This window comes from Brevundimonas sp. EU05-FHT14B07, assembly GCF_058790795.1.
Window position 1 is genome coordinate 52,225 of the sequence record NZ_JBYTCZ010000003.1, and the last position, 55,795, is coordinate 108,019.

The 55,795-nt window shown below is 66.4% G+C and carries 54 protein-coding genes and 1 tRNA gene (2 of these 55 running past the window's edge); 29 read left to right on the forward strand and 26 right to left on the reverse strand.

All coding sequences use genetic code 11. The annotated features are described in order from the left end of the window. Positions 1-193, reverse strand: partial view of a tRNA adenosine(34) deaminase TadA gene (tadA, locus tag AC3WRC_RS08100; protein WP_492303788.1) — the 5' portion only. Its footprint begins 266 nt before the window's first position; only the first 193 of its 459 coding nucleotides appear in the window; the start codon lies at positions 191-193; its stop codon lies off the left edge, out of view. Positions 194-205: 12 nt separating this feature from the next. On the opposite strand from tadA, the gene AC3WRC_RS08105 reads away from it, so the two are divergent. Genes AC3WRC_RS08105 through rsmD form a run of 4 tightly spaced genes read left to right on the forward strand, consistent with a single transcriptional unit; the run spans position 206 to position 3,445 of the window. Continuing rightward, positions 206-1,762 carry a pseudouridine synthase gene (locus tag AC3WRC_RS08105; RefSeq protein WP_055753422.1) on the forward strand — a complete coding sequence of 519 codons (1,557 nt, stop codon included), beginning with the start codon at positions 206-208 and terminating at the stop codon, positions 1,760-1,762. A 23-nt stretch (positions 1,763-1,785) separates the two neighbouring features. After that, complete coding sequence (locus AC3WRC_RS08110) at positions 1,786-2,196, forward strand: GFA family protein (RefSeq protein ID WP_492303509.1); 411 nt, start codon at positions 1,786-1,788, stop codon at positions 2,194-2,196. A gap of 29 nt (positions 2,197-2,225) precedes the next feature. Beyond that, the gene (locus tag AC3WRC_RS08115) at positions 2,226-2,870 is read left to right on the forward strand and encodes a TMEM175 family protein (RefSeq protein WP_492303510.1); all 645 of its coding nucleotides are present in this window, start codon (positions 2,226-2,228) and stop codon (positions 2,868-2,870) included. After that, positions 2,870-3,445, forward strand: a complete 576-nt coding sequence (gene rsmD, locus AC3WRC_RS08120) for a 16S rRNA (guanine(966)-N(2))-methyltransferase RsmD (protein ID WP_492303511.1) — start codon at positions 2,870-2,872, stop codon at positions 3,443-3,445. The genes AC3WRC_RS08115 and rsmD overlap by 1 nt, the downstream gene beginning before the upstream one ends. A 37-nt stretch (positions 3,446-3,482) precedes the next feature. Here rsmD and AC3WRC_RS08125 read toward each other — a convergent pair whose 3' ends face one another. The 4 genes from AC3WRC_RS08125 to topA all read right to left on the reverse strand — a co-directional run bounded on the left by AC3WRC_RS08125 (position 3,483) and on the right by topA (position 10,262). Then, positions 3,483-3,935 carry a low molecular weight protein-tyrosine-phosphatase gene (locus AC3WRC_RS08125; protein WP_492303512.1) on the reverse strand — a complete coding sequence of 151 codons (453 nt, stop codon included), beginning with the start codon at positions 3,933-3,935 and terminating at the stop codon, positions 3,483-3,485. 19 nt (positions 3,936-3,954) lie between these two features. Beyond that, positions 3,955-5,562 (reverse strand): hypothetical protein, encoded by a 1,608-nt coding sequence (locus AC3WRC_RS08130; protein ID WP_492303513.1) that lies wholly within the window; start codon positions 5,560-5,562, stop codon positions 3,955-3,957. Beyond that, positions 5,549-7,438, reverse strand: coding sequence for a DNA mismatch repair endonuclease MutL (gene mutL, locus AC3WRC_RS08135; protein ID WP_492303789.1), 1,890 nt, complete (start codon positions 7,436-7,438; stop codon positions 5,549-5,551). Before mutL ends, AC3WRC_RS08130 begins: the two co-directional genes overlap by 14 nt. Before the next feature lie 199 nt (positions 7,439-7,637). After that, positions 7,638-10,262: a type I DNA topoisomerase gene (topA, locus tag AC3WRC_RS08140; protein ID WP_492303514.1), complete on the reverse strand. Its 2,625-nt coding sequence runs from the start codon at positions 10,260-10,262 to the stop codon at positions 7,638-7,640. A gap of 138 nt (positions 10,263-10,400) precedes the next feature. Between topA and AC3WRC_RS08145 the strand changes: the two genes are divergently transcribed. Next, positions 10,401-10,595 carry a hypothetical protein gene (locus tag AC3WRC_RS08145; RefSeq protein WP_055753428.1) on the forward strand — a complete coding sequence of 65 codons (195 nt, stop codon included), beginning with the start codon at positions 10,401-10,403 and terminating at the stop codon, positions 10,593-10,595. Here the strand turns inward: AC3WRC_RS08145 and dprA are convergent. Together dprA and plsY are read right to left on the reverse strand one after the other, a co-directional pair. Then, the gene (gene dprA, locus AC3WRC_RS08150; protein WP_492303515.1) at positions 10,592-11,665 is read right to left on the reverse strand and encodes a DNA-processing protein DprA; all 1,074 of its coding nucleotides are present in this window, start codon (positions 11,663-11,665) and stop codon (positions 10,592-10,594) included. The two genes, AC3WRC_RS08145 and dprA, sit on opposite strands and share 4 nt — an antisense overlap. Then, positions 11,662-12,300, reverse strand: a complete 639-nt coding sequence (gene plsY / locus AC3WRC_RS08155) for a glycerol-3-phosphate 1-O-acyltransferase PlsY (protein ID WP_492303516.1) — start codon at positions 12,298-12,300, stop codon at positions 11,662-11,664. The genes dprA and plsY overlap by 4 nt, the downstream gene beginning before the upstream one ends. Positions 12,301-12,428: 128 nt before the next feature. Here plsY and AC3WRC_RS08160 point away from each other — a divergent pair, with 128 nt between their 5' ends. After that, positions 12,429-13,361 (forward strand): glycerophosphodiester phosphodiesterase family protein, encoded by a 933-nt coding sequence (locus AC3WRC_RS08160; protein ID WP_492303517.1) that lies wholly within the window; start codon positions 12,429-12,431, stop codon positions 13,359-13,361. An 8-nt stretch (positions 13,362-13,369) separates the two neighbouring features. On the opposite strand, the gene pyrC is transcribed toward AC3WRC_RS08160, so the two are convergent. Genes pyrC through ruvX form a run of 4 tightly spaced genes read right to left on the reverse strand, consistent with a single transcriptional unit; the run spans position 13,370 to position 17,063 of the window. After that, positions 13,370-14,644, reverse strand: a complete 1,275-nt coding sequence (gene pyrC, locus AC3WRC_RS08165; protein WP_492303518.1) for a dihydroorotase — start codon at positions 14,642-14,644, stop codon at positions 13,370-13,372. Next, the gene (locus tag AC3WRC_RS08170; RefSeq protein WP_205680803.1) at positions 14,641-15,624 is read right to left on the reverse strand and encodes an aspartate carbamoyltransferase catalytic subunit; all 984 of its coding nucleotides are present in this window, start codon (positions 15,622-15,624) and stop codon (positions 14,641-14,643) included. Before AC3WRC_RS08170 ends, pyrC begins: the two co-directional genes overlap by 4 nt. A 39-nt stretch (positions 15,625-15,663) precedes the next feature. Continuing rightward, entirely contained in the window at positions 15,664-16,587 is a 924-nt protein-coding gene (locus AC3WRC_RS08175) for an AEC family transporter (RefSeq protein WP_492303519.1), read from the reverse strand. Continuing rightward, positions 16,584-17,063, reverse strand: coding sequence for a Holliday junction resolvase RuvX (gene ruvX / locus AC3WRC_RS08180; protein ID WP_492303520.1), 480 nt, complete (start codon positions 17,061-17,063; stop codon positions 16,584-16,586). Before ruvX ends, AC3WRC_RS08175 begins: the two co-directional genes overlap by 4 nt. A gap of 73 nt (positions 17,064-17,136) precedes the next feature. Between ruvX and AC3WRC_RS08185 the strand changes: the two genes are divergently transcribed. From AC3WRC_RS08185 to gatB, 4 genes are all read left to right on the forward strand, one after another. Then, positions 17,137-17,682, forward strand: coding sequence for a hypothetical protein (locus AC3WRC_RS08185; RefSeq protein ID WP_492303521.1), 546 nt, complete (start codon positions 17,137-17,139; stop codon positions 17,680-17,682). Between the two features lie 95 nt (positions 17,683-17,777). After that, on the forward strand, positions 17,778-18,065 hold the full coding sequence (gatC, locus tag AC3WRC_RS08190) for an Asp-tRNA(Asn)/Glu-tRNA(Gln) amidotransferase subunit GatC (RefSeq protein WP_492303522.1): 288 nt from the start codon (positions 17,778-17,780) through the stop codon (positions 18,063-18,065). A 2-nt stretch (positions 18,066-18,067) separates the two neighbouring features. Beyond that, positions 18,068-19,546: an Asp-tRNA(Asn)/Glu-tRNA(Gln) amidotransferase subunit GatA gene (gatA, locus tag AC3WRC_RS08195; protein ID WP_492303523.1), complete on the forward strand. Its 1,479-nt coding sequence runs from the start codon at positions 18,068-18,070 to the stop codon at positions 19,544-19,546. Positions 19,547-19,548: 2 nt separating this feature from the next. Then, entirely contained in the window at positions 19,549-21,042 is a 1,494-nt protein-coding gene (gene gatB, locus AC3WRC_RS08200) for an Asp-tRNA(Asn)/Glu-tRNA(Gln) amidotransferase subunit GatB (RefSeq protein WP_492303524.1), read from the forward strand. A gap of 66 nt (positions 21,043-21,108) precedes the next feature. On the opposite strand, the gene AC3WRC_RS08205 is transcribed toward gatB, so the two are convergent. From AC3WRC_RS08205 to AC3WRC_RS08215, 3 genes are all read right to left on the reverse strand, one after another. After that, positions 21,109-21,432, reverse strand: a complete 324-nt coding sequence (locus AC3WRC_RS08205; protein ID WP_492303525.1) for a hypothetical protein — start codon at positions 21,430-21,432, stop codon at positions 21,109-21,111. A gap of 338 nt (positions 21,433-21,770) precedes the next feature. After that, positions 21,771-22,802, reverse strand: coding sequence for an RcnB family protein (locus tag AC3WRC_RS08210; protein WP_492303526.1), 1,032 nt, complete (start codon positions 22,800-22,802; stop codon positions 21,771-21,773). A 162-nt stretch (positions 22,803-22,964) separates the two neighbouring features. Then, complete coding sequence (locus tag AC3WRC_RS08215) at positions 22,965-23,549, reverse strand: RcnB family protein (protein WP_055753440.1); 585 nt, start codon at positions 23,547-23,549, stop codon at positions 22,965-22,967. A 316-nt stretch (positions 23,550-23,865) separates the two neighbouring features. Here AC3WRC_RS08215 and AC3WRC_RS08220 point away from each other — a divergent pair, with 316 nt between their 5' ends. Beyond that, positions 23,866-24,171, forward strand: a complete 306-nt coding sequence (locus AC3WRC_RS08220) for a sel1 repeat family protein (RefSeq protein WP_354074172.1) — start codon at positions 23,866-23,868, stop codon at positions 24,169-24,171. Between the two features lie 8 nt (positions 24,172-24,179). Here AC3WRC_RS08220 and AC3WRC_RS08225 read toward each other — a convergent pair whose 3' ends face one another. Next, positions 24,180-24,929 (reverse strand): polysaccharide biosynthesis/export family protein, encoded by a 750-nt coding sequence (locus AC3WRC_RS08225; protein WP_492303527.1) that lies wholly within the window; start codon positions 24,927-24,929, stop codon positions 24,180-24,182. A 121-nt stretch (positions 24,930-25,050) separates the two neighbouring features. Between AC3WRC_RS08225 and AC3WRC_RS08230 the strand changes: the two genes are divergently transcribed. The 4 genes from AC3WRC_RS08230 (at position 25,051) to AC3WRC_RS08245 (ending at position 29,537) form a co-directional block, all read left to right on the forward strand. Beyond that, on the forward strand, positions 25,051-26,490 hold the full coding sequence (locus tag AC3WRC_RS08230) for a GumC family protein (protein WP_492303528.1): 1,440 nt from the start codon (positions 25,051-25,053) through the stop codon (positions 26,488-26,490). 47 nt (positions 26,491-26,537) lie between these two features. Then, the gene (locus tag AC3WRC_RS08235) at positions 26,538-27,239 is read left to right on the forward strand and encodes a P-loop NTPase family protein (RefSeq protein WP_017506474.1); all 702 of its coding nucleotides are present in this window, start codon (positions 26,538-26,540) and stop codon (positions 27,237-27,239) included. Between the two features lie 118 nt (positions 27,240-27,357). Further along, positions 27,358-29,022: an FAD/NAD(P)-binding protein gene (locus AC3WRC_RS08240; protein WP_492303529.1), complete on the forward strand. Its 1,665-nt coding sequence runs from the start codon at positions 27,358-27,360 to the stop codon at positions 29,020-29,022. 11 nt (positions 29,023-29,033) lie between these two features. Further along, positions 29,034-29,537 carry a DUF1543 domain-containing protein gene (locus tag AC3WRC_RS08245; protein ID WP_492303530.1) on the forward strand — a complete coding sequence of 168 codons (504 nt, stop codon included), beginning with the start codon at positions 29,034-29,036 and terminating at the stop codon, positions 29,535-29,537. Here AC3WRC_RS08245 and AC3WRC_RS08250 read toward each other — a convergent pair whose 3' ends face one another. The 4 genes from AC3WRC_RS08250 to AC3WRC_RS08265 are packed head-to-tail and all read right to left on the reverse strand — an operon-like array spanning position 29,538 to position 34,343. Further along, the gene (locus tag AC3WRC_RS08250; protein WP_492303531.1) at positions 29,538-30,470 is read right to left on the reverse strand and encodes a glycosyltransferase; all 933 of its coding nucleotides are present in this window, start codon (positions 30,468-30,470) and stop codon (positions 29,538-29,540) included. Between the two features lie 2 nt (positions 30,471-30,472). Beyond that, complete coding sequence (locus tag AC3WRC_RS08255) at positions 30,473-31,405, reverse strand: glycosyltransferase family 2 protein (protein WP_055753447.1); 933 nt, start codon at positions 31,403-31,405, stop codon at positions 30,473-30,475. After that, complete coding sequence (locus AC3WRC_RS08260; protein ID WP_492303790.1) at positions 31,402-32,847, reverse strand: oligosaccharide flippase family protein; 1,446 nt, start codon at positions 32,845-32,847, stop codon at positions 31,402-31,404. Before AC3WRC_RS08260 ends, AC3WRC_RS08255 begins: the two co-directional genes overlap by 4 nt. 11 nt (positions 32,848-32,858) lie before the next feature. Then, entirely contained in the window at positions 32,859-34,343 is a 1,485-nt protein-coding gene (locus AC3WRC_RS08265) for an exopolysaccharide biosynthesis polyprenyl glycosylphosphotransferase (protein WP_492303532.1), read from the reverse strand. Between the two features lie 139 nt (positions 34,344-34,482). Here AC3WRC_RS08265 and AC3WRC_RS08270 point away from each other — a divergent pair. Further along, positions 34,483-34,574 (forward strand) — tRNA-Ser (locus AC3WRC_RS08270). 212 nt (positions 34,575-34,786) lie between these two features. Here AC3WRC_RS08270 and AC3WRC_RS08275 read toward each other — a convergent pair. Continuing rightward, on the reverse strand, positions 34,787-36,139 hold the full coding sequence (locus AC3WRC_RS08275; RefSeq protein WP_055753450.1) for an MFS transporter: 1,353 nt from the start codon (positions 36,137-36,139) through the stop codon (positions 34,787-34,789). 210 nt (positions 36,140-36,349) lie between these two features. Between AC3WRC_RS08275 and cyoA the strand changes: the two genes are divergently transcribed. The 7 genes from cyoA to AC3WRC_RS08310 all read left to right on the forward strand — a co-directional run bounded on the left by cyoA (position 36,350) and on the right by AC3WRC_RS08310 (position 43,234). After that, the gene (gene cyoA, locus AC3WRC_RS08280; protein WP_492303533.1) at positions 36,350-37,579 is read left to right on the forward strand and encodes a ubiquinol oxidase subunit II; all 1,230 of its coding nucleotides are present in this window, start codon (positions 36,350-36,352) and stop codon (positions 37,577-37,579) included. 13 nt (positions 37,580-37,592) lie between these two features. Next, positions 37,593-39,596 (forward strand): cytochrome o ubiquinol oxidase subunit I, encoded by a 2,004-nt coding sequence (gene cyoB / locus AC3WRC_RS08285; protein WP_492303534.1) that lies wholly within the window; start codon positions 37,593-37,595, stop codon positions 39,594-39,596. A gap of 2 nt (positions 39,597-39,598) precedes the next feature. Beyond that, entirely contained in the window at positions 39,599-40,222 is a 624-nt protein-coding gene (cyoC, locus tag AC3WRC_RS08290) for a cytochrome o ubiquinol oxidase subunit III (protein ID WP_492303535.1), read from the forward strand. Continuing rightward, positions 40,219-40,614, forward strand: a complete 396-nt coding sequence (gene cyoD / locus AC3WRC_RS08295) for a cytochrome o ubiquinol oxidase subunit IV (RefSeq protein ID WP_082465001.1) — start codon at positions 40,219-40,221, stop codon at positions 40,612-40,614. Before cyoC ends, cyoD begins: the two co-directional genes overlap by 4 nt. A 67-nt stretch (positions 40,615-40,681) precedes the next feature. Further along, the gene (locus tag AC3WRC_RS08300; protein ID WP_492303536.1) at positions 40,682-41,380 is read left to right on the forward strand and encodes an SURF1 family protein; all 699 of its coding nucleotides are present in this window, start codon (positions 40,682-40,684) and stop codon (positions 41,378-41,380) included. Further along, complete coding sequence (locus AC3WRC_RS08305; RefSeq protein WP_492303537.1) at positions 41,377-42,708, forward strand: ATP-binding protein; 1,332 nt, start codon at positions 41,377-41,379, stop codon at positions 42,706-42,708. The genes AC3WRC_RS08300 and AC3WRC_RS08305 overlap by 4 nt, the downstream gene beginning before the upstream one ends. Next, positions 42,698-43,234 carry a response regulator transcription factor gene (locus AC3WRC_RS08310; protein WP_066626535.1) on the forward strand — a complete coding sequence of 179 codons (537 nt, stop codon included), beginning with the start codon at positions 42,698-42,700 and terminating at the stop codon, positions 43,232-43,234. The genes AC3WRC_RS08305 and AC3WRC_RS08310 overlap by 11 nt, the downstream gene beginning before the upstream one ends. On the opposite strand, the gene AC3WRC_RS08315 is transcribed toward AC3WRC_RS08310, so the two are convergent. Continuing rightward, positions 43,231-43,668 (reverse strand): HIT family protein, encoded by a 438-nt coding sequence (locus tag AC3WRC_RS08315; RefSeq protein ID WP_492303538.1) that lies wholly within the window; start codon positions 43,666-43,668, stop codon positions 43,231-43,233. The genes AC3WRC_RS08310 and AC3WRC_RS08315 overlap by 4 nt on opposite strands. A gap of 108 nt (positions 43,669-43,776) precedes the next feature. Here AC3WRC_RS08315 and AC3WRC_RS08320 point away from each other — a divergent pair, with 108 nt between their 5' ends. Next, the gene (locus AC3WRC_RS08320) at positions 43,777-44,136 is read left to right on the forward strand and encodes a phage holin family protein (protein ID WP_492303539.1); all 360 of its coding nucleotides are present in this window, start codon (positions 43,777-43,779) and stop codon (positions 44,134-44,136) included. A gap of 661 nt (positions 44,137-44,797) precedes the next feature. On the opposite strand, the gene cobS is transcribed toward AC3WRC_RS08320, so the two are convergent. Both cobS and AC3WRC_RS08330 read right to left on the reverse strand, forming a co-directional pair. Then, positions 44,798-45,802 carry a cobaltochelatase subunit CobS gene (cobS, locus tag AC3WRC_RS08325; protein ID WP_055753459.1) on the reverse strand — a complete coding sequence of 335 codons (1,005 nt, stop codon included), beginning with the start codon at positions 45,800-45,802 and terminating at the stop codon, positions 44,798-44,800. Between the two features lie 59 nt (positions 45,803-45,861). Next, a complete protein-coding gene (locus AC3WRC_RS08330; RefSeq protein WP_492303540.1) occupies positions 45,862-46,290 on the reverse strand; it encodes an organic hydroperoxide resistance protein in 429 nt (142 codons plus the stop codon). A gap of 135 nt (positions 46,291-46,425) precedes the next feature. Here AC3WRC_RS08330 and AC3WRC_RS08335 point away from each other — a divergent pair, with 135 nt between their 5' ends. Next, on the forward strand, positions 46,426-48,840 hold the full coding sequence (locus AC3WRC_RS08335; RefSeq protein ID WP_055753461.1) for a penicillin-binding protein 1A: 2,415 nt from the start codon (positions 46,426-46,428) through the stop codon (positions 48,838-48,840). Positions 48,841-48,959: 119 nt separating this feature from the next. Next, positions 48,960-50,082, forward strand: a protein-coding gene (prfB, locus tag AC3WRC_RS08340; RefSeq protein WP_099052186.1) for a peptide chain release factor 2 whose coding sequence is annotated in 2 segments (ribosomal slippage) — positions 48,960-49,028 and positions 49,030-50,082 — 1,122 coding nt in all. Because the reading frame shifts where the segments join, the coding sequence is not laid out codon by codon here. 87 nt (positions 50,083-50,169) lie between these two features. Here prfB and AC3WRC_RS08345 read toward each other — a convergent pair. The 3 genes from AC3WRC_RS08345 to tyrS form a co-directional block, all read right to left on the reverse strand. Next, positions 50,170-50,715 carry a bactofilin family protein gene (locus tag AC3WRC_RS08345; RefSeq protein ID WP_082465003.1) on the reverse strand — a complete coding sequence of 182 codons (546 nt, stop codon included), beginning with the start codon at positions 50,713-50,715 and terminating at the stop codon, positions 50,170-50,172. 114 nt (positions 50,716-50,829) lie between these two features. Continuing rightward, positions 50,830-51,294, reverse strand: a complete 465-nt coding sequence (locus AC3WRC_RS08350; protein WP_492303541.1) for a peroxiredoxin — start codon at positions 51,292-51,294, stop codon at positions 50,830-50,832. Continuing rightward, positions 51,294-52,547, reverse strand: coding sequence for a tyrosine--tRNA ligase (gene tyrS, locus AC3WRC_RS08355; RefSeq protein ID WP_492303542.1), 1,254 nt, complete (start codon positions 52,545-52,547; stop codon positions 51,294-51,296). The genes AC3WRC_RS08350 and tyrS overlap by 1 nt, the downstream gene beginning before the upstream one ends. A gap of 844 nt (positions 52,548-53,391) precedes the next feature. On the opposite strand from tyrS, the gene AC3WRC_RS08360 reads away from it, so the two are divergent. The 3 genes from AC3WRC_RS08360 to AC3WRC_RS08370 form a co-directional block, all read left to right on the forward strand. Next, a complete protein-coding gene (locus AC3WRC_RS08360; protein WP_492303543.1) occupies positions 53,392-54,000 on the forward strand; it encodes a DOMON-like domain-containing protein in 609 nt (202 codons plus the stop codon). Further along, positions 53,997-55,199 carry an exo-beta-N-acetylmuramidase NamZ family protein gene (locus tag AC3WRC_RS08365; protein WP_492303544.1) on the forward strand — a complete coding sequence of 401 codons (1,203 nt, stop codon included), beginning with the start codon at positions 53,997-53,999 and terminating at the stop codon, positions 55,197-55,199. The genes AC3WRC_RS08360 and AC3WRC_RS08365 overlap by 4 nt, the downstream gene beginning before the upstream one ends. Positions 55,200-55,336: 137 nt before the next feature. Beyond that, on the forward strand, positions 55,337-55,795 hold the 5' portion of the coding sequence (locus AC3WRC_RS08370) for a DUF6624 domain-containing protein (RefSeq protein WP_492303545.1). Its footprint extends 150 nt past the window's final position; only the first 459 of its 609 coding nucleotides appear in the window; it begins with the start codon at positions 55,337-55,339; its stop codon lies off the right edge, out of view.

The window sequence follows — 55,795 nt, forward strand, 5'->3', positions numbered from 1 at the left end:
GATAGTTGTCCAGCGCCGTCGCCGCGCGCCGCATGGCGACGATCTCGGCATGGGCGGTGGGGTCGTGGGCCGCAATCGGACCATTGGCGCCGGTCGAAATTACCTCACCTGAAGCAGGATCGACAAGAATTGCGCCCACGGGCACCTCTCCTGCGTCCGCCGCCGCTTGCGCTTGGTCCAGCGCCATGCGCATGAACCGCTCATCATGGTCCGCCATACAGACGACAACGACAAGAAGCCCCGCGCCCGTCAAGACGAACGGTCGCCCCGGCCCTTTAAATCCTCCGGTCCCCGCAAGAGCGGCGACGGGACGAGATCATTCGGCGACAAGCCGCGCGGCCCTCGCGAAGACGGCGCCAAGCGGTTCGGCGACAAGGCCGACCGCCCACGCAGCGACAAGCCGCGCAGCGACCGGCCCCGCACCGACAAGCCGCGCAGCGATGGGGGCGGCAAGGACGGCAAGTCCAAGACGCCGGACACGCCTCTGCGCGCTGAGCGAATCGCCAAGACCATGGCCCGCGCCGGCATCGCCTCGCGCCGTGAGGTCGAGCGTCTGATCGGCCTGGGCAAGGTGGCGGTCAACGGCCGCATCCTGGACACGCCCGCGACCCTGGTGACGCGCGACGACGTGATCACCGTGGACGGCAAGCCCATCGGTTCGACCCAGGCGACGCGGGTCTGGCGCTATCACAAGCCGGCGGGCCTTTTGACCAGCCACAGCGATCCGACGGGACGACCGACGGTGTTCGACGCCCTGCCGGCCGGCTTGCCGCGCGTGATCTCGGTCGGGCGGCTGGACCTGGCGACCGAAGGCCTGCTGCTGCTGACCAACGACGGCGAGCTGAGCCGGGCGCTGGAGCTGCCCTCGACCTCGCTGGTGCGTCAGTACCGGGCGCGGGCGCGGGGCAAGATCACCCAGGAACAGCTGGACGCGCTGAAGGACGGCGTGGTCGTGGACGGCGTCGCCTATGGTCCCATCGAGGCCAAGCTGGACAAGGCCAAGGAGTCGAAGTCCGAAGACGGCAAGGCGCCGGCGAACCTGTGGATCTCGGTGTCGATCACCGAGGGCAAGAACCGCGAAGTTAGGAAGGTGCTGGAGTCCGTCGGCCTGACGGTTAACCGGCTGATCCGCCTGGCCTACGGCCCGTTCCGCCTCGACGTCCTGCCCATCGGCTCGGTGGAAGAGGTCGGGCCGCGCGTGATCCGCGAGCTGCTGGCCGACTATATCCGGCCCGAGAACCTGCCGACCGGCAATACGGTCGAGACGCCCGCGCCCATCCCCGGCCGTCGGGTCTCCACGCCCATCGTCAAGGGCCGGTCGGGTTCGGCCATGTCGGACCCGTCGCGCAAGCCCAGCCGCGTCCGCGCCGCCGAGACGGCCCAGGCCGATGCGGTCGAACGCCGCGAGCGTCCGCCCAAGAAGGAAGGCTGGGCCAAGGCCGCGCCCAAGTTCGAGCATTCCAAGAGCTTCAAGCCGCGCGAACGCACCGCGCCCGCCGGTGATCGTCCGGCGCGTGAGGATGGAGATCGGCCCAAGCGCGCCTTCAAGCCGCGCGACGACCAGTTCATCGACGATCGGCGCGGCAAGCCCGGCGCCAAGCCGGCGGGACGCGCCGGTTCCGGCCCCCGCGCAGGCGGTCCCGGCGGAAAGCCGACCGGCGGCCGCGACTTCAAGCCTCGCACGGGCGGCGGCGGCAAGCCGGCCGGTCCGTCTGGAACGAGCGGACGCGGGCCAGGCGGCAAACCGCGCACGCCCCGCTGAGGATCGCCGCCGAGGACTGAGCGATGACGATCTCGACAGGGCGCTGCCTGTGCGGCACCGTCACCTTCACCGCGACGCCGAACGGCGGGATGCACGCCTGCCACTGTTCGACCTGTCGGCGGCAGTCCGGCGGTATCCTGTTCAGCGTGGACTGCGGCGACAGCGTCGAGGTCACGGGCGTGGTGGCGACCTATGTGTCGTCCGACTGGGCGACGCGGCAGTTCTGCCCCGCCTGCGGGACCGGCCTGTTCTGGCGCTCGAACGACGGGGCGATCACCATGGTCTCGGCCCAGGCGTTCGACGATCCGTCGGCCTTTGTCCTTGAGGACGAGTTCTGCATCGTGAGCAAGCCCGCGACCTATGCGCTGGCGGGCGAACGGCCGCGCCTTACGACGGATGAGCTATGGGCGCAGTTCGCGCCGTCGCAGGATTGACGACAAGGGTTGCGACAGGGGGAATGGCGATGACGACGACGACAGCGGACCTGAGCCCAGCGAAGGGCGATCACAGCCTGGAACGGCTGCTGCTGTTTTCGGACGGGGTGTTCGCCATCGCCATCACCCTGCTGGCCATTGAACTGCAAGTGCCCGAAGGCTGGAACGGACAGTGGGCCAGTCTATGGGCCGAGCGGTGGCCGATGTTTACGGCCTTTGCGCTGAGCTTCGCCATCATCGGCGTCTTCTGGAACACGCATCGGCGGGTGTTCGCTCGCATGACCGGCTTCAGCAACGGGGTGATGCTGTTCAACATGCTGGCGCTGGCCGGGGTAGTGTTGATGCCGTTCGCCACGACCCTGCTCTACGAACAGCCGCGCAACGGCGAGGGGGCGTGGATCTATCTGAGCTTGGTGGCGCTGGTCGGCGTGATGCACGCCGGCGCCTATGGCTGGGCCGCCTTCGTGACCGATGCGATCCGGCCGCGACCGCATTGGGCGGTGCGCGCCACGGTGGTCGTGACCCATGCCCTGATGCCGGGGCTGGCCTGCGCGCTGAGCTTCTTCCTGATGGCGCGGGGCGTGGGGCTGCTGGCGGCCGTGACGGCGCTGGCGCTAGGGCTGCTGATCGCCGGCCGGGTGTGGGTCGGACGCCGCTTTGGCGGAGCGGCCTGATGCGGATCGTCGCCGGAAGCCTGAAGGGCCGGGCCATCGTCGCGCCGGAGGGGCAGGGCACGCGCCCGACCTCGGACCGCGCGCGCCAGGCCGTATTCAACGTGCTGGAACACGCCGCCTGGGGCGAGAGCCTGCAAGGCCTGCGGGTCATCGACCTGTACGCCGGTTCGGGCGCCCTGGGGTTCGAGGCGGTCAGCCGGGGCGCGGGCTTCTGCCTGTTCGTCGAGACGGACGACGGGGCGCGCGGCGCGATCCGCGAGAACGCCGACGCCTATGGGCTGATGGGACGCACCCGGGTGCATCGCAGGAGCGCGACGGACCTGGGCGTGCGGCCCGGCCCGATCGCCGAGGCGTTCGACCTGGCCTTCCTGGACCCGCCCTACGGCAAGGGGCTGGGGGAGCAGACGCTGGCGCGGCTGATCGAGGGAAACTGGCTCAAGCCCGGCGCCTTGGTGGTGTTCGAGCGCGGGTCGGACGAGCCGGAGATCGACACCCCTGGCTATCAGCGTCTGGACGCGCGCGACTATGGCGCAGCCAGGGTGCTGTTCCTGAAGGTTTCGCCGACAGCAGAGTGAGGCGACGCTGCCCGTCTCCCAACGGGAGAGGGGAGGGTTACAGTTTGGCGACCAGGCCGCGCGCGGCGGCCGTCACCTCGGCCCAGGTGATCTCGAACCCGTCGTCGTCGCCGAAATAGGGGTCGGCGACGGCCTGGCCCTCGCGGCCGGGGACGTGGTCGAGCAGCAGGCTGAGTTCGGCGGTCGCGTCGTCGGGCCGCAGGCGGCGCAGGTTCTTCAGGTTCTCGTGGTCCAGGGCGATCACATGGGTGAAGCGGCGAAAGTCCGCCTGCGTCACCTGCCGCGCCTTCAACCCCGAAATCTCGACCCCATGCCGCCGCGCCGTCGCCTGCGCCCGCGGGTCCGGCGGCTCGCCCGCATGCCAGTCCCCGGTCCCGGCGGAATCGACGATCAGATCGAGGCGGAGCCGCTCCGCCTCGGCGCGCAGGGCGGCCTCGGCGAGGGGAGAGCGACAGATGTTGCCGAGACAGACGAAGAGGATGGAGGTCATGGGCCAAATCTTATCGTTTTCAATAAGCGTTTGGCCCATCATCTGGCTCCGATAACAGAATAGAACCGGTACCATCGTCGTCGGGATGGTAACTCAGGACTTTTCTGCCACTACCTCCAGCTCGCTCACGCGCCCATTCGACTTCTTTGGCAACCAATGAATCGGTGGCGCCGGACGCAGTCATCGTTGTGCCCCGAAGAAGGCGACCGTTCTCTGTTGTTAGCGTCAGCATTGTCTTTTCCAAATGTGACGCTCGGATTTCGCGTTCGATCACGGACACTATGAAGTAACTTCCAAGTTTTGTGATCCAAGGAAAGACCACATGTGTCGCCGTCTCCAAATCAGGCGCGACTCCTGCTTCATTGACGACACGAATAGAAGTCGGAGCAGATTTTAGGGCTGCGGTAAGATGGCGGTGGGCTGGGAGTCCCTCGACAAAATCTTGCAACGAAATGTTCAGATCATTTGGTCGTCGTTCAGGTGGGACTACTCGTGAAAGTGCTTGAATCGCTTCTAATATATCTGTCCAATGCTCTGGGTCTTTTGAGGCTGCAAATCGTATTTTGCCCGAAGGCAGTTCGCGCTTTTCCGTCCAGATGTCCAAATCAATAATGGATCCATCCATCCACGAACGGAAACGTGCGTCACGTTCGAGGTCATCAAGTGTCCTCGCGGCTTCGATTGGCGCTGACCACTTGGCGGAAACGTTACCGTCCTTCGAGAGTAAAATATCGATTGGGCCTGCCGCCACTCGAACTTTTTGCTGCTCGCGGGCAAGCCAATCCATGTCAGCCGTAAACAGTCCTCCCGGCCAAGATATCCTGTCGTCGGTTCCCCGCTTATTCAATGTCAGAACGCAGCGTGCTCTCGGCTTCACTGTAACAGTAAGTGTGCCTGGGCCTCTTGTTGTGCCTGGTCCAGCAATACCAAAGCGCGATTCCGTTACGGTGAAAGACTGGATTGGTAAGTCAGGCCTGAGCCCTAAAAGGAGATCCTGTAAATCTTGCTCATCATGCCCGTCGGCAAGTACTAGATGACCTTCTCCGTAACCATTCTCATAGCCTAGGCTGTCGCTCAATCGCTTCTTCTTTTGAGAGTAATCCACGCCCTCTCTGGCGATTTCATCTAGTAAGCGATCCGAAAAACTTTCATCGACACGTTCGTTTGCTTTGAAGGAGATTCCAACTTGCTCTCGATTAAGAGGCAATCCTCTGGCAGAGCAATTTCTGGCTGTCTTCAAAGCTGTCATCATATCGGTCGCCCACACGTGGCGAAGATAAATAGCCTCGTGCGCTTTGGGTCCATTGGGATAAGTTACCAGGGCTACAAAGCAAGGTAGTGGTTCTTTGGCGAATTTGAGCGCATTTGAAAGCTTCACTCGCGTCGTCTGGCGTCTATTTTGAACAGACTTTACCTGAATCAGGCATCGAATGAGAGGCGGGTCTATATCGGGAAACGCTGTTTCGACTCGCGAGGGAAATTCAGCAATGAGATCATAGCCATGATCATCCTCTGTAGCGCGCTGCACGCTAGCGCCAGCAGCGCGACATAGACGAGCTATATCGTCTTCGGCATTACGATCTGTGCGAAATAGTAGCTTCGCATCCTTTTTACTACCGCCGCCCAAACAGCTTCTCCAGATCGTGCAGCTTCAGCTCCACATAGGTGGGGCGGCCGTGGTTGCATTGGCCGGAGTGGGGGGTGGCTTCCATCTGGCGGAGCAGGGCGTTCATCTCGGGGGCCGATAGGACGCGGCCGGAGCGGACGCTGCCGTGGCAGGCCATGGTGCCGCAGATGGCGGCGAGGCGTTCCTTGAGCGACAGGGCCTGGCCGTGTTCGGACAGGTCGTCGGCGATGTCGCGGATCAGGCCCTGAACATCGGTGTCGCCCAGCATGGCCGGGGTCTCGCGCACCAGGACGGCGCCGGCGCCGAAGGCCTCGACGATCAGGCCCATCTCGGCCAGTTCCTCGGCCCGCCCGGCGACGCGTTCGGCCTCGGCGGGGTCCAGATCGACCACCTCGGGCGTCAGCAGGGCCTGGCGGGTCACGGCCCCCTCGGCCATCTGAGCCTTCATCCGCTCATAGACCAGCCGCTCGTGCGCCGCGTGCTGATCGACGATGACCAGGCCGTCGCGGGTCTGGGCGACGATATAGTTGGCGTGGAGCTGACCCCGCGCGGCGCCCAGGGGGTAGTCGAGGGGGTCGGCGGGGGCGGGGTGAAGGGTGAGTCGTGAGTCGTGAGCGGACGGATCGCTCGCGGTCGGCTGCTGGGGCCATGACGGGCCGTCCCATGACGGTTCGACGCGGGCGCTGCGTTCGTTGAGGCCGGGCAGGACCTGGGCGGCGGCGGGCTGGGACCAGCCGGTCCAGCCGCTGAACCCCTGCGCCGACGGGGCGCTGGGGCTGTAGGCGGGGCGGGATGCGACGCCGGTGTGGGGCTGAAAACCCGACAGGGCGTCGGCGGCGACGGTTGTTGAGGCGCGGTGGCCGGCGGCGTGCAGCGCGTGGCGCAGGGCGCCGACGATCAGGCCGCGCACCAGGGCCGGATCGCGGAACCGGACCTCGGCCTTGGCCGGGTGGACGTTGACGTCGACATAGAGCGGATCGATGTCGAGGAAGAGGACGGCGGCCGGGTGGCGGTCCCGCGCCAGGAAGTCGGCGTAGGCGCCGCGCAGGGCCCCTTGCAGCAGCCGGTCCTTCACCGGGCGGCCGTTGACGAACAGATATTGATGCGCCGCATTGCCGCGCGAATAGGTGGGCAGGCCCGCATAGCCGGACAGGCGCACGCCGTCCCGCTCCTGATCGATCAACAGGGCGTTGGCCTCGAAGTCGCGCCCCAGCAGGGCCGACAGGCGCTTCAGCCGGCCTTCGTCGCCCGGATGTTCGGCGGGCAGGCGCAGGGTGACCTTGCCGTCCAGCGACAGGGTGAAGGCGACGGCCTCGTGCGCCATGGCCTGGCGCTTGATCTCTTCCGAGATGGCCATGGCCTCGGACCGCTCGGACTTCATGAACTTGAGCCGGGCGGGGGTGGCGTAGAAGAGGTCGCGCACCTCGACCCGCGCGCCATGCGGGCCGGGGAAGGGGGCGGGGGCCAGGGGACGGGTCTCGCCGCCCTCGACCGTGATGGCCCAGGCGTCGGTTTCGTCACGCGATCGGGTGGTGATCGACAGGCGAGCGACCGAGCCGATGGAGGGCAGGGCCTCGCCCCGGAAGCCCAGGGTGTGGATGCGCAGCAGGTCCACGTCGCCGGCGTCGTCAGGCTCCAGCTTGGACGTGGCGTGGCGTTCGATGGCCAGCGGCAGTTCCTCGCGCGGAATGCCCTTTCCGTCGTCGGCGATCAGGATGCGCGACAGGCCGCCGCCGTCAGCCTGGATCTCGATGTTGCGGCCGCCGGCGTCCAGGGCGTTCTCGACCAGTTCCTTGATGGCGCTGGCCGGCCGCTCGACCACCTCGCCGGCGGCGATGCGGTTGACGGTTTCGGGGGAAAGGCGGCGGATGGGCATGAGCAGGCGAAGATAGGGCGCGGGGAGGATTCGCGCCATGCACGATCCTTTCCCTCTCCCGTTGGGAGAGGGTGGCCCGAAGGGTCGGGTGAGGGTCGGGCGGTGGGCTAGTTCGCAACACCGCGACCCTCACCCTTTCGCGCGAAGGCCGATCGCTGGCGCTCTCGGGCGCTCAAGCCCTCTCCCAACGGGAGAGGGATCAATCCGCCGCCTTGGACTTGGCGGCCTTCTTCGCCGGAGCCTTCTTGGCGGCCGGTTTCTTGGCGGCGGCCTTTTTCGGGGCTGCGGCCTTCTTGGCAGGCGCCTTCTTCTTGGGCGCGGCGCCGGCCTTGGCGGCCAGAAGAGGCAGGGCGTCTTCCAGGGTCAGGTCTTCGGGCGCCGTGCCCTTCGGCAGGGTGGCGTTGATCTTGCCGGACTTGACGTAGGGCCCAAAGCGGCCGGCCATGACGTGGATCGGTTCGCCCGTTTCCGGGTGGGCGCCCAGGTCTTTCAGCGGAGCCGTGGCGGCGCCACGACCGGGACGACCGGCCCGCTTCTCGGCCAGCAGGGCGACGGCGCGGTTCAGGCCGACCTCGAACACCTCGTCGATGTCAGAGACATTGGCGTAGGTGCCGGCGTGCAGGACGAAGGGTCCGTAACGGCCCAGGCCCGCCGTGATCATCTTGCCATCCTCGGGGTGGACCCCGACCTCGCGCGGCAGGGCCAAGAGGCGCAGGGCCTGGTCCAGAGACAGGGACGCCGGCGACCAGCCCTTGGGCAGGGACGAGCGTTTGGGCTTGTCGCCTTCGGGCGGCGTGATTTCGACGTAGGGGCCGAAACGGCCGATCTTCAGCTGGACCGGCTGGCCCGTTTCCGGATCGACGCCCAGCTCGCGGTCGCCGCTCTCGGCCGAGCCGTCCTCAGCCGACGGGCTGGCGACGGGGCGGGTGTATTTGCACTCGGGATAGCGGTCGCAGCCGATGAAGGCGCCGAAGCGGCTGGTCTTCAGGCTGAGCTGGCCCTTGTGGCACAGGGGGCACTCGCGCGGATCGGTCCCATCGCCCTTGTCCGGGAAGATGTGCGCGCCGAGGCTTTCGTTCAGGGCGTCGAGAATGGCTGTGGTGCGCAGTTCGCCGGCGGCTTGCGTCGCGGCGTGGAAGTCCTGCCAGAAGTTGCGCAGCAGCACCTTCCAGTCCAGTTGACCGGCCGAGACCTCATCGAGCTGGGTCTCCAGCGCGGCGGTGAAGTCGTATTCGACCCACTTCCTGAAGAACTGCTCCAGGAAGGCTGTCACCAGCCGTCCCTTGTCCTCGGGATAGAAGCGGTTCTTGTCGACGCGGACGTATTCGCGGTCGCGCAGGGTCGATAGGGTCGAGGCGTAGGTCGAGGGGCGGCCGATGCCCAGCTCTTCCAGCTTCTTGACCAGGGTGGCTTCCGAATAGCGCGGAGGCGGTTCGGTGAAATGCTGGTCGGTGCGGATGGCGTCGACCTTGGCCTTGGCGCCTTCCTTGAGCGCGGGCAGGCGGCTGGTGTCGTCGCTCTCGTCGTCTTCGGCGCCCTTCTGCTTTTCGTCGCGGCCTTCCTCATAGACGGCGAGGAAGCCGTCGAAGGTGACGACCTGGCCGGTGGCGCGCAGGCCCGTCTGGCCGTCGGCGGTCTCGATGTCGACGGTGGTGCGGTCCATCCGGGCCGCCTCCATCTGCGAGGCGACCATCCGCTTCCAGATCAGTTCATAGAGGCGCTGAAGATCGGATTCGAGGCGCAGGCTGTCGGGATGGCGGGCGATGTTGGTCGGCCGGATCGCTTCGTGCGCTTCCTGAGCATTCTTGGCTTTAGTTTTGTAATAGCGCGGTTCTTGCGGGACGAAGGCCGGGCCGAACGCCTGGCTGATGACCTCGCGCGCCTGGGCGATGCCCTCGGGCGTGGTCTGGACGCCGTCGGTCCGCATATAGGTGATCAGGCCGCCGGTCTCGTCGACGCCCTCGTACAGTTTCTGCGCCGCCTGCATGGTGCGCTGGGCCGAGAAGCCGAGCTTGCGCGCCGCCTCCTGTTGCAGGGTCGAGGTGGTGAAGGGCGGGGCCGGATTGCGGCGTACGGGCTTCTTCTCAACCGCGTTGATGGTGAAGTCGCCGGCGGCGATGGCCGCGCGGGCGGCGGAAGCCGTCGCCTCGTCCTTGATGTCCAGACGCTGGATGCGCTTGCCGGCGTGTTTGACCAGGCGAGCGGTGAAGGGCGGGCTGTCGGCGTTCAGGTCGGCCTCGATGGACCAGTATTCCTGAGCCTTAAACTTCTCGATCTCCATCTCGCGATCGACGACGATGCGCAGCGCCACCGACTGGACGCGGCCGGCCGAGCGGGCGCCCGGCAGTTTGCGCCACAGGACCGGCGAGAGGGTGAAACCGACGAGGTAGTCCAGCGCGCGGCGAGCCAGATAGGCCTCGACCAGCTCCATATCGATCTGGCGCGGATTGGCCATGGCCTCGAGCACGGCGGACTTGGTGATGGCGTTGAAGGTGACGCGTTCGACGTGGGTGTCCTTCAGCGCCTTCTTCTTGTTCAGCACTTCCAGCACGTGCCAGCTGATCGCTTCCCCTTCGCGGTCGGGGTCGGTCGCCAGGATGACGCGGTCGGCGCGCTTGGCCGCCTCGGCGATTTCGGACAAGCGTTTGGCGCCCTTGGCGTCGGCCTCCCAATGCATGGAGAAGTCGTCGTCGGGCAGGACCGAGCCATCCTTGGACGGCAGATCGCGGACGTGGCCGTACGAGGCCAGGACCTCATAGTCCGAGCCCAGATACTTATTGATGGTCTTGGCCTTTGCGGGGCTCTCGACGATGACGAGGTTCATAACGGTCCGGTCTCGGGAAGGGGCGCGAACGTGGTTGGAGCGGAGCCGTGAGTCAATCGCACCTGTCGTCTTACAGCCTAAGGTAGTTGTGTTTTAATTAAGCGCGGTTAGATTGCAGACTTGGCAACGGAGACGATCATGGCGACGGCGCAACCTCAATCGACCTCCGAGACGGCCCATCGCGCCGATGTCGAGGCGGCGGCCTTTCCCACGCGGGAATACATCGGCGCCATGGCGCTGGAAATGGCGCGGCTGGCGCGGGACGAGGGCGACGTGCGGCTGGCTGGCTTGCTGGAACAGGCCGCGGGCGTTGCGGGTCATCCGCAGGCCTAGAGCGAAGCTAGGCCGCCGGGCAGCAGGTCGGCGCGGCCGATCAGGCTGAGCTCCAGCAGAGCGGCGGCGACCTGGGACACCGGGGAGTTGAGGGCGCGGGCGATCTCGTCGCGTGGGGTGGGTGTCGGCGACAGCAGGGCGGCGACGCGGTCGAGGAAGGCGTCGTCGATGTCGCCGTCGAATCGCATCGGATCGGCGGGCGGCTCGCGCAGGGTGCGCAGGGTGTTGAAGGCGCGGTCGATGTCCTCGATCCCCTCGCACAGGATGGCGCCCTGGCGCAGCAGTTCGTTGGGCCCGCGCGCGCGGGGATCCAGCGGCGAGCCGGGCACGGCGAAGACGTCGCGGCCCTGTTCGGCGGCGAGACGGGCGGTGATCAGGGAACCGGACCGGACCTCGGCTTCAACGACCACCACCCCGCGTGACAGGCCGGAGATGATGCGGTTGCGGCGCGGGAAGTCGCGCGCCTGGGCGCGGGCGCCGACCGGGCTTTCGGAGACGACGCAGCCCTGGTCCGTCAGGCGGGCGTAGAGGTCGGCGTGTTCGGACGGATAGATGTCGTTCACCCCGCCGCCCAGGACCGCAACGGTTCCAGTCGCCAAGGCGCCTTCGTGGGCGGCGGCGTCGATGCCGCGCGCCATGCCTGAGACGACGACATGACCGGCCTGACCGAGTTGCTGCGCCAGGCCGCGTGCGATCCGCTGACCGCCCGCCGAGGCGATGCGGGCGCCGACGATGGCGACCGAGGGCTGGTTCAGCAGGTCGACGCGGCCTCGCGTCCACAGGATCGGCGGCGGCGGATCGAGCGCGGCCAGCATTTCGGGATAGTCGGGATCGCCCAGCACCAGCAGGCGGGCGCCGATGGCGTCGCCGGCGGCGATCTCGCGTTCGACCGTCTCGATGGGCGGCGGAACGGAGGCGGAGCCGGATTTGCGCACCAGAGCGGGCAACGCGTCCAGCGCACTGAGGGCCGAGCCGTAGCGGCCGATCAGTTGGGTGAAGGCGACGGGGCCGATGCGGTCGGTGCGGGCGAGCCGCAGCCGGGCGAAGCGTTCCGCCGGGTCCAGGCTCACGCCTTCTTGGCCCCGATGCGCGGTTCCTCGCCCTTCAGCAGCCGGGCGATGTTCTGGTGATGTCGAACCCAGATCAGGACGGCGGCGAACACGGTCAGGGCGAGGATGGGCAGGCTGACCGGCAAGCCGACGACGGCGAGCGGCAGAAGCGCCAGCATAGGCGCGGTCGCCGATGAGATGAGCGCCGCCAGCGATGAATAGCGGAACAGGAAGGCGCAGAGCAGCCAGACCGCCCCCGCCATCAGGCCCAGCGGCCAGGCGGCAGCCAGCAACAGGCCATAAAAGGTGGCGACGCCCTTGCCGCCCTTGAAGCCCAGCCAGACGGGAAACAGGTGTCCCAGGAAGGCCGCAACGCCGGCGATGGCGCCGGCCAGCTCGCTGCCGAACAGATGACGGGCGATCAGCAGGGCGACCGCGCCCTTGCCCGCGTCCAGCAGCAGGGTGGCCAGGGCCAAATCCTTGCGGCCGGTGCGCAGGACATTGGTCGCGCCGATATTGCCCGACCCGATGTTGCGCACGTCGCCGGCGCCGGCTGCACGCGTGATCACCACGCCGAACGGAATCGAGCCGAGCAGATAGCCGCCCAGCGCCACCAGCGCCAAGGTCCCGAGAGCCGGGGCCACTAGATCCTGCACGTTGATTCGCTCCCCGCGTGTCGTTGCGGCAAAATGCGTCGCGGGGCGGTCGGGAGCAAGGGCGATCCGACCTCTTGACCCGATGATCGGCGCAGCGTTTGGTCCGCGCGTCTTTCCGGAGCCGATCCATGACCCGTATTTCCGCCGCCGCCGCGACCCTGCTGCTGCTTTCGACGACAGGTTGCGTGGGTGCGCCGCCGATGGTGCCTGCGCCGTCATCGGGTCCAGCAATGGCGGCCTATTTCGACTGCGTGCGGGACGGCGGCGTGGCGATCTCGGCGCACCGGGCGGTTTCGGCGCTCGACCAGCCCGAGAATTCCATCGCCGCCATCGAGGCGACAGGCCGGGCGATCCCCAATGCGATCCTGGAACTGGACGCGGTCCTGACCAAGGACCAGCATTTGGTTCTGATGCATGACGACACCATGGACCGGACGACCACGGGGCGCGGCCGGGTCGCGGACCTGACGCTGGCCCAGGTGAAACAGGCGCGGCTGAAGGCGTCGAACGGCGCCCTGACGCGCGCCGCGCCGCCCACGCTGGGCGAGGCGCTGGACGCCGCCGGACGCGTGGGGGCCATCGCCAGCATCGACCTGAAACCCGCGGACGGCGAGACCACGGTCGATCTGGCGCGAGCGGTGATCGATCAGGTGCGTCAGTCGCGGGCCGGAAACCGGGTGATCCTAATCACCTATAACGACGCCGACGCGCGGGCGGTGGCGGCCATGGCGCCGGAGATGATGATCTCGGCCGGGCTGGGCGGTGTGGATGATCTGAGTGGGCTGGACCCGGCGCAGATCCTGGCCTGGACCGGCACGCGCGAGGAGCGCCCGGCGCTGTGGCGTGCTCTGCGCGAGGCCGGCGTCGAGGTTCAGTTCGGCACCCTGGGCGCCGAGGGCGTGCGCCGCGACGACCGTTACGCCGCCGACGGGGACGTCTCGGAATACCGCGATCTGGTGCGCCAGGGCGTGACCGTGATCGCCACCGACACGCCGCTGGCCGTCAAGTCGGTGCTGGGCGCCGAGGTGGCCAAGGCCGCGACGTGCGCGCGGCCGCGCTGATCTGAGCCTTAGAAGACCTTGCGACCGCCCACCCAAGTTCCGATCAGCTTGCCCTGAAGTCGGCGGCCGTCGAACGGGGAGTTCTTGGATTTGGAGTGAAGGGCGTTGGCGTCGATGATGACCGGCGCGCCGGCGTCGAACAGGATGATGTCGGCAGGGGCGCCCTCGGCCAGGACGCCCGCGTCGAAGCCGAGCAGGGCGGCGGGCCCCTGGGTCAGGGGACGAAGCACGTCGAGCAAATCCAGACCGTCTTCGTGATGCAGGGTCAGGGCGGCGGGCAGCAAAGTCTCCAAGCCGATCGCGCCCGGCGCGGCCTCGGCGAAGGGACGGCGCTTGTCCTCGGCCGGGGCCGGGGCGTGGGCGGAGGTGATGACGTCGATCAGGCCTTCGCGCACGGCTTCGATCAGGGCTTGGCGATCAGCCTCGGAGCGCAGGGGTGGATCCAGCCGGTAGAAGGTGCGGTAATCGCCGATGTCCACCTCGTTGAAGCAAAGGTGATTGATCGAGACGCTGACGGCGACGTCCAGCCCCTTGGCGCGGGCGCGGGCCAGGGTGTCCAGCGCGCCCTCGGTCGAAATCTGATCCACCAGGAACCGCGCGCCGGTCTGTTCGACCAAGGCCAGGTCGCGCTCCAGCCCGATCCGCTCGGCGATGGCAGGGCTGCCGGACAGACCGAGGCGCGTGGCCAATTCGCCGGAGGCGGCGACCGCGCCTTCGGTCAGCCAGGAGTCGGCCGGGCGGCAGGCGATCAGGGCGTTGAAGGCTGCGGCGTAGCTCATCACCCGTTGCAGGGTGCGGCTGTTGACGATGACCTTGTCGCCGTCGGTGAAATAAAGGCCGCCGGCCTCGTCCATCAGGCCGATCTCGGCCATGCGCTGGCCGTCCAGAGCCTTGGTCGCGGCGCCGGCGGCGCGGACGTTGACGAGGTTCAGGGCCGCGCCGCGCCGCTGGATGAAGTCGATCATGGCCGGGTCGTCGACGGCGGGATCGGTGTCGGGCTGAACCACGATGGTGGTCACGCCCCCAGCGGCGGCGGCCAGGCTGGCGGATTTCAGCGTCTCCTTGGGCTCGGCGCCGGGTTCGCCGGTCTTGACCCGGATGTCGATCAAGCCGGGCGCGAGGCACAGGCCGTCAGCGTCGATGATCTGATCCGCCGCCAGGTCCGGCGTCGGACCATGGATGACGCGGCTGATGCGGCCGTCCTGGATCAGCAGGCCGCCGGGGCCGTCATAGTCGGACGCGGGGTCCAGCAGACGGGCGTTGATGATGGCGACGGTGGTCATCGGGCGTCTCCCCAACGGGCGGAGAGGGAGGCCAGCACGGCCATGCGGGCGGCGACGCCCATTTCGACCTGATCCTGGATCAGGGAGACGTCCAGGTCGTCGGCCACGTCGGAATCGATCTCGACGCCGCGGTTCATGGGCCCGGGGTGCATGACTCGGGCGCCGGGGTTGGCCCAGGCCAGCTTCTCGCGATCCAGACCCCAGAAGCGGAAATATTCGCGGGTCGAAGGGACCAAGGCGCCGGCCATCCGCTCCAGTTGAAGCCGCAGCATCATGACGACGTCGCAGCCTTTCAGACCTTCGCGCATGTCATGGAAGACCTCGCAACCCCAACGGTCGGCGTCGCCGGGCACCAGGGTCGGCGGGCCGATCAGGCGTACGCGCGCCCCCATCATCTGCAGCAGGGCGACGTTGGAGCGGGCCACGCGGCTGTGGGTGATGTCGCCGCAGATGGCGACGGTCAGGCTGGTCACATCGCCGAAGGCCCGGCGCATGGACAGCAAATCCAGCAGGGCCTGGGTCGGGTGTTCGTGGCGGCCGTCCCCGGCGTTCACGACGGCGCAGCCGACCTTCTGGCTGAGCAGTTCGGCCGCGCCCGAGGCCGAGTGACGGATGACCAGGATGTCGGGCTTCATGGCGTTCAGAGTGACCGCCGTGTCGATCAGGGTTTCGCCCTTCTTCACCGAGGAAGAGGCGACCGGCATGGTGACGACGTCTGCGCCCAGGCGCTTGGCGGCGATCTCGAAGGAGGAGGAGGTGCGGGTCGAGTTCTCGAAGAACAGGTTCACGACCGTGCGGCCGTGCAGCAGGTCCAGGGCCTTGGACGACTGGCGATTAAAGTCCACGAAGGCGTCGCCCAGATCCAGCAACTGCGGCGTCACATACGGATCGAGGTCCGATGCGGCCAGGAAGTGCGGTTTGGGGAACGGAACCAGCCGGTCGCGGATGGTCTGATCGGTGACTTGAGCGGGCTGGGTCATCGAGACGCGGCTATAGGCGTGACTCGCCCTGAACGCCAGTCAGGTGAAGTGGAACAGAGCCAGGAGGATGGGAATGACCACGGCGCTGCCCACGGTGGTCAGGGCGATGACGCCGGCGATCAGCGGCGCATCGCCGCCCATCTGACGCGCCAGGATGTAGGAGGCGGCCGAGCCGGGCGCGGCGCCGCAGATCAGGGCGATGCCCTGCGCCAGGCTGTCGCCGCCCAAAGCCCAGGCGAAGAACCACATCAGCGGCGGCATGACCCCCAGCTTGACCAGGCTGACGGCGGCGATGGTGGTGCGGCGTCGTTTGACCTCGGCGAAGGACAGACCCGCCCCGGCGACGATCAGGCCTAGGGGCAGGGCGGCGGCGCCCAGCAGGTCCATCGCATCCGACAGGCCAGGGATCAGCGGCACATGCATTAGATTCAGCGCCAGGCCGATCAGGCAGGCCAGCAGGATCGGATTGGCCAGCATCGACTTGATCAGGCCGACAACCGACGGCTCGCGCCGCAGAGATCCCCATTTCGCCAACACGGCGACGCAGGCGATGTTGGTGACGGGAATGATGAAGGCGATGGCGACCGCGGCCAGCGCCGTGCCTTCCGAGCCATAGACCGACTGGATCACCGGCACGAAGACGAAGCTGTTCCAGCGGATCACGCCCTGAAAGACGCTGGTGTAGGCCGGGCCGTCCAGGGTGATCAGAGGCTTGGACGCCAGGGTCGCGGCCGCCACGATCAGGGTCGCGCCCACCGCCGCAGCACCCGCCACGGTCGCGCCGCCGCCGGCGAGGTCGGCGTGCCAGATCGCGGGGATCAAGAAGCTGGGGTAGAAGATGTTGATCGACAGCTTCTCGATCGGCCGCCAGGCCTCGTCGGGCAGGAAGCCGGACTTTCGCAAGCCGTAGCCCAGGGCGATCATCAGAAAGACCGGCAGGACGCCGGCGATCAGGGCCGTCAAACCCAGGTCGCCTGATCCCGAACTCGATCCAGCGCCCCTTGCAGAATCCAGGCGGCGGCGGTGCGGTCCACGACCTGGGCGCGGCGTTTGCGGTTCAGGTCCAGATCCTCGATCAGGAAACGCTCGACGGCGCTGGTGGACAGCCGCTCGTCCCAGAAGGCGATGTTGACGGGCCGCAGCCGCTCCAGATTGCGGGCGAAGGCGCGGCACGACTGGGCGCGCGGGCCTTCCGTGCCGTCCATGTTGGCGGGTAGGCCGATGACCAGGGCCGAAACCTTGCGATGCGCCATCAGCTTGAACAGCTGTTCGGCCTCCTGCGTGAACTTTAACTTGCGGATCAGCTCCAGCGGCGAGGCGATCAGGCGCGTGGAATCCGACACGGCGACGCCGATGGTCTTCTCACCCAGATCCAACCCCATCCACGGTGTGTCGGGTGGGCAGGCGGCGGGCAGATCGAGGAGGTCGAGGACGGGCACGGCCTGCGGTTAGGACTGGCGCGGGCCGAAGTCAAAGGCGATGGTGACGACGATCGACAGGAAGGACGATGACATGCGCACGGCGACAGCGGCGATGACGGCTTTTGGGCTGGTGCTGAGTGGGTGCGGACAGTCGGACACGCCGGCCAAGACCTCGACCGCACAGGATACTCAGATTGCGGCAGCCGCGCCGACGCCGAGCCCGATTACGCGTGCGGCCCCGCCACCGACCACTAAGTCGGTGGGGTCTGCCGAACGGCGCGCGGCTGCTGCACGCGAAGAGATCGGCACGGCGGCCGATGTGTCGCAGTTGCAGGCCCTGCCGGAGCAGAACGCCAAGGTCTTTAGTCTTTCGGGCGGCGATCCGGCGGTGAATGGTCTGGTGACCTATTTCGCCCTGTTCGGCGGCCCGGCCGAGGGCTGGCGCGCCTATCCTCTGGGCGACTATGCCGAATGGAAGGTCGTGGAGGCGAAGGCCAGGCGTGTGGTCCTGGCGGTGCGTCAGGACACGGCGGGGCCGAACGGCGACATCCTGAAGGTGGAGCGCACGGTGCAGATCGACTTCCCCTCAAGCGGCGAGACGCCGCCCGACGCGGTGTCCGTCAGCACGTCGCGGTGAGATCGCGCCTGACGACGGGCGGCTGATCCTTGTGAATCCCAGTGCGGGCGGCTAATCCGACCGCTTCGTTTTCATTTTGTGTGTTGGAGGGCCGCATGGCCATCGACGCTGCGACGGTGCGCAAGGTTGCGCATCTCGCCCGCATCAAGACCCCCGAGGACCGGCTGGAGCCGCTGGCGCAGGAGCTGAACGGCATCCTGGCCTGGATCGAGCAGTTGGATCAGGTGGATGTCGAAGGCGTGGAGCCGATGACCTCGAACGTCGCCCAGCCGCTGCGCCTGCGCGACGACATCGTCACCGACGGCGCCAAGGTCGATGCGGTCCTGTCGAATGCGCCGAAGTCGGCGGACGGCTTCTTCGTCGTGCCCAAGGTGGTCGAATAGTCATGAGCGACCTGACCAAACTGACCCTGAAGGGCGCCGTCGACGGGCTGAAGGCCAAAGACTTCACCTCGGTCGAGATCACCCAGGCCTTCCTGACTACGATCGAAGCCGCGAACCCGAAGCTGAACGCCTATGTCGAGGTGACGGCGGACAAGGCCATGGACATGGCCCGCGCGTCGGACGCCCGTATCGCATCAGGCGAGGGCGGGGCGCTGGAGGGCGCGCCGCTGGGCATCAAGGACCTGTTCTGCACCGAGGGCGTGCAGACCACAGCCGGCTCCAACATGCTGCGCGGCTTCGTGCCGCCGTATGAATCGACCGTCACCGCCAATCTGTGGCGCGACGGGGCCGTAATGCTGGGCAAGCTGAACATGGACGAGTTCGCCATGGGCTCGTCCAACGAGACCTCGGCGTTCGGTCCGGTGGTGAATCCGTGGAAGTCGGCCAACTCCAACGCCGATCTGACGCCGGGCGGATCGTCGGGCGGTTCAGCCTCGGCCGTGGCGGCCGACCTTTGCCTGGCTGCGACCGCGTCGGACACCGGCGGCTCGATCCGCCAGCCCGCCGCCTTCACCGGCACGGTCGGGATCAAGCCGACCTATGGCCGCGCCAGCCGCTTCGGCATGGTGGCCTTCGCCTCGTCGCTGGACCAGGCCGGGCCTATCACCAAGACGGTCGAAGACGCGGCCCTGCTGCTGCAATCCATGTGCTCGTTCGACGCCAAGGATTCGACCAGCCTGGACATCCCGACGCCGGACTGGACCCAGTCTGTCGGCAAGTCGGTCAAGGGCCTGCGCATCGGCGTGCCGCGCGAATATGTTGTGGGCGGGATGCCGGCCGAGATTCAGGCCCTGTGGGACCAAGGCGTGGCCTGGCTGAAGGACGCCGGCTGCGAGATCGTCGAGATCAGCCTGCCGCACACCAAATACGCCCTGCCGACCTACTATATCGTGGCCCCGGCCGAGGCGTCGTCGAACCTGGCCCGTTACGACGGCATGCGGTTCGGGCACCGGGCGGAGGATTTCAAGTCGCTGGACGACCTGTACGCCACCTCGCGCGCCGAGGGCTTCGGCAAGGAGGTCCAGCGCCGCCTGACCATCGGCGCCTATGTGCTGTCGGCTGGCTTCTACGACGCCTACTACGTCAAGGCGCTGAAGGTGCGTCGCCGCATCGCCGAGGACTTCGACAACGTCTGGGGCCAGGTGGACGCCATCCTGACGCCGTCGACGCCGTCGGCTGCGTTCGCGCTGGGCGACAAGCAGATCGACCCGCTGACCATGTATCTGAACGACGTCTTCACGGTGACGACCAATCTGGCCGGACTGCCGGGCATTTCGGTGCCGGCGGGCGTGGACGCCGGCGGCCTGCCGCTGGGTCTGCAGGTCATCGGCAAGGCGCTGGACGAGGCGACGGTGTTCCAGGTCGGCGCCGCGCTGGAACGGGCGGCGGGCTTCACGGCCAAGCCGGGCAAGTGGTGGTGAGCATGAGCGACAATACGAAGACCATCAAAGGCCGCACCGGCGATTGGGAAATCGTCATGGGGCTGGAGATCCACGCCCAGGTGGCGTCGAAGGCCAAGCTCTTTTCCGGCGCGGCCGTCGGCTTTGGCGCGGGGCCGAACGAGCAGGTGTCGCTGGTCGATGCGGGCTTTCCCGGCATGTTGCCGACGCTGAACAAACACTGCGTCGAACAGGCGGTGAAGACGGGCCTGGGCCTGCGCGCGCAGATCAACCGCCGCAGTCAGTTCGACCGCAAGAACTACTTCTATCCCGACCTGCCGACCGGCTATCAGATCAGCCAGCTCTATTACCCTATCGTGGGTGAAGGCGTGGTCGAAGTGGAGGCCGAGGACGGCAGCTTCTTCAACGTCGGCATCGAGCGACTGCACCTGGAGCAGGATGCGGGCAAGCTGATCCACGACCTGTCGCCGACCGAAAGCTACGTCGACCTGAACCGGGCCGGCACGGCGCTGATGGAGATCGTCTCGCGTCCCGACCTGCGCACGCCGGATGAGGCGGTGGCCTATGTGAAGAAGATCCGGACCATCCTGATCTATCTGGGCACCTGCGACGGCGACATGGAGAAGGGCAATCTGCGGGCCGACGTGAACGTGTCGGTGTGCCGGGCCGGCAACTACGACAAGTTCAAGCAGACGGGCGACTTCAGCCATCTGGGCACGCGCTGCGAGATCAAGAACGTCAATAGCTTCCGCTTCATTTCTCAGGCGATCCAGTATGAGGCGCGCCGCCAGATCGAAATTCTGGAGGACGGCGGTTCGATCACTCAGGAGACGCGCCTGTACGACCCGACGGCCGGCGAGACGCGCTCGATGCGGTCCAAGGAAGAGGCGCAGGACTATCGCTACTTCCCCGATCCCGACCTGTTGCCGCTGGATTTGGAAGAGGCCTGGATCGCCGAGATCAAGTCGTCGCTGCCCGAACTGCCGGACGACAAGCGCAAGCGCCTGATGGCCGATTACGGCCTGTCGCAATACGACGCCATCGTGCTGATCTCGGAACAGGCCAAGGCGGACTATTTCGAAGCCGCCGCCAAGGGTCGGGACGCCAAGCTGGTGTCGAACTGGGTCACGAACGAGGTGTCGGCGCGCCTGGCGGCCGATGGCAAGGACTTCAGCCAGAACCCGCTGCCGGCGGCGCACGTCGCGCAGCTGGTGGAGTTGATCGAGACGAACGTCATCTCGTCCAAGATCGCCAAGGAAGTCTTCGACCACGTCTGGAACGGCGAGGGCTCGCCGGCCGAGGTGGTCGAGAAGCACGGCCTGAAACAGGTCACCGACACCGGCGCGATCGAAAAGGCCGTGGACGAGATCATCGCCGCCAACCCGGACAAGGCGGCGGCCGTGGCGGACAAGCCCCAGGCCATCGGCTGGTTCGTCGGTCAGGTGATGAAGGCCACGGGCGGCAAGGCCAATCCGGCGGCCGTCAACGACATCCTGAAGGCCAAGCTGGGCCTGTAAGGCGAGGCGTCGGACTAAAAGCAAAGGCCCTGCGGATCGCTCCGCAGGGCCTTTTCAATTCTGTGTTTAGGCTGACGGCGGTACGGGCGGCGCCGGCGGTGCAGGGGCAGCCGGAGGCGCAGGCGGGACGGGGGCGTCCGGGTCGGTCGGCGCTGGCGGAGCGGGCGGGGCAGGCGGCGGAGGAGGAGCGGACTCATCGACAGGGGGCGGCGCCGGGGGCGCGGGCGGCGCAGGCACGGCGGGATCGACCGGCGGCGGGGCCGGATGGTGCGGAGTCTGATGATCGACCGGCGGAGGCGGCGGGGGCGGCGGCGCGCTGGGCGCTTGCTGGGCGGTTGCGGCGCCGGCCAGCAGCATCGAGGCGGCCAGGGCGGTCAGTGCGATCTTCATCGGGACATGTCCTTCGGTTGAAACGCCATCCGGAAACGCTTCCGGACGTCATCGCGAATGGCGACGAAGACCAGCGTCGGAGCGCATCGCGTCCGATTTTCGTCCGGCAGGTTTCAAGTCGTTTCAAGCGCTGATTGCTGAAGCTGATCTCGGCTGAGCGGTGTTTGTGGCGCAGATGAGGGCTTCGAATACCTTGCGATCCAATGATCGCCTGACAAGATGTCGCACCGGAACAAGGTCACGCGAGGGTCACGGTTCGTAATCCTTCAGCGAAGCGGGGCAATAAAAAAGCCCGACGGCGCGGGGCCGTCGGGCGGAAGTGCAAAATCGGCAGGCTGTTACCAGCGCCAGGCGTCGCGGATGACGTCGATAATATAGCCGTCGTATTCGTCGATCAGATACAGAGTGTTGTCGACGGAAACCCAGCGCGTGCCCTCGGGCGGATAGCCCAGGCCGTAGGTGCGCCAGTCGTTCAGCTGATAGCGCCAGAAGGCATCCGGCAGATACTGACCGACCGACCACGACCGACCCCAATAGGAGCGCGGCACGCTGTAGTAGCCCCAGCCCGGCGCGAAGTAGAAGCCGACGCGAACGCCGTTGTAACCCCTGAAGCGCCGATCATTGCGCCACCAGTCCGAGCGGTGGTTGCGATAGAAATCCCGCCGCCATTGATCGCCGTTGAAGCGCTGGCGGAACTCGCGGTGCTGACGGTCGCGGTCACGACCGTTGTTCCACCCCGAGCCTGGACGGTCGGGACGGTTCCAGCCGTTTCCAGGACGGTCGGGGCGTTGACCGCCAGCATTTGGGCGGTCGGGCCGATCGGGTCGGTTCCAGCCGCCTTCGGGGCGGTCGGGACGATGGTCGCCAGTGTTCGGACGATCGGGTCGGTTCCAGCCGCCTTCGGGCCGGTTTGGACGCTGGCCGCCAGTGTTCGGACGATCAGGTCGGTTCCAACCGCCTTCGGGGCGGTCGGGACGCTGGCCGCCGGTATTCGGACGATCGGGTCGGTTCCAGCCGCCTTCGGGCCGGTCCGGACGCTGGCCGCCGGTGTTCGGGCGATCAGGCCGGTTCCAGCCGCTTTCGGGACGATCCGGACGTTGGCCGCCTGCATTGGGGCGTTCGCCACCCGACGGGCGCTCGGGGCGGGGCGTATCGTTTGCGGGTCGGCTGGGACGTTCGGGGCGAGGCTCGCGCGGTCCGTCTTCACGACCCATCTGCGGACGCTCGGGCCGGTTCATGCCGCGGGCGCGGCCTTCGCGCTGCGGCCGTTCCTGCTGAGCCTGGTCTTGTTCCTGGGCGAGGGCTTGCATCGGAACTGCAAGCGGGCCGGCGACGGCGATGGCGGTGAAAGCCATCAGGAGGCGTTTCATGGTCTTTGGTTCCTGCACGCCGGGTCTCCGGCGGCTTGAGGCAATCATCGATCCGTGGCGATGAACCCAGGCTGAACACTGTTCGCAATCAAGGGGCTGTCCGAAAAAGCAGAACCCCGCAGGCAAGACCTGCGGGGTTTGATAGTCCGGTTTTGACGGGGCTTAATAGACGCCCGAGAGGACGCTGGCGATCAGGCCGCTGGCCACGGCGATCAATAGGATGTCGTTGCCGGCGTGGACGTAGCGATAGCCGCGCGGTGCTTCGCGAAGACCGTAAACATAGGGATCACGGACGTAGTAGCTGCGATACTGCGCTGGCAGATAGCCGCCAGTGCGCCAGCGATAGCCGCTGTAGCGCGGCTCGACCCGGTAATAGCCGTAGCTGGGCGCATACCAGTAACCCGAGCGCGGACCGTTGTAGCCCCGGAAGTCCGAACGGCCGCGCCACCAGTTGCTGTTGTTGCGGTCCCAGCGGTCGTTGCGCCAATCGCGACGGTCGTCCCGGCGTTCGTCGCGATAGTCGCGGCGGTCGTCGCGGCGATCACGACGATAGTCTTGGCGGCTGTCATAACGACCGTCGCGCCAGTCGCGGCGATCTTCACGGCGTTCCTGGCGGAAGTCGCGGCGGTCGTCACGGCGATCCTGGCGATACTCGCGGCGGTCGCGGTCCTGGGCCTGAACGAGCATCGGCACGGCCGTGGTCGACAGGGCGAGGGCGACGACGGCGGCCTTGGTGAGGCGGTTCATCTTCGTGCTCCATTCTGGGCCGCCGACGGATGTGCCGACCCGACCCGTTAATGATGAGCAAGGTCGGATTTCGCGCCTGAATGCCCGCTGAACGATCGCGTCAGGTTTGAGGAGCGCTCGTGCGCCGCGCCGGCGAGGCGTGAACGAGAGATTTATCAAAAATTTCCGAGGTCTGAATCCCGGTGAAAGTATTCATTTCTGCTTTACTGAAAAGTCCGGGCGAGGCCTTTCGCCGTTAACTTTAACTTCAAACCACCGGTATTTGATGGCGTCTCAGAGGCGGGCCCAGAATGGCGCCCGATCAGGAGATACGGTGATGAACGCGCAAGAAATGGCGCACGACCTGCAGGCCAGCGATGACGGTCTGCCCCTGCCGACCCCGGACATGTCCGGCGACGACCTGTTCAAACTGGGCATGATGTATTCGGCCGGATCGGGCGGTTGCCCGATGGACCGGGTGTCGGCCCACATGATCTTCAACCTGGCGGCCATGAAGGGTTCGATCGAGGCGCGCGTCTATCGCCGCGAGATGAGCCTGGAGATGGAACGCGACGAGATCGCCGAGGCCCAGAAGGCCGCGCGGCGCTACATCGACCAGGGCGTAGTTCAACTGGTCGCCTAAACGACCATCTAGAACTGGGCGTAGCCGTTGCCGTTCGATCCGTTGATCGAATAGCTGAAGCCGATAGGCAGGGCGGCGCGCACCTGGGTAAAGAAGGCCGCCAGTTCGCCCAGCGTCGAACGCGGCACGAAGACGATGTCGCCACGCCGCAAGGGCACGACCTCGCCGCGACGCGGACGCAGGTCCACCACACGCATCATGCGTGATCCGCCGGGACCGCGACGGATCAGGGCCACGCTGTCCTGACGCGACGTCGGGGCGAACCCGCCGGCCTGGATCACCGCCTGATAGGCGTCCAGATCGCCGATCATTTCGAAGACGCCCGGGTTGCGCACCTCGCCGTCGACCCAGACGCGGATCGGCCCGGCCTGGCGCAGGGTGACCTCGACGACAGGGCGCACCAGCTGGGACGCATAGGCCGCCGAGACGACCTGCTGAAGCTGGGGCAGGGTGCGATCCGCCGCCATGACCGATCCGATCAGGGGCAGGGCGATGCGACCATCGGGACCGACCTTGAGCGTGCGGGTCAACTCAGAGGCCGTCGGCGTCGCGACCTCGATCTCGTCGCCGGGATAAAGCAGATATTCCGGCTCCTGGTCCGTCCAGGGGGCGAAGGGCAGGCCGGCGAGCTCCTCGTAGGGCGACCGGTCGACGCGCCGAGGATCGGGAACGCCGCCGGCGCTGCCGCAGGCCGCCAGCGAGGCGGCGATGGAGGCTGAACCCAGGGTCAGCAGAAACAGGCGGCGATCGGTCAGCATGGGAATCGGTCGGCCTCGACGAGGGATATCAGGCAACCTCGCCGGTTATGGGTAATCATCGGTTAACGCCGGTGGGCGAAGGGTGACGACAACACGCCTTTCAAGGGATTCGGCCCGCCCGATGCGCTCCACCGCACACGTCACCACAAGGCCGCGCTACGGCGTTCTGGACGTGATCGGCCTGTTGTTCCGCGAACTGCTGCTGATGATCGTCGTCTTCGTGGTGATCCTGGGGCTGGGGTTCGCCGCCGCCATGACGCTGAAGAAGAACTACACCGCCACCGGCTCGGTCTTCGCAGGCGTGGGTCAGGAATACGTCTATCAGCCGCGCGTCGGCACGGCCGAGCGGGGGCAGGCGCCGCAGGGTGACGAGGTTGCCAACTCCGAAGCTGCCATCCTGGGCTCCAGCGCCGTGCGCCAGAAGGTGGTCGAGGCCCTGGGCCCGGCCGCCATCCTGGGCGAGCCGCCCAAGGGCAGTCCACAGGCCGCGCGGTCCGCCGCGCTGAAGGCCGTCGGCGGCGGCTTGGGCGTCGCCACGGCGCCGGGCAGCGCGGTCATCCACCTGACCTACAAGGCCGACGATCCCGAACGGGCGGCGCGGGTGTTGAACACGATCATCGAGCAATATCTGATCTATCGCCGCGAAGTCTTCCAGGACAAGACGCCGGCCATCGCCAGCCAGCGCATCGCCTTTGAGGATGAACTCGGCAATGCGGATCGGGCTTATGAGGCCTTCCTGGCCTCCAATGACATCGGCGACTTCACCGCGGCCAAGGCGACGCTGGCGGCGACCTATCAGACGGTCTTCACCGACCGGATGTCGACCCAGAGCCAGCTGAACCAGACCGCCCAGCGCCTGAACACCCTGGTGGCGCAGCAGGCGGGGACGCCGGCGGAAGTGGCGCTGCAGCAGGATCTAAATATCTCGGCTCAGGATCAGGTGCTGCAACTGCGCACCGAGCGCGAGCAGCTGTTGTCGCGCTATCAGCCCGACGCCCAGCCGGTGAAGGACATCGAGGCGCGGATCAATCAACTGCAAGCCTATGTCGCGACCGGCACGGCTGTCGGGGCCAAGGAGGTCCGCACCGGGCCGAATCCCGTCTGGACCGAGCTGGAAACCACGCGAATCAACACTCGGGCCGAGCGCGACTCGCTGGCGGCGCGTCTGGCCGTGCTGGATCGTCAGCTGGCCGATATCCGTTCGCGGCAGGCGCGGCTGACGGCGCTGGAATCCGAGAACACGACCCTGGCCGGCAATCGCGAAGTGCTGAGCGCCTCCATCCGGGAGTTCCAGCAGCGCGAGACGCAGAGCCGCGCCGACAACGCCCTGGTCGCCGCCGGCGCCGACAATGTCACCGTCATCGAACGCGCCCAGCCGCCGGCGACGGGCAAGAGCCTGAAGATCCCGCTGCTGGCGGCGGTCTTCCTCTTCGCGGGTTTCACCGCCCTGTGCGTCGGCCTGTTGCGCGTGTTCACACGGCGCGGCTTCACGACGCCGGCCTCCGTCAGCCGCACTCTGGACATGCCCGTCCTGGCCGTCGCGCCGGCCAAGGCGGCCTAGCGAAACTCGTGCTAGGCTGAGGGCTTAGGGAGCGCCTTGGCGATTCGATGGTCGATCTGACTTCAGAAATGGCGGGCCTGTGGGCGGCGCTGGGACCGGCGCCGGCGCACCGCGCGCGCGTGATCCAGTTCGCCTCCGCCGCGACCGGCGAGGGTGTCTCGACCGTTGCGCGAGAGTTCGCCCGATTGGCGGCGGTGCGGGCGCGAAAGCCCGTCTGGCTGATCGACGGCGATCTGGCGCAACAGGGGCAGTTGGAGACGGTGTCGGCCGAGCCGGATCGGTTCGGCCAGGTCGGAAAGGCCGCGCAAGGCTCGCCCGACGGCTCAAGCTTCTACGCCGTGACGCCGCGCGTGACCGGGCGCGACGGCAAGCCGGTGCCGGATTCGCGACTGCTGACGGCGCGGTCCTGCCTGGGCGGCCGCCTGTGGGTGACGCATTTCCACATGGAAGCGCTGCGGTCCGGGCACCGGGTCGAGGCCGTCGGCGAGCCCCGATATTGGGAGGCGCTGCGGCCCCACGCCGACACCATCGTGATCGACGCGCCCGCCGCCGATCGCAACGACATGGCGATCATCTTGGCGCCCTTCGTGGACATGACGGTGTTGGTGATCGCGGCCGAAAGCACGGCCGCCCATGCCCCGGTCATCCTGCGCGACGAGATCGAAGCGGTGGGCGGCAAGATCGCCGGCGTGGTCATGAATCGCTCGACATACAAGGCGCCGGGCTTCCTGCGGCGATTGATGGGCTGAAGCCTTCCGAAGCGCTTTTTCGGCGTCCGCTTTCGCACATTCGGCAAGAAAATGAAGCATCTGCGGCGAAGCTCGGCGTGGATGCGGCGCCTTTCCGCGTCTTGCGCATTGTGTGGCCATGACAAGGTCCGTCGCATTCGTCGGAGCGGGGCCGACGACGCTCTACGCTCTTCATGCCCTGCTGTCTCAAGGCACCGTTTCGGCGCGGGTGATGGTGTTCGAGGCGCGCGAGACGGCCGGTTGCGGCAGCCCCTACAGCCCGGACTGGAACGACGCGGCGATGCTGTCCAACATCGCCAGCATAGAGATCCCGAAGTTACAGGACACGTTGGCCGACTGGCTGTCGGCACGAACGCCCGCCGAACTGGCAGAGCTGGACGTGGATGGGGCGTCGCTCGATGAGCGCACCTTCGTCCCGCGTGTCGCCTTGGGGCGATACTTCGAAAGTCAATTCGCCACCCTGGTTCAGCAAGCGCGCGCAAAGGGCGTTCTCATAGATGTGCAGACGGGATGCCGGGTCATCGACGCTGCGAACCGCAAGGACGGTATCGAGCTGACCTTCACGTCGCCGCCGTCGCGGAAGGTCGCCAAGGCTGTATTCGACCACGTGGTTCTGGCGACGGGTCACCAGTGGCCGTCGCGGCCGGACGCCCAGCCCGGATATTTCCTCAGCCCCTGGCCCGCATCTGACCTCGCGGATGTTCCGGCGACGCAGATCGGCATTCGGGGGTCGTCGTTGACGGCCATCGATGCGGCCGTCGCCCTGGCCACGTCGCACGGGGACTTCGTTCGACAGGATGATCGGCTGATCTATCAGCCCGCGTCCGATACCGAAGATTTTCACATCGCCATGATGTCGCGAAAGGGACTGTTGCCCGAGGCGGATTTCTATTTTCCGCTGCCGCATCGCCCGCTGACCTATTGTACGCCCGAGGCTGTCGCTGCGGCTGTGGCGTGCGGTCCTGACGGGCTGCTGGACGCCGTGTTCGACCTTTTTCGAGCCGAACTGATCCATCTGGATCCGGACTACGCCGCCGAGACGGGACTGCATGACGCGACGCTGGAAACCTTCGCCGAGAGCTATTTCGCGCGGCGGGCATCGGTTGATCCCTTCGTCTGGGCCGCCGCGAACCTGAAGGAGGCGCAGGCGAACCATGCCGCAGAGGTGACGGTGGCCTGGCGCGACGGCGTCCTGCGCATGCATGAAATCGTCGCCGTCATCGTGCCGCATCTGGACAGTGCCGAGTTCGAGCGGTTCAGCCGCGCCTTCAAGCCGATCTTCGTCGATATCTATGCCGGCGTGCCGCACGAATCGATCGAGCGGATGCTGGCGCTGCACACCGCCAGACGGCTGGATGTCATCGCCCTGGGCGACGACTACGATGTCGATACGCGTTGTCCCGAAGGCGGCGCGCGGGTGACGATCGGCGACACGACGCGCCACTTCCCGATCTTCATCGAGGCGACGGGGCAAGCGGCTCTGAGCGGCATCCAGTTTCCTTTCTTGTCCTTGTTGGAGCAAGGGATCGTGCGTGATCAGGTTGCGAATGACGCGCCCGATGTCATCCGGGGGATTGCGGTCGATGACATGTTTCGGCCGGTCGACGCGCCCTTGCCGATGGATCGGCTGTTCTGTCTCAGCCTGCCGTTCATCATGGGGCGGCATCCCTTCGCGCAAGGGATCACCAGTTCGCACGAAATGGGCGGGATCGTCGGTCGGCGACTGGCGTTGATCCTGAATACCGCAAAGCCTGCGGTCGATCTTGCCGATACGGCGGCCTGACGCGAGGACGAATGAAGCTGTTTGCGATCTACATCGGCGGGGAGCACCCCGGCGCCAATATCGAGGTGCACGATATGCGCTTCCTCGTCGCACCCACGATCGAAGCGACGAAAGACGCCTTGCTGGCGCAGTGGTGGGGACGTGAAGGGACGTTGCACATCGATTGCTGGTCGGAGATTTCGCAGGCAGACGGCTATGAGGTCAGCCTGTCGCCGACGCCTTATGAGGGCAAGGAAAAGCTCTACTACGTCAACCTGGGCGGCTACGACGGCGTGGGGTTCGCCGAGCAGCACCGCAATGTCTTCGTCGTCGCCGATAGCCTGCCGGCGGCCAAGGCGCGCGCCATCAAACTGGCCAAGGGTTGGACGGACGCGCACCGGGACGAGATGTATGAGGCCGAACAGGCGTTTGCGCTGGACGACGTTGCGGGCGGCGAACGCCTGTATATTCACCTCAAGCCCAGCCTTATGAGGGGCGATCCTGACTTCACCTGCCGCTACATGCCAATCCGCTGATCAGGCCCTAAGGCGCTTCAGCATCGCCGCGCCGTAGAGTTTCGGCTCGAAGCCTTTCGTCCAAAGGACCTTGCCGAGACCACGCGCGCAGCGGTCATAGGTGTGGGCGCGGTCGGGACGACGAAGGAGGGCGGACATCAGGGACGCGGCGCCCCAGACACCGGCTTGGGCCAGACCGACCAGCATCCATTTGATGACGCCGGGCCAGTCGCGGCGGTCGGCGGCAATCTGGGTCGGGCTCTGGCCATAGGCGAAGGCGCGGGTCAGGGCGTATTTCAGGGTGGCGCGGTGGGGCGGGGCGAACTCGTCCGCCCAGGCGTCGGCGGCCCAGCCAAACCGGCCGCCGCTCGCCGACAGGGCGGTAAACAGTCGGTCGTCCTCGCCGCCCGTCTCGTTCATGGCGACATCGAAAGGCGCATCGCCGGGCAGGGCGGTGGCCCGTACCATCAGACTGTTGCCGCAGCCGTGGATGTCGTCTGTCGGGCCGGTCTCGCGCGGGCCGTCGCGGCCGAAGAACCGCTCCAGATAGGCGGTGGTCCAGCCGGTGTTGTCCGGCACGCGCCCGCGAATGGGGCCGAAGACGACATCGGCACCGGTCTGGCCTTGCGCGTCCAGCAGAGCGGCGAGCCAGCCGGGAGAGGCGGCCTCGTCGTCGTCGAGGAAGGCGATCAAGGGCGCGTCAGTCGCGGACAGGCCGACGTTGCGCGCGGTCGCGACGCCGGGGACGGGGGCGTTGGCATAGGTCAGGGGGACGGGCGCCTCGGCGCGCAGGCGCTCGATCAGGACGGCGGCGGAGCCTTGCGGGTCATTGTCGGCGACGACGATCGCGGCCACGCGGTGCAGCGATCCGGTCTGGGCGAAGACCGAGCGCAGGGCGCGCTCCAGACTGCCTGGGCGGCGCAGGGTCGGGATGATGACGGCGACATCGCGCATGGTCAGACGGCGTCCGCATAGACAGCGGCGCGGTAGAGACGCAGAGCGAATGCGCGGGCCTTGACCGGCAGGGCCACCGTCAGGGCGGCCTGTTTCATCATGCGGCGCGCAAAGGGCAGGGCGGGCAGGCGTTTCAGGGCGCGCGCGGCCTTGTAGCTGGGATAGGTCTGGACGACGGCGGAGTGCAGGGCGACGACGCGGGCGAAGTTGCCGGCGCCCTGGTCGAACTTGCGGGCCAGATCCTCGACCGTGTCGAGGCCCATATGCGTGGCGGGATTGTCGATATGGACGACGGGAAAGCGGCGCGAGACGCGCATGGCCCATTCCACGTCCTCCCAGCCCCAGCCGCTGAAACCGGGATCGAAGGATTCGGCGGCGAAGACGTCGCGGCGCACCAGCAGGTTGGAGGTGTAGACGTATTTCTCGGGCGTCAGGGCGCGCTGGGACGCCGGCAGGCATTCAGACGCGCCGGACAGGGCGCGGTGGACGGCGAACCGGGCGTCGGTCGGCGCCTGATCGAGAGAGAAGCCGCCGAAGGCCACAGCGGGAGCGTCATCCTTCGTCAGTCGCAGCCAGTTTTGCAGGAAGACGGACGTGTCGGGCCGCATGTCGCTGTCGAGGAACAGATAGGCCTCGCCTCGGGCGGCGGTGGTCAGGCGGTTACGGCCCCTGGCGCGCCCTTCGTTGGCGGCCGAGGTGATCAGGCGGACGGGCAGATGCAGGGTGTCGGTGGTCGCCTGAAGCCGGGTCGTCAGATCGGCGTCGGCGGTGCCGTCGTCCAGCAGGATCAACTCGACCGCGCCGGACAGGGCGGGGGCCTCGGTGTCCAGTTGGCGCAACAGGCCTTGCGGATCGTCGCGCAGGAAGGGGATCAGGACCGAGATCGTCGGCGTCGCCTGAGCCCAGGCGGCGTTGTCGTGAATCTGGACGCTCATGCCGTCATGCTCCGGCGCGCGCGGATCAGGCGCATGAGGACGTCACGCACGCCTGCGGCGTTCAGGGTCAGGGCGACGACGGCATAGACGAGGCCGCCCACGCTCGCGTCCAGCATCAGCTCCATGAAACCGCCCAGCGGCGGCATCATCCAGACGACCCCGGCCATGACGGCGGAGGCGATCCCGCAGCGGATCAGCGCCTCCCAGGGCATGGGCAGGGCGATGGCGCGGCGGCTGAGCAGGATGCAGGCGATCAGGCCGATAGCGAAGCTGGCGGTGGTGGAGACGGCCGCGCCGGTCACGCCCATGCGGGGGATCAGCACCAGGTTCAGCGCGACGTTGCACAGGGCCGGGATCGCCATCGTCACTAGCAGCAGGCCGGTCTTCTTGCCCAGGGTGAAGCCGAAGCCGAAATAATAGGCGATCATGCCCGACAGAAAGGACGAGGCGGCGATCCACGGCGTGACCAGGGCGGCGGCGGCGCGCAGATCCTGGCCGATCATCAGCTCCGCCAGCGGCCGCGCGACCAGCGACAGGCCGACGGCGGCGGGCAGGCCGATCAGGATCAGGGTCGAACCTTGCTCGATGGCCGTCTGGCGCAGGGCCTCGCGTCCGCCGCGCTCCAGCGCCATGACCATGGCCGGCGCCCCCGCCGCGCCCAGCCAGATGAAGATGACGTCCAGCGTCCGGTTCGCCAGGCTGTAGCTGGCGTGATAGGCGCCGACCGCCGCGGCATCCATGAAGGCCGCCAGCAGGAACCGGTCGGTCGAGGCCAGCACCAGCGCCAGGGTCAGCGACGCCGCGATGGGATAGCCGTAGAGGGCGTAAGCCTTCAGCCGCGTGCGATCCACGATCCCGCCACCGGCCTGTCGCAACTCGCCGGGCAGGATGAAGGGCAGGGCGAACAGGGGGGCGATGGCGAGGCCCAGCAAGGGCGAAGCTGCGCCGGCGCCGGCCAGCGCGAACCCGGCCCCGACCAGGAAGCCCAGGATGGCGACGCCGATGTCCACGGCGGCGGATTTCGACACCTCGCCCGCCGCGCGATACCGCTCCTGCGCCAGCTTCGCGAGGTTGCGCACGGGCGCGCCCGCCAGGCCGAAGGCGACGGCGATCTTGAACGCCGGCGTCAGCGGCGCCAGCCACACGATCAGGGCCGCGATCGGGGTGAAGACGGCGATGATCGTGAACGACGTGCGGTACAGACTGGCGAAATGGGTCGCCATTCCCTCGGGTGTGCGCTCGGCCGCCCAGAAGCGCGCCATCGACGCTTCCAGCCAGGTGAAGGTCACGGTGTGGGCCAGGGTCGTGACCGAAAACGCCAGGGCGTAATGGCCGAAGTCGTCGGCGCTGAGCAGGCGCGTAAAGACGAAGATCGTCAGAAAACCGACGACCCCCTGGACGATCTGGGCCGGCAGATAGCCCCAGACGCCGCGCCAGAACATGCGCTTCTCGCTCAACGCACGGCCGCCCGGTCGCCCAGAAGGACGGGAATGGTGACGGCGATGACCCACAGGTCCAGCCAGAAGGACTGTCGCTCGATATATTCGATGTCCAGCTGGACGCGTTCACGCACTTGGGCCTCGGTGTCCACCGGGCCGCGTGAGCCCTTGATGGCGGCCCAGCCGGTCATGCCGGGCTTGATCCGGTGTCGATGGGCGTATTCGGCGACCAGCAGGGCGGACTCGGTCTCGCCGGTCTTCATGCCGATGGCGTGGGGGCGAGGGCCGACCAGGGACATCTCGCCGGACAGGACGTTGAAGATCTGCGGCAGTTCATCCAGGCTGGTGGCGCGGATAAAGCGGCCGACGCGGGTCACGCGGTCGTCACCGGGGCAGACCTGACGGCTGGCGCTGGCGTCGGCGGCCTCGTGACGCATCGAGCGGAACTTCCACACCACGATGGTCTCATGATTGAAGCCGTGACGGCGCTGGCGGAAGAAGACGGGGCCGGGGCTGTCCAGCTTCACCGCCAGTGCGACCAGGGCCATGATGGGCGCGGCGACGACCAGGGCGACGGCGCCGATCAGCAAATCCTGCATCCGCTTGTTGAAGGCCCGGCGATCCGGGTCGGCAGGACCATCCAGAGACGCGAGCGGCGCATTCGCCAGCCTGTTCAGCAGTCCATCGCGACCCAGTTCTGAATCAACCAGGACCGTCAGCGGATTGGGCAGGGCGTTCAAGGTCTGCGTCAGGTCGCGCACGCGCTGGCCGGCCTCGGGATCTATAGCCAGCACAATCCGGTCGACATAGGGCGTCAGCCGGTGGGTCAACAGAGCCTTGGCGGTCCCCAGCACCGGCACGCCGGCCAAGCTGTCCGGCGATCTGGCCAAGCGGTCGTCAAACACGCCCAGCACATTCATGTCACGTCGCTCCAACGCCTGTTCGATCAGACGTCGCGCGTTTCGGGTCGCGCCGACGATGACGATGTTGGGCGACAGCACGCCCAGCCGACGCCACCGCGCAATGACGACCAGCCACAGGCCGTGCAACAGCGCCAGGGCGGCCGTCGTCGTCAGGGCCCAGGGCGCAATGACGTTCAGCGCCGGGCGGTCCAGCAGCCAACCCAGCACGAGCGCCACGCCGGCCGAGACGACTCCCACGCCCACAACGCCCGTTATGTGCAGAGGCCAGGGCGTGTCGCGTCCGAATCGATAAAGCTGAAGCGCGCGCATCAACACGAGCACCAAAACGGCGCCGACGACCACGGGCGCGGCGTCGCCGACCGTGATCGAGGCCAGACCCGTCGGCTGTATCGCCAAGACCGCGCTGCACGCCAGCCCGCAGACCATCAACACGTCGATCAGCCGGAAATAGTGCGCCGACAGGCGCACGGACGATCGCTCGCGCGCATTCAGCCAGATCTCCGGCCGGAACGGCCCGCGCGACGGCCGGCTCTTCAGCGGCGTATCGGCGGCGAGATTGGCGGGACGGTCGAGCAACAGGCGATCCAGCAGCGATCCGGGGGGGCGAATGATGGCCGCGATATTGCCGCTTCGGCCTCTATGTCGCGTTAACGTGGACGCTTTCTCTCGAACCGGATTGCGCGACGCATCAGCCTCCGCTATCGACGCCCTCGCAGGAGACGTGGCCGAGTGGCTGAAGGCAACGGTTTGCTAAATCGTCGTACCCCGTAAGGGGTACCGAGGGTTCGAATCCCTCCGTCTCCGCCATTTCCTCAAATCGTCCGCCGTTTGAACCGACCCGCCCACGCGTTGGGTCATCGACGTCACCTGTCTTGTCGCTTTGATCGCTGCTGACTTCGTCGCCACGTGGTGAACAGGCCGTCTGTGACAAGCAACCCTGCCGAACCATCTGCCGCAAACGCAACACGGCCCGCAGGCGACTGCGGGCCGTGTCTTTTGATGCGCGGTGACGCGTCGGCTTAGACAGCCTTGGCGCGGTCCTTGTCGGAGGAGCTGCGGGCCAGTTCGCGATTTAGCCACAGGGCCACGAGGGTGCAGATGGCGCCCGACAGCAGATAGGCGCCGGCGGCGATCAGGCCGAACTGGCTGGAGATCCACAGGGCCGCCAAGGGCGCAAAGCCCGCGCCGAACAGCCAGGCCAGGTCCGAGGTCAGGGCCGAGGAGGTGTAGCGGTTGGTCAGGCTGAAGCTGGAGGCCACGGGGCCAGAGGCTTGCCCGAACGACAGGCCCAGCAGGATGAAGCCGGAGATCATGAAGGTCAGCTCGCCGACCGGGCCGCCGTTCAGCAGTTGCGGCGCAAAGCCCGAGAAGGCGGCGATGCCGGCGGCGGTGATCGCCAGCAAGGTGCGGCGGCCGTAGCGGTCGGCCAGTATGCCCGAGGCCAGGATGGCCAGCAGGCCGAAGACGGCGCCCACCATCTCGATCAGCAGGAAGCGGACCGGCGTTTCCTTGGTGAACAGGAACACCCACGACAGCGGGAAGACGGTCACCATGTGGAACATGGCGAAGCTGGCCAGCGGAGCGAAAGCGCCGATGGCGATCTTGGGGCCTTCGTCGCGCAGGGCCTGGCTGATCGGCGTGGGCTGAAGCTCACGCGTTTCGAACAGCTTCTGGAAGGCCGGCGTCACTACGATGCGCAGGCGCGCGAACAGGGCCACCACGTTGATGGCGAAGGCGACGAAGAACGGATAGCGCCAGCCCCAATCCAGGAAGTCAGGGGCCGACAGCGTGTTCAGGAAGAAGGCGAACAGGGCCGAGGCCACCAGCAGGCCGATGGGCGCGCCGAGTTGCGGGATCATGGCGTACCAGCCGCGCTTCTTCTCTGGCGCGTTCAGCGCGAGCAGCGAGGCCAGACCGTCCCAGGTGCCGCCCAGGGCGACGCCCTGGCCGATACGGGTGAGGGCCAGCAGCACCGGCGCCCACATGCCGATGCTCTCATATCCGGGGATGAAGGCGACCGACACGGTCGAGGTGCCGAGCAGCAGCAGGGCGGTCGTCAGCTTGGCGCCGCGCCCGAACTTGCGGTCGATGGCGATGAACAGGACGGTCCCCAGCGGCCGAGCCAGGAAAGCCAGGGCGAAGACGGCGAAGGAGAGCAGGGTGCCGCCTACCGCGCCCGCATAGGGGAAGATCAACTGCGGGAAAACGACCACCGAAGCGATGGCGTAAACAAAGAAGTCGAAAAACTCGGAAGTTCGGCCGATAATGACGCCGATGGCGATCTCGCCGGCGTCAACCTTGCCATGGCCCGTGTGAAGGGCGGCGGCGTCGCGTTCCAGCGACTCTGACGAAGGGGTCGTCGAGGCGGACATGGGCTTGGTCGCTCCGTGTGAGACTGAATTATCGGCCGTACGGCAGGTCGCCGCATTATGACCGGGCGCCCTTTGCGATGAAAGCGGCCTCGTGAGGATAGGACATATTGCCCAATGTCGTTCCTGATTGAAGCTGAGTATCCCGCCGCCTACGAACGCCAACCGTTGCGGCGCCTCCCCCTCGCCCGACGCTTTTCGATTGGATCCGCCTTGCGCCGTCTGCGCCTTCTTTTGCTCGCGCCCATCGTGGCCCTGCTGTCGGCCTGCAACCTGGTCGTCCTCAACCCTGCCGGCGACGTCGCGTCCCAGCAGGGTGATCTGCTGATGATCTCGACCCTGCTGATGCTGATCATCATCGTGCCCGTGATGGGTCTGATCGTCTTCTTCGCCTGGAAGTATCGAGCGTCGAACAAGGAGGCCGAGGCCGACTACCGTCCCGATTGGGACCACTCCACGTCGTTGGAGCTGGTCATCTGGGCCGCGCCGCTGATGATCATCATCTGCCTGGGCGCCCTGACCTGGGCTGGCACGCACCTGCTGGACCCCTATCGTCCGATCGACCGGATCAAGCCGGGCCAAGCCGTTGAGGAAAGCGTCGAGCCGTTGCAGGTCAATGTCGTCGCGCTCGACTGGAAGTGGATGTTTATCTACCCGCAGTACGGCGTCGCCACGGTTAATGAACTGGCCGCGCCGGTTGACCGTCCTATCCGTTTCCACATCACCTCGTCCTCGGTGATGAATAGCTTCTACATTCCCGCCCTGGCCGGTCAGATCTACGCCATGCCGGGCATGGAGACGAAGCTGCACGCCGTCATCAACCGTCCGGGCGAATACGAAGGCTTCTCGGCCAACTATTCCGGCGACGGCTTCTCGCACATGCGCTTCGCCTTCCACGGTCTGGATCAGTCCGGGTTCGACCAATGGATCGCCGGCGTGCGCCAGGGCGGCCAGACGCTGGACCGCGATCGCTATCTGGAGCTGGAAAAGCCCAGCGAGAAGGTGCCGGTCATGCGCTTCGGCGCCGTGGATGGCGCGCTGTGGGACGCGATCCTCAACATGTGCGTCGAGCCGGGTAAGATGTGCATGGGCGAGATGATGGCCATCGACAAGCAGGGCGGCCTGTCCATGGCGTCGGTGCGCAACACCATGCCGCTGGTCTATGACAAATACGCCGGTCGCGGAAAATCGCCCGCCTACTTCGGCTCTAACGACAGCTACGTCATGACGATCTGCACCCCGCTGCAGGCCGAAGCGGCGGCAGCCGACCGCATGCGCCGCGCCGAACTGGATACGGTCGCCGGACCGACCAGCCTGGAGCGCCTGACCGGGCAGGGGTTGTCGCCCGGTCAGCCTCCGATGGCCTCGCTGACGACGCTGGCCCGCAATCCCTTCGCCACGGGGCCGGTTCCGACCGACGTCCGTTCCGCCCCCAACGCCTGAGCGAACACAGTCGATGAACGCTGATCAACTCATTCCGCTAATCTTCGGGCGCCTCACGCTTGAGGCTTTGCCGTTGCACGAGCCGATCCTGGTCGTGACCATGTCGGTCGTGCTGCTGGGCGGCCTCGCCCTGTTCGGCGCCCTGACCTATTTCAAGCTGTGGGGCTATCTCTGGAAGGAATGGTTCACCACCGTGGACCACAAGAAGATCGGGATCATGTACATGATCCTGGGTCTGATCATGTTCGTGCGCGGCTTCGCCGACGCCATCATGATGCGCCTGCAACAGGCGATGGCTTTCGGCGGGTCCGAGGGTTACCTGAACGCGCACCACTATGACCAGATCTTCACCGCCCACGGCGTGATCATGATCTTCTTCGTGGCCATGCCGCTGGTGACGGGCATCATGAACTATGTCGTGCCGCTGCAGATCGGCGCGCGCGACGTGTCCTTCCCCTTCCTGAACAACTTCAGCTTCTGGATGACCACGGCCGGCGCCATCATCGTCATGGCCTCGCTGTTCGTGGGCGAGTTCGCGCGCACCGGCTGGCTGGCCTACCCGCCGCTGTCGGGCATCGGTTACAGTCCCGGCGTCGGCGTCGACTATTACATATGGGCGCTGCAGATCGCGGGGGTGGGGACGACACTGTCCGGCATCAACCTGATCGCGACCATCGTGAAGATGCGCGCGCCCGGCATGGGCATGATGAAGATGCCGGTCTTCACCTGGACCTCGCTGTGCACCAACGTACTGATCGTGGCGTCCTTCCCGGTTCTGACCGCCGTCCTGGCCCTGCTGACGCTGGACCGTTACGTCGGCACCAACTTCTTCACGAACGACTTCGGCGGCAACCCGATGATGTACGTGAACCTGATCTGGATCTGGGGTCACCCCGAGGTCTACATCCTGATCCTGCCGCTGTTCGGCGTCTTCTCGGAGATCGCCTCGACCTTCTCGGGCAAGAAGCTGTTCGGCTACACCTCCATGGTCTACGCCACGGTCGTCATCACGATCCTGTCCTACTTGGTCTGGCTGCACCACTTCTTCACCATGGGCTCGGGCGCCTCGGTGAACAGCTTCTTCGGCATCACGACGATGATCATCTCGATCCCGACGGGCGCGAAGATCTTCAACTGGCTGTTCACGATGTACCGTGGGCGCATCCGGTTCGAGCTGCCGATGATGTGGTTGGTCGCCTTCATGCTGACCTTCGTGATCGGCGGGATGACGGGCGTGCTGCTGGCGGTGCCGCCGGCCGACTTCGTGCTGCACAACTCTCTCTTCCTGGTGGCCCACTTCCACAACGTCATCATCGGCGGCGTGCTGTTCGGCCTGTTCGCGGCGATCAACTTCTGGTGGCCCAAGGCCTTCGGCTTCAAGCTGGACAAGAAGTGGGGCCTGATCAGCTTCTGGTGCTGGGTGCCCGGCTTTTGGCTGGCCTTCCTGCCGCTGTATGTGCTGGGCCTGATGGGCGTGACGCGCCGGATGCGGGTGTTCGACGATCCCTCGCTGCAGATCTGGTTCGTTATCGCCGCCATCGGCGCCGGCGTCATCGCCCTGGGCATCGCGGCCATGTTCATCCAGTTCGCCGTGTCGATCATCAACCGCGACAAGCTGCGCGACACGACGGGCGACCCGTGGGGCGGCCGCACGCTGGAGTGGGCGACCTCGTCGCCGCCGCCGGCCTACAACTTCGCCGCCACGCCCTACGTCCATGACGCCGACGCCTGGTGGGACATGAAGAAGCAGAGCTATCAGCGTCCGCTGAGCGGCTACAAGGCGATCCACATGCCCTCGAACACGGGGGCGGGGATCATCATCTCGGGCCTGTGCCTGGTGATGGGTCTGGCCTTGATCTGGTACATCTGGTGGCTGGCCGCCATCAGCTTCATCGGGGTGTTGGCCGTATCGATCGGCCATACCTTTAACTACAAGCGCGACTACTACATCCCCGAGGATGAGGTCCGCGCGACAGAAGAGGCGCGCACCCGCGCCTTGGCCGGAACGGAGGCCTGATCATGAGCGCGACTGCGACCGAGATCGACCGGACCGTCTTCCACCTGGAAGAGGAGCCGCACCACGAGGAAGGCTCCAGCACCATGCTGGGCTTCTGGCTCTATCTGATGAGCGACTGCCTCATCTTTGCGATGCTGTTCGCCGTGTTCGGCGTGCTGGGCGGCAACTACGCCGCCGGGCCGGGGCCCAAGGAGCTGTTCGACCTGGAGCTGGTGGCGATCAACACCGCCATGCTGCTGTTCTCGTCGATCACCTACGGCTTCGCCATGCTGGCTATGGATCGCAACAACCAGCGTCAGACCCTGGTCTGGCTGGCGATCACCGGCCTGTTCGGCCTGGCCTTCCTGGGGATCGAACTCTACGAGTTCGCGCACCTGATCCATGAAGGCGCCACGCCGCAACGCAGCGCCTTCCTGTCGGCCTTCTTCACCCTGGTGGGCACCCACGGCCTGCACGTCACCTTCGGCATCATCTGGCTGGTGACGCTGATGGTTCAGGTCAGCATGAAGGGCCTGATCCCCGCCAACAAACGCCGCCTGATGTGCCTGTCGATGTTCTGGCACTTCCTGGACGTCATCTGGATCGGCGTCTTCACCTTCGTCTATCTGCTGGGCATCCTGAGATGAGCGCCGACATGAACGACCACAGCCCTGAGTCTCATGAGACCGACCACTTGGGTCACGAGGGGCACAATCACGGCTCCTTCAAGAGCTATATGATCGGCTTCGTGCTGTCGGTGATCCTGACGGCCATCCCGTTCGCCCTGGTCATGACCGGCGTCCTGCCGACCCAGGCGACGGCCCTGATCGTCATGGGCTTCGCCGTGGTGCAGATCGTGGTGCACATGATCTACTTCCTGCACATGAACTCCAAGTCCGAGGGCGGCTGGATCATGCTGGCGCTGATCTTCACGATCATCGTGGTGGTCATCGCCCTGTCGGGTTCGCTGTGGGTCATGTACCACCTGAACACCAATATGATGCCCATGACGCACGACATGGCGCAGATGGGCGGCTGAGGTCGAGATCACGGACCCATCCTCAGTCCCGGCCGGCGGCAAGGCCAGACGTTCGCGATCCTTCCGCATGGCGGTCGTGGTCGCGGGCCTGGCGCTGTTCGTCGGGTTCCTGGCGCTGGGCGGGTGGCAGGTTCAGCGCCTGGCCTGGAAGACCAATCTGATCGCCCAGGTCGATGCGCGCGTTCACGCGACCGCCGTCCCAGCGCCTGGCCCGACCCAATGGGCCGGCGTGACGCGCGACAAGGATCAGTACCGCAGAGTTACGGTTCGCGGTCGATTCCTGCACGACAAGGAAACACTGGTTCAGGCGGTGACCGACGCCGGCGGCGGTTTCTGGGTCATGACGCCTCTGGTTGATGACCGGGGTTTCACCGTCCTGATCAATCGCGGCTTTGTGCCCGCAGGCCGACGCGATCCGGCCGTCCGCGCCGATGGTCAGGTCGAGGGACCGCAGAGTGTGACGGGACTGCTCCGAATCACCGAGCCGAAGGGCGGATTCCTGCGCGCCAATGATCCCGCCGGTGATCGCTGGCGCTCTCGTGACGTCGCGGCGATCGCTGCGCGGCGGGGCCTGACGACCGTCGCGCCCTATTTCATTGATGCGGACGCCAGCCCGAACCCAGGGGGATGGCCGCGCGGAGGGCTGACGGTGATCCGCTTCGCCAACAGCCATCTGGTCTATGCCTTGACCTGGTTCGGCATGGCGCTGCTGACCCTGGTCGGTCTTTGGCTGTTCCTGCGCGACGGCAGGCGCAACAGGTCGTGACGACGACAACTGTACAGAGGCTGCTGGGCCTTGGGTTCAGAGGCGGGGTCGCGACCCACGGCGGCGCCAACCGCCGCAACATGCTGCTGCTGATCCAGCTGCGCTGGCTGGCGGTCGCCGGGCAGGTGGCGACGATCCTGCTTGTCCAGTACGTGATGCGGATCCCGCTGCCGGTGCTGTGGTTGCTGGCGGCGCCGGCGGGTCTGGTGCTGGTCAATCTGGTCAGCGCGCCGTTGACCGTGCGCCGGCAGGAGGTCGAGGATCAGGCGCTGATGATCGCCCTCTTGGCGGATGTGGCGGCCCTGACCTGGCTGCTGTTCCTGACCGGGGGCGCGGCCAATCCGTTCGTGGCGCTGTATCTGCTGCAAGTCGTCTTGGGAGCGGTGCTGCTGGCGCCGGTCTATGCGTGGGCGCTGATCGCCATCACCAGCCTGTGTTTCGCCGGGCTGGGCCTGCATTCCCGCCCGCTGAACCTGCCGCCGGCGCGCGAGGATTCGCTGCTCAGCCTCTATCTTCAGGGCAGTCTGATCTGTTTCGTGCTGATGGCCGTGCTGCTGGTGCTGTTCGTCACCCGGATCAGCCAGAACCTGCGTGAGCGCGACGCCTCCATGGCCGCCCTGCGCCAGCAGACGGCTGAGCATGATCATATCGTCCGCATGGGCCTGCTGGCGTCGGGCGCGGCCCACGAGTTGGGAACGCCGCTGGCTTCGCTGTCGGTGATCCTCAGTGACTGGAAGCGGATGCCGGCCCTGACCCAGGACGCCGACCTGGCCCAGGACATGACGGTGATGCGGGCCGAGGTCGAACGCTGCAAGGCCATCGTCACCGGCATCCTGATGTCGGCCGGCGAGGCGAGGGGACAGGCGCCCGAGCGCACGACCCTGCGGGCGTTCGTCGCCGATGTGGTGGCCAGTTGGAGCGGCGACGGTGTGGCGGTGCAAATCCGCGATGAACTGGCCCAGAACCCGCCGATCATCGCCGACCCGGCCCTGCGTCAGGTGCTGGGCGTGCTGTTCGACAATGCGGTCGAGGCCGGAGCGAGCCGCATCACCGTGACCACGACACGCACGGACGAGGATTTCGGCATCGCGGTCCGCGACGACGGACCGGGCTTTCCGCCGGCGATCCTTCAGGCCTGGGGCAAGCCCTACAACTCCACCAAGCCCAGGCCCGGCGCCGGTCTTGGCCTCTTTCTGCTCATGAATGTGATCCGGTCGCTGGGCGGACGGGTAGAAGCCTCCAATCCCCCGGCGGGCGGCGCAGAAGTGCGTCTCACCCTGCCGCTTTCGGCGTTGGCTCCGACACACGAGATCGCGCATGACCGATGACGCCAGATTGCTGCTGATCGTCGAGGACGACGAATCGTTTTCGACCACCCTGCGACGCTCGTTCGAACGGCGTGGCTATACGGTCGTCAGCGCCGCCAGTCCCGACCAGATGACCGAGGTGCTGAAGACGCATCGCCCCGGCTATGCGGTCGTCGATCTGAAGCTGGGCGGCCATTCCGGCCTGACCTGCGTCGAGGCTTTGCACGCTTTCGATCCCGAGATGAACATCGTCGTCCTGACCGGCTTCGCCAGCATCGCCACGGCGGTCGAGGCGATCAAGCTGGGCGCCCGGCACTATCTGGCCAAGCCCGCCAGCACCGATGACATCGAAACCGCGTTCGGCCGGGCGGACGGCGACGCCGAGACGCCGCTGGGCACGCGCCCCACTTCGATCAAGACGCTGGAGTGGGAGCGGATCCACGAGACGCTGGTGGAGACCGACTTCAACATCTCCGAGGCGGCGCGGCGGTTGGGCATGCACCGCCGCACCCTGGCCCGGAAGCTGGAAAAGCGCCGCGTCACCTAGTCCAGTTCGGCCGTGATCTGGTCGGCCAGCGCCCGCAAGGTCGCCGTATCCGCCATCGGCGCATGGTCGTGACCCTTCATCTCACGATCGGCCCAGCGCGGCACGATGTGGAAATGCAGATGGAAGACCGTCTGTCCGCCCGCCTCGCCGTTGAACTGCAGGATCGACAGGCCTTCAGGCTTCAGCGCTTTCTCGACCGCCTTGGCCGTGCGTTGCAGGGCGGCGGTCATGCGGGCCAGCACCTCGGGCTCGATCTCCAGCAGATTACGCGCCTGGGACTGTTTGGCGATGATCAGGACGTGGCCTTCCGACTGGGGAAACACGTCCATGAAGGCCAGGACGTGGTCGTCCTCCCACACCTTCACCGACGGAATGTCGCCGCGCAGGATCTTGGCGAAGATGTTGTTGGTGTCATAGGCGCCGTGCAGGCTCATGAGCGGTCTCCGTGCGGTTCGAACCTTCGATAGCAGCGCTGTCCACGGAGGGGGAGCCTTCGCCCACGCCATGCATTATGGTCACGCTTGAACGTAACGAGGCACGTCATGATCCGTTTCATCATCCAGGCGCTGGTCACTATGGCGGGCCTGTGGCTGTCCGCCCAGGTCGTGCCGGGCGTGGACTTCACCAGCACGGGGTCGCTCATCGCCGCCGCCATCATTCTGGGCCTGGTCAACGCCTTTGTGCGGCCGATCCTGGTCGTGCTGACCTTCCCGATTACCGTCGTGACCCTTGGACTGTTCCTGCTGGTCGTGAACGCCGCAATGATCGGGCTGACCTCCATCTTGCTGGACGGCTTCCGCGTCGACGGCCTGTGGGCCGGCATCGGTGCGGCCATCGTGACCGGCGTCGTCAGCTGGATCGCCGGCGCCTTCATCGGCGGCGGTGAAGAGGCGCGGGGCTGATAGACGAAGCTTGTTGGGCTGCCAAAGCCTAGGTCGTGGGCACCCTGTAGGACGCCGCCGTCTCGATGATGAGGACCAAGCTGAGCATGTCCTTTGCGATCAGCCGAAGGCCACTGTGACCATTGCAGCATGGGGGCGGTATCGGGGTTCCGATCGCAGTCACCGTCCAACCCGCACGAGTGAACGCCGCAGTCGACTGGATGACGATGCGAGGCGGTCGCGACAAGGCACAGGTTAAGGGCGCGATTGGCTCGCCGTCGACTGAAGGCGGAGCAAGGCCTTCTGGCCAAGGCCCGACCTGATCATATTGACGAATGCCCGGAAGCATTGGCCCCATTTGAAGCTTCAGGGCTTGCGGCAGAGACTGGCAATATTGATCCGTCAGGGGCGGGCCGCTTGCTCTTGAGAATCTCAGATAGGCGACGGGCTTTCCAGCTTCCTCATATTCGCAATAAGCCCCCTCCGCTGTGGCGTCGCCCGGTGCGCCAAGACGAGATGTTGATAGGGTCGCATCGGGTATGCGCGACGGACAAAAGAAGCCGGAAGTTACATGCCGAAGGCCGCCGTCTTCGACCACGAAGGCGTCGGACACCGTGTTGTCCACGGTGGCCTGTGCCGATATCGCGCTGAGTATCAGGGCGGACAGCAACGCTGCAGACATTTATCCCACCTTCACTCGCGTCGCCGCTTCCGGCAGATCCTCGCCAAAGGCGCGCTGGTAGAACTCGGCGATGGTCGGGCGTTCCAGCTCGTCGCACTTGTTCAGGAAGGTCAGGCGGAAGCTGAGGCCCAGGTCGTCGTTGAAGATCTGGGCGTTCTGGGCCCAGGTGATGACGGTGCGGGGCGACATGACGGTCGAGATGTCGCCATTCATGAAGGCGTTGCGGGTCATGTCGGCGACGCGGACCATGGCGGCGATCCGGCGGCGGCCCTCGGCGTCCTTCCACTCGGGCACCTTGGCGGCGACGATCTCGGCCTCCACGTCGTGATCGAGATAGTTCAGCGTGGTGACGATGTTCCAGCGGTCCAACTGGGCCTGATTGATCTGTTGCGCGCCGTGATACAGGCCCGTGGTGTCGCCCAGGCCGATGGTGTTGGTCGTGGCGAACAAACGGAAATAGCGGTTCGGGCGAATGACGCGGTTCTGGTCCAACAGGGTCAGGCGACCTTGGGCCTCCAGTACGCGCTGGATCACGAACATCACGTCGGGCCGGCCGGCGTCGTATTCGTCGAAGACCAGGGCGATGGGGCGTTGCAGCGACCAGGGCAGGATGCCCTCGCGGAACTCGGTGATCTGCTTGCCGTCCTTCAGGACGATGGCGTCCTTGCCGATCAGGTCGATTCGGCTGACGTGGCTGTCCAGGTTCACGCGAACCAGCGGCCAGTTCAGGCGGGCGGCGACCTGTTCGATGTGAGTGGATTTGCCGGTGCCGTGATAGCCCTGAACCATCACGCGGCGGTCGAAGGCGAAGCCGGCGCAGATGGCGATCGTCGTCTGGGGATCGAAGCGATAGGCCTCGTCGATCTCGGGCACATGGCTGTCGCGCTCGTCGAAGGCGGGCACGGTCATGTCGCTGTCCACGCCGAAGGCTTCGCGCAGGGTCACGCGGCGATGCGGCTCGAGCGTCAGCAGGGGATCGGGGGAGGCGTCGAGCGGGGAGGTCATGGACCTCATCTAGAGGCGCCGCGCGCGCGGCTCAACACGCGCGCGGCCCTTGGCGTCGGTTATTTCGCGCTCAGGCGAACATCGACGTTGTTGCGGGTGGCGTTGGAGTAGGGACAGACTTGGTGCGCCTTTTCGATCAGGTCGTCGATGACGGCCTGGTCCAGACCGTGGTCGGTGACGGTCAGGTCCACGTCGAGGTTGAAGCCTTCACCCTTGGTGTTCTTGCCGAAGCCGACACCGGCGGTGACCTTGGTGTCGGGGCTGACGGGCTTGCCGGCCTTGCCGCTGACCAGACGCAGGGCGCCGAGGTAGCAGGCGGCGTATCCGGTGGCGAAGAGCTGCTCGGGGTTGGTGCCGTCGCCGCCCTTGCCGCCCATCTCGGTCGGCGTCGACAGTTTGACGTCGATCTTGCCGTCGTCGGTGGCCGAACGGCCGTCTTCGCGGCCTCCGCCCGATGCCGTTGATTGGGCGCGATACAGAACTTCCATGGCAGGCTCCTTGGGTTGGGATGCTTGAGATGGGAGCTTAACGGCGGACGGGAAGGGGGCGTTGCATCGCGGCTCTAGCCATCGGCGGGCGACGCGGGCTAAAGCACCTGCTGGGGCGCGTCGTCGGAGTACGCAGTGAAGATTGCCGAACGCTGGTTCGTGTGGGCGGGCATGGTTCTGCTGGGCGGCATCGCCCTGGCGGGGTTGGTCGTCGCCGTCTATGCCGCGTGGCTGTTCCACGACCTGCCTGATGCGTCGGAGCTGGCGGACTATCGCCCGCCGACCGCGACGCGCGTCTATGCCGGCGACGGCACCCTGATCGGCGAGTTTTCGGACGAGCGCCGGATCTATGTCTCCTACGACCAGATTCCCCAGCCGGTGATCCACGCCTTCCTGGCGGCTGAAGATCGCAACTTTTTCCAGCATGGCGGCATCGATGTGGGCGGCATCGGCCGCGCGTCGCTGAAGAACGTCTTCAACCTGGCGTCGGGACGCCGGCTGGAAGGCGGTTCGACCATCACCCAGCAGGTGGCCAAGAACGTCCTGCTGACCAACGAATCCAGCCTGAACCGCAAGCTGAAGGAAGCCATCCTGGCCAATCGCCTGGAGGCGACCCTGTCCAAAGAACAGATTCTCGAGCTGTACCTGAACGAGATTTTCCTGGGTTATCGCTCGTTCGGCATCGCTTCGGCGGCCTACAACTACTTCGGCAAGTCGCTGGCGCAGCTGACGCCCGACGAAGCCGCCTTCCTGGCGTCCCTGCCCAAGGGGCCGAACAACTATCACCCCAAGCGTCACCCCGGCGCGGCCAAGGGCCGTCGTGACTGGGTGCTGGGCGAGATGGAGCAGAGCGGCTGGCTGACGCCTGAACAACTGGTCGAGGCCCGCGCCAAGCCTCTGGTCACGCGCGATGCGCCCCAGCGGTCGGATTACAAGGACGCCGACTTCTTCGTCGAGGAGGCGCGGCGCCAGGCCGCAGCCAATCCCCAGTTCGGCGAGCAGCTGCGCGCCGGCGGCTTCTATATGCGCACGACCCTGGACCCCACGCTGCAGACGGCGGCGCGCCGGGCCCTGATGCAGGGGCTTGAGAATTATGACCGTCGTCACGGCTGGCGCGGCGGGTGGGGCACGACCGACTTCGCCGACGGCTGGCAGGCGGTCGCGCTGAAGGAACAGGCGCCGCCCGAACGCCGCAGCTGGCAGGCCGCCGCCATCGAAAGCGTCAGCGGCAACACGGTCCGCATCCGCACGGCCCGCGACGACAAGTCCGGCACGCTGCTGGCGTCGGACGCGGCCTGGGCCAACGCCAATCGCCAGCTGAAACGCGGCGAACTGATCTTCGTGGAGCCGCAGGGCGGCCAGTTCGCCCTGAAGCAGGTGCCGCGCGTCAACGGGGCGCTGGTCGCCATCGAGCCGCAGTCCGGCCGCGTGCTGGCGATGGTCGGCGGCTACTCCTACGCGCTGTCCAGCTTCAACCGGGCGACCCAGGCGCGGCGCCAACCGGGTTCAGCGTTCAAACCGTTCGTCTATGCGACAGCGTTGGAGGGCGACTTCACCCCGGCCTCGATCGTGCTGGATGCGCCGATCAGCTTCGCCGGAGGGCCGAACGGCCAGCGCTGGACGCCAGAGAACTACAGCCGCCAATACTATGGCCCTCAGACGCTGCGGCGCGGGCTGGAACTGTCGCGCAACGTGATGACGGTGCGGTTGGCCCAGTCGGTCGGGATGAAGAAGATCGTCGATCAGTCGGCCAAGATGGGTCTGCCGGGCATGACGCCGAACCTGTCGGTGTCGCTGGGCGCTGGCGAGGTCACGCCGCTTGAGATCACGGCCGCCTATTCCGCCTTCGCCAACGGCGGGCGGCGGGTGACGCCCTATCTGATCGACTATGTGCAGGACCGCGACGGCGAGACCATCTTCCGCGCCGACAATCGCAGCTGCCGCGAATGCGGACGGGGCTTCTCGGGTCAGGAATCCCCGCGCCTGCAGCAGCGCGGCACCCAGGTCATCGACCCGATCACCGCCTATCAGATGAGCTCCATGCTGGAAGGCGTCGTTCAGCGCGGCACCGCCGCCAGCGCGCGCGGCCTGGGCCCCTGGGTCGCGGGCAAGACCGGCACGACCAACGAATATCGCTCGGCCTGGTTCGTGGGCTTCACCACCGACATCGTGGTCGGCGTCTTCATCGGCTTTGACGACAACCGCTCTCTGGGATCCGGAGAAGCCGGCGCGTCGGCCGCCGTGCCGGTCTTCACGGAGTTCATGCAGACGGCGTTGAAAGAAAGGCCGGCTCGCCCGTTCGTGCGGCCCAAGAACGCCATCTTCCGGACCGTCAACGGCATCGAGGAGGCCTTCCGCCCCGGCACCGAGCGCCAGGCCCCGCCGCCGCGCCCGACCGGGCCGGCTCAGCCCGTTGGACCGCAGAATTATTATGAGGTGATCCGCCGCGAGCAGGAGGCCGCCAGCGGCGCGCCCGCCTCATCGCCGGCGCCCACCGCGCCGCCGCCGCCCAAGAAGGCGCCGGCCGAGGACTTGAGCGGATTGTACTGAGGCTCTAGGTAGGCCTTTCGAACGGCGCGTCCTCGTGGCGCGCCGTTTTCCATTAATCCTGCCCTGTCGCGCGTCCTGCGGACCGCGCTGCTTCAGGGCGTTGTGTCGCGGAGATTGCGATGAGACCGGATGTCGAGGCCATGAAGGCCGACATCGAGCAGAGCGTCGCTCTGCTCAGGAGGCGTCTTTGACTGGGATGTCGCTTTAAGAAAGCTCGATGAGCTGAATGCGCGGGTCGAGGATCCGACACTGTGGGACAAGCCCGACGAGGCCCAGGCCGTCAGCCGCGAACGCTCGCAGCTGGAAGGCAAGATCAACACCGTCAAGGCGATGGAGCAGGACCTCGAAGATGGGGTGATGCTGGCCGAGATGGCGGACGAGGAGGGCGACGAGGGCGCGCTGGAAGACGCTCGCGCGTCACTGCGCGGCATCAAGGAACGCGCCGCCCGCGCCGAGCTGGAAGCCCTGCTGTCCGGGGAGGCTGACGGCAATGACGCCTATCTGGAAGTGAACTCCGGCGCCGGCGGCACCGAGTCGAACGACTGGGCCGGCATGCTGCTGCGGATGTATTCGCGCTGGGCGAAGGCGCACGGCTATGAGGTCACGATCGAAGCGCACGAAGAGGGTGAACAGGCGGGGGTCAAATCGGCCACCATCCTGATCGAGGGGCCCAACGCCTATGGCTGGCTGAAGTCGGAATCAGGCGTGCACCGCCTGGTCCGCATCAGCCCCTATGACGCGGCGGCCAAGCGCCACACCAGCTTCGCCTCCATCGGGGTGTCGCCGGTCGTGGACGACGCGATCGAGATCGACATCAACCCCTCGGACGTCCGCACCGACACCTATCGCGCCTCGGGCGCGGGCGGTCAGCACATCAACAAGACCGACTCGGCTGTGCGCCTGACCCACACCCCGACCAACACCGTCGTGGCCTGCCAGGCCGGCCGGTCGCAGCACCAGAACCGCGAGATGGCCTGGAAGATGCTGCGCGCGCGCCTGTACGAGCTGGAACTGCAGAAGCGTGAGGCGGCGGCTCAGGCGCTGGCCGACGCCAAGACCGACATCGGGTGGGGTCACCAGATCCGCTCCTATGTCCTGCAGCCCTATCAGATGGTGAAGGACCTGCGGACCGAGGTTGAGACCTCGGACACCCAGGGGGTGCTGGACGGCGACCTGGACGCCTTCATGGGCGCGGCCCTGGCCCAGCGGGTCGGCGAGACCCGAGGATCGAGCGTGGACTGACGGAAAAGGGCGGCTCGGATGAGCCGCCCTTTTTGTTTTGGCCTATCGGCCTTGCAGCCGACTTGAGCCCCTTCACATTCGACGCGGTCAGGCGGCGGTCTTGTCCGCCTTGTCGGCCTTCGGCGCGGGGGCTTCCAGCATGGCGGCGCCGGGGGTGTCGCGCTTGGCCTGGTTGCAGCGGCCCTGGAACCAGGCGCCCTGGTCGATGGCGAGTTGCTCTTGCGTGATGTCGCCCTCGACGCGGGCGGTGGCGTGCAGCTTGACCTGTTTGGCGACGATGGCGCCCGAGACGCGGCCGCGCACGTCAAGGACGTCGGCATGGACCGTGCCCTCGACCGAGCCGCCTTCGCCGATCACGACGCGCGAGACGCGAACATCGCCCTTCAGCGAGCCGTCGACCTGAAGCTCGCCGGCGCCGGAGATGTTGCCTTCGTATTTCACGCCGGCCGACAGGGTCGACAGATTGCTGGACCGGGCCGCCGGACGGGCCGGTTCGGGCGCGCGCGGCGCAGGCGTCGTGGCGGGCAGAGATGGCGTGCTCGCAGCCGTCGGCGTGGGCGTGGTCGGTTCGGGCGCCGGGGGGATGCCCAGGCCGTTCGATCCGCTGTCGTAGGATTTGCTCTTGGTGAACATGGTGCGCTCCGCATCTGCCAGCCAAGGCCGGCCAAGCCCCTATTAGCCCCGACGCCCACTAGGCCGTGGAGGAGGGGCCAAGGTCAAGCATCGCTTCCGAACGACGCTCGCCGATCAAAGGGCCCTGGCGGCCTCCAGCACGGCGGCGGCGTGGTCGGCGACCTTCACATTGCGCCAGGCCTTGGCGACGCGGCCCTCGGCGTCGATCAGGAAGGTGGCCCGCTCGATGCCCATATATTCGCGGCCATAGAGCTTTTTCTGCACCCAGACGCCCCAGGCCTCGCAGGCGGCGCCGTCCTCGTCGGAGGCCAGGGTGACGGCGAGATCGTATTTGGCTTTGAACTTGTCGTGCTTCTTCACCGTGTCCTTCGACACGCCGATGACAGGCACGCCCAGAGCGGCGAAGTCAGAGGCCAGGGCGGTGAAGTCCTGGGCCTCACGCGTGCAGCCGGTCGTGTCGTCCTTGGGGTAGAAATAGACGACAGCAGGCTTGCCCTTGAGGGCGGCGAGGGTGACGTGGCCGCCGCCGTCCGTGGGTAGGTCGAGGGCAGGCGCGGGCTGACCTTCAGTGGCGGACATCAGACGGGCCTCACCAGAACGATCTTTTTCTTGCCGGCCGCGAGTTTGATGACGCCGTCCTTGAGGTCGGCTTCGGTCAGCAGTTGAGCGCCGTCGGACACCGCGGTGTCGTTCAAACGCAGACCGCCGCCCTGGGCCAGGCGACGGGCCTCGCCGTTGGACGCCGTCAGGCCGGCCTTTGTCACGACAGCGGCGATCATGGCACCGTAGACCTCGGCCGACGGCAGTTCGACGGTCGGCAGGTCAGCGGACAACTGACCCTTTTCAAAGTTGCTTTCGGCGGCGGCGCGCGCCTTTGCGGCCTCGTCCGCGCCATGCAGGAGCGTGGTCGCGGCGTCGGCGAGGGCCTTCTTGGCGTCGTTGATGGCCGCGCCTTCCAACGCTTCGTATTCCGCGATCTGTTCCAGGCTCAGGTCCGTGAACAGGCGCATGAAGCGGCTGACGTCGGCGTCCTCGGCGTTACGCCAGAACTGCCAGTAGTCGTAGGGGCTGAGTTGTTCGGCGTTCAGCCAGATGGCGCCCTGAGCGGTCTTGCCCATCTTGCCGCCGGATGCCGTGGTCAGCAGCGGCGTGGTCAGGCCGAAGGCGGCCTTTTGATCCACGCGGCGCACCAGATCCACGCCCGAAGTGATGTTGCCCCACTGGTCCGAGCCGCCCATTTGCAGGGTGACCCTGTGGCTGCGATTGAGCTCCAGGAAGTCCACCGACTGCATCAGCATGTAGTTGAACTCAAGGAAGGTCATGGGCTGCTCACGCTCCAGACGCAGCTTGACCGAGTCGAAGGCCAGCATCCGGTTGACGGTGAAGTGGGTGCCGAAATCCCTCAGGAACTGAATGTAGCCGTAGCCGGACAGCCAGTCGTCATTGTTGACCATGACCGCATCGGTCGGTCCGTCGCCGAACGTCAGGAACTTGGCGAAGACCGTCTTGATGGTGTCGATGTTGGACTGGATCGTCTCTTCAGTCAGTTGCGGACGCGACGTATCCTTGCCGGTGGGGTCGCCGACCTTGGTCGTGCCGCCGCCCATCAGGACAATGGGCTTGCCGCCCGCCTGCTGAAGCCGGCGCAACATCATGATCTGGATCAGGCTGCCGACGTGCAGTGACGGCGCAGTGGCGTCGAAGCCGATATAGCCCGGCACCACGCCCGCAGCGGCCGCCTCGTCCAATTCGACGGGATGGGTGATCTGATGGATGTAGCCGCGCGCTTGAAGCGTGCGGAGGAAGTCGGATTTGAAGGCGTGTTCGGTCATGGTGAGGCTGGGTTAGCAGGGATGACGAGGGTCGTCTTCCCCTAGTCGAGGCGGCGCTGGCTGTTCAGACGGTGCGGATGAAAAACACCGTCTAAAGTGTCTAATTCGTCTAATCTCGGTCGGCGAAAAATCGCACTGCACCGCGAAAACGCGTGCAAAACGCAAGATGGTGCAATTTCAGGTGGAGCGGCTTTGGGATGGCGCGACCATTGTAACGCCGTTTCAGGCCGCGATGGGTACGACGACGCTGCTGCGCCTCATGCCGCTGTAAATGCAGCCGATATTCCGCGCAGATGCGATGCCTGACGACGTACCGCCGAGCTGTCCGCCTTCAGGGAATCACCCGGTTGAGGACCAGCGCAAATAGGGCGACGACTACTGTCCATGTCAGGAACACGGAAGACGGCTCGGACGATGTGCCGCTGACGACCAAGCACGGCGTGAGCAGACCCACAACGAGGTGGAGGCGATCATTTAAAAATTCGCGCTTCTCAGGGAAGGTCATCTGCGGACCGTAGGGCGAGCGCTTGGGCATGCTGCAATGCTTTCACACCGGTCAGAAGCAAGCAAGGGTTGATGAGGCGTCGGGCAAGTCGGTCGGGCGATGGTTTTCGACGCTGTTTGCAAAGCGAAACGCATTTGCACAATCGGTCCCAGGTGGAGGAAGTTGGAGGCCGGCTCTTGATCTAACGCGTGGGCCTGCGAAGCAGCTTTCGCTCGACCAGCCACCAGGTAGCGTTCGCCAGAGACGCCCCGATGGCGCCGCAAAGCGCCACCGTCAGCATGTGCGGCAAAGGCGGGGGCGCGGACTCGCTCAAGAGCAACAGCGCGAAGGTATAGGCGAATGTCAGCGCAAAAAGGACGAGGAACCTCATCTCCAGATTGTAGATGCGCCGCCTCGGTCGATGCAATCGACGAGTTGGCCGGCCTGCGATACGAAGGCGCCATGCGTCTGCCCCTGATCCCGCATCCGACATCCAGCCCGGCGGGGCTGACGCTGGAGGTCGAAGCGCGGCGAGCCGGGCGAGTTCTGAGCCTCGAGTATGTGCTGGCCGGACCGGTGGAGCGTGTGTGGCCGCCGGAGGCGGCGGCGCGGGTGCGGACTGACGAGTTGTGGCGGACGACCTGTTTCGAGGCGTTCGTGCGGACGACGGGCGGCTATGTCGAATACAATCTGTCGCCGTCGGGGGCGTGGGCGGCTTATCGGTTCGACGGCTATCGCGACGGGATGCGGGAACTGGACATGCCCGCGCCCTTCATCGTGACGCGGTCGGCGCCTAGTCAGTTCGTGCTGACGGCGGACGTGACCTTGCCGGTGGATGCGGTCGGGGCGGCGGGGTTGGCGGCGGTGATCCGGGGCGTGGACGGGGCGATCGGCTATTGGGCGCTGGCGCATCCATCGGATAAGCCGGACTTTCATCATTCCGACTCGTTCGCGCTGGACCTGACATGAACTTTGGCCTCGACCGCCTTTTGTCCGACGATGCCCTGCGTGCGCAGTTGAAGGGGCGGCGCGTGGCCTTGCTGGCGCATCCGGCGTCGGTGACGAACGATCTGACCCACGCGGTCGACGCCCTGGCCGTCTGTCCCGAGATCCGGCTGACCGCCGCCTTTGGCCCGCAGCACGGGATGAAGGGCGATCTGCAAGACAATATGATGGAGAGCCCGGATTATCGCGATCCGGTCCACGGCATCCCCGTGTTCAGCCTGTACGGCGAGGTGCGGCGTCCGACCGAGGCGTCGATGGACACGTTCGACGTCATCCTGATCGACCTGCAGGACCTGGGGTGCCGCATCTACACCTATGTGACGACGCTGCTCTATGTGCTGGAGGCGGCGGCGAAGCACGGCAAGGCGGTGTGGGTGCTGGATCGGCCCAATCCGGCGGGGCGGCCGGTCGAGGGGATGACGCTGAAGCCCGGTTGGGAAAGCTTTGTCGGAGCAGGGCCGATGCCGATGCGGCACGGGATGACGCTGGGCGAACTGGGCCATTGGTTCATCGCTCTCCATAGCCTGGACATCGACTACAAGGTCATCGAGATGCAGGGCTGGGCGCCGGAGGAGGGGCCGGGGTACGGATGGCCGCTGCTGGACCGGTCGTGGGTGAACCCCAGCCCCAATGCGCCCAACCTGTCGATGGCGCGGGCATACGCCGGGACAGTGATGCTGGAGGGGGCGACCCTGTCGGAAGGCCGCGGCACGACGCGGCCGCTGGAACTGTTCGGGGCGCCCGACATCGACGCGCGGGCGGTGATCGCGGAAATGCACGCGCTGGCTCCGGACTGGCTGGGCGGCTGCATCTTGCGCGACATGTGGTTCGAGCCGACCTTCCACAAGCACGTCGGAAAGCTGTGCAGCGGGGTGCAGATCCACGTCGATCACCCTGGCTACGACCATGCGGCCTTCAAGCCGTGGCGGGTTCAGGCCCTGGGCTTCAAGGCGATCCGTCGGCTGTATCCCGACTACGATCTGTGGCGGGATTTTCCGTATGAATATGCGTTCGGCAAACTGCCCATCGACGTGATCAACGGTGGGCCGGGCCTGCGGGAATGGGTGGACGACGCCGGCGCGACGCCGGGCGATTTGGACGCGACGACGCAGCCGGACGAGGCGGCGTGGGAAGAGGCGCGGCGACCGTTCCTGCTCTATTGATCTTTGCCCAAAGTTCGCCATCAAGGCGCGATCACCTCTCGGCCTGATTGTGGAGGGGTGTTGTGATTGGATCGATTTTTGCCGTTGCGCTGCTGACGTCTCAGGCACCGGCTGAACCGAGCGTCGAAGTCAGAGCCTTGGTCGCGCCGGTGGCCGAGGCGATCGCAGCCGAAAAGGCGCGTCAAGCCGCCCTGCCGCCGACGACCTCTGACCGCGAGCGGCTCGAACGCATGGGCGCGCTGGATCAGGTCGGCAGGCGCGCGGTTACGGTGCTGGATTTCAGCGCTCTGCCTGCCGACGAGCGACAATCCGCTGAGACCTTGGCGTGGGCGGACATCAACGCGGTCGACAAGGCCTTGCTGGAAGAGCTTTTGACTATGGTTCCGGCGGAGGGATGGTTCAAAAAGTCAGTCTATGGCGAGCGTGCAGCCGGCGCCGCCTTCCTGATCATTCAGCATTCCGATCTGGAAAACTGGCGACGGTTCGTTCCCGTGCTGGAGCCGCTGGTGGCGCAGGGCGAAGTCGAGGGTCAGAGCTATGGTCTGATGTACGACAGGCTGGCGATAAACGAAGGCCGCCCGCAGCGTTACGGCACA

Bases quoted from the DNA above. Each gene is read 5' to 3' on its own strand.
- AC3WRC_RS08250 (WP_492303531.1), bottom strand. From the start codon at position 30,470: ATGCGCGATGTCGCCGTCATCATCCCGACCCTGCGCCGCCCAGGCAGT.
- AC3WRC_RS08230 (WP_492303528.1), top strand. From the start codon at position 25,051: ATGCGCTCCACCGCACACGTCACCACAAGGCCGCGCTACGGCGTTCTG.
- gatC (WP_492303522.1), top strand. From the start codon at position 17,778: ATGGCCATCGACGCTGCGACGGTGCGCAAGGTTGCGCATCTCGCCCGC.
- AC3WRC_RS08145 (WP_055753428.1), top strand. From the start codon at position 10,401: ATGGCGACGGCGCAACCTCAATCGACCTCCGAGACGGCCCATCGCGCC.
- AC3WRC_RS08105 (WP_055753422.1), top strand. From the start codon at position 206: ATGGTCCGCCATACAGACGACAACGACAAGAAGCCCCGCGCCCGTCAA.
- AC3WRC_RS08360 (WP_492303543.1), top strand. From the start codon at position 53,392: ATGTCAGCGCAAAAAGGACGAGGAACCTCATCTCCAGATTGTAGATGC.
- pyrC (WP_492303518.1), bottom strand. From the start codon at position 14,644: ATGACCACCGTCGCCATCATCAACGCCCGTCTGCTGGACCCCGCGTCC.
- AC3WRC_RS08185 (WP_492303521.1), top strand. From the start codon at position 17,137: ATGCGCACGGCGACAGCGGCGATGACGGCTTTTGGGCTGGTGCTGAGT.
- AC3WRC_RS08220 (WP_354074172.1), top strand. From the start codon at position 23,866: ATGAACGCGCAAGAAATGGCGCACGACCTGCAGGCCAGCGATGACGGT.
- cobS (WP_055753459.1), bottom strand. From the start codon at position 45,802: ATGACCTCCCCGCTCGACGCCTCCCCCGATCCCCTGCTGACGCTCGAG.
- cyoD (WP_082465001.1), top strand. From the start codon at position 40,219: ATGAGCGCCGACATGAACGACCACAGCCCTGAGTCTCATGAGACCGAC.
- AC3WRC_RS08240 (WP_492303529.1), top strand. From the start codon at position 27,358: ATGACAAGGTCCGTCGCATTCGTCGGAGCGGGGCCGACGACGCTCTAC.
- cyoB (WP_492303534.1), top strand. From the start codon at position 37,593: ATGAACGCTGATCAACTCATTCCGCTAATCTTCGGGCGCCTCACGCTT.
- AC3WRC_RS08260 (WP_492303790.1), bottom strand. From the start codon at position 32,847: ATGTTCTGGCGCGGCGTCTGGGGCTATCTGCCGGCCCAGATCGTCCAG.
- AC3WRC_RS08205 (WP_492303525.1), bottom strand. From the start codon at position 21,432: ATGAAGATCGCACTGACCGCCCTGGCCGCCTCGATGCTGCTGGCCGGC.
- AC3WRC_RS08255 (WP_055753447.1), bottom strand. From the start codon at position 31,405: ATGAGCGTCCAGATTCACGACAACGCCGCCTGGGCTCAGGCGACGCCG.
- AC3WRC_RS08235 (WP_017506474.1), top strand. From the start codon at position 26,538: ATGGTCGATCTGACTTCAGAAATGGCGGGCCTGTGGGCGGCGCTGGGA.
- AC3WRC_RS08330 (WP_492303540.1), bottom strand. From the start codon at position 46,290: ATGGAAGTTCTGTATCGCGCCCAATCAACGGCATCGGGCGGAGGCCGC.
- AC3WRC_RS08110 (WP_492303509.1), top strand. From the start codon at position 1,786: ATGACGATCTCGACAGGGCGCTGCCTGTGCGGCACCGTCACCTTCACC.
- AC3WRC_RS08300 (WP_492303536.1), top strand. From the start codon at position 40,682: ATGGCGGTCGTGGTCGCGGGCCTGGCGCTGTTCGTCGGGTTCCTGGCG.
- AC3WRC_RS08365 (WP_492303544.1), top strand. From the start codon at position 53,997: ATGAACTTTGGCCTCGACCGCCTTTTGTCCGACGATGCCCTGCGTGCG.
- cyoC (WP_492303535.1), top strand. From the start codon at position 39,599: ATGAGCGCGACTGCGACCGAGATCGACCGGACCGTCTTCCACCTGGAA.
- AC3WRC_RS08125 (WP_492303512.1), bottom strand. From the start codon at position 3,935: ATGACCTCCATCCTCTTCGTCTGTCTCGGCAACATCTGTCGCTCTCCC.
- AC3WRC_RS08215 (WP_055753440.1), bottom strand. From the start codon at position 23,549: ATGAACCGCCTCACCAAGGCCGCCGTCGTCGCCCTCGCCCTGTCGACC.
- AC3WRC_RS08210 (WP_492303526.1), bottom strand. From the start codon at position 22,802: ATGAAACGCCTCCTGATGGCTTTCACCGCCATCGCCGTCGCCGGCCCG.
- AC3WRC_RS08275 (WP_055753450.1), bottom strand. From the start codon at position 36,139: ATGTCCGCCTCGACGACCCCTTCGTCAGAGTCGCTGGAACGCGACGCC.
- AC3WRC_RS08315 (WP_492303538.1), bottom strand. From the start codon at position 43,668: ATGAGCCTGCACGGCGCCTATGACACCAACAACATCTTCGCCAAGATC.
- AC3WRC_RS08320 (WP_492303539.1), top strand. From the start codon at position 43,777: ATGATCCGTTTCATCATCCAGGCGCTGGTCACTATGGCGGGCCTGTGG.
- AC3WRC_RS08170 (WP_205680803.1), bottom strand. From the start codon at position 15,624: ATGACCCAGCCCGCTCAAGTCACCGATCAGACCATCCGCGACCGGCTG.
- AC3WRC_RS08350 (WP_492303541.1), bottom strand. From the start codon at position 51,294: ATGTCCGCCACTGAAGGTCAGCCCGCGCCTGCCCTCGACCTACCCACG.
- AC3WRC_RS08160 (WP_492303517.1), top strand. From the start codon at position 12,429: ATGACCCGTATTTCCGCCGCCGCCGCGACCCTGCTGCTGCTTTCGACG.
- AC3WRC_RS08310 (WP_066626535.1), top strand. From the start codon at position 42,698: ATGACCGATGACGCCAGATTGCTGCTGATCGTCGAGGACGACGAATCG.
- gatB (WP_492303524.1), top strand. From the start codon at position 19,549: ATGAGCGACAATACGAAGACCATCAAAGGCCGCACCGGCGATTGGGAA.
- AC3WRC_RS08115 (WP_492303510.1), top strand. From the start codon at position 2,226: ATGACGACGACGACAGCGGACCTGAGCCCAGCGAAGGGCGATCACAGC.
- gatA (WP_492303523.1), top strand. From the start codon at position 18,068: ATGAGCGACCTGACCAAACTGACCCTGAAGGGCGCCGTCGACGGGCTG.
- AC3WRC_RS08245 (WP_492303530.1), top strand. From the start codon at position 29,034: ATGAAGCTGTTTGCGATCTACATCGGCGGGGAGCACCCCGGCGCCAAT.
- AC3WRC_RS08225 (WP_492303527.1), bottom strand. From the start codon at position 24,929: ATGCTGACCGATCGCCGCCTGTTTCTGCTGACCCTGGGTTCAGCCTCC.
- rsmD (WP_492303511.1), top strand. From the start codon at position 2,870: ATGCGGATCGTCGCCGGAAGCCTGAAGGGCCGGGCCATCGTCGCGCCG.
- AC3WRC_RS08345 (WP_082465003.1), bottom strand. From the start codon at position 50,715: ATGTTCACCAAGAGCAAATCCTACGACAGCGGATCGAACGGCCTGGGC.
- mutL (WP_492303789.1), bottom strand. From the start codon at position 7,438: ATGCCCATCCGCCGCCTTTCCCCCGAAACCGTCAACCGCATCGCCGCC.
- topA (WP_492303514.1), bottom strand. From the start codon at position 10,262: ATGAACCTCGTCATCGTCGAGAGCCCCGCAAAGGCCAAGACCATCAAT.
- tyrS (WP_492303542.1), bottom strand. From the start codon at position 52,547: ATGACCGAACACGCCTTCAAATCCGACTTCCTCCGCACGCTTCAAGCG.